This window comes from Bradyrhizobium lupini (assembly GCF_040939785.1).
GTDB classification, from domain to species: Bacteria; Pseudomonadota; Alphaproteobacteria; order Rhizobiales; family Xanthobacteraceae; genus Bradyrhizobium; species Bradyrhizobium canariense_D.
Genome location: NZ_CP162553.1, coordinates 5,565,675 through 5,621,722, shown reverse-complemented (window position 1 = coordinate 5,621,722; position 56,048 = coordinate 5,565,675). Strand labels below are relative to the sequence as shown.

The 56,048-nt window shown below is 65.0% G+C and carries 54 protein-coding genes and 3 pseudogenes (2 of these 57 cut by a window edge); 30 read left to right on the top strand and 27 right to left on the bottom strand.

Annotation, left to right across the window (positions count from 1 at the left end; genetic code table 11):
* On the top strand, positions 1-4 hold the 3' portion of the coding sequence (locus tag AB3L03_RS26695; RefSeq protein ID WP_018454321.1) for a GNAT family N-acetyltransferase. Its footprint begins 494 nt before the window's first position; only the last 4 of its 498 coding nucleotides appear in the window; the start codon falls outside the window, past its left edge; the stop codon is at positions 2-4.
* A gap of 15 nt (positions 5-19) precedes the next feature.
* Here AB3L03_RS26695 and AB3L03_RS26690 read toward each other — a convergent pair whose 3' ends face one another.
* From AB3L03_RS26690 to AB3L03_RS26670, 5 genes and pseudogenes are all read right to left on the bottom strand, one after another.
* The gene (locus AB3L03_RS26690) at positions 20-505 is read right to left on the bottom strand and encodes a YkgB family protein (RefSeq protein ID WP_085360657.1); all 486 of its coding nucleotides are present in this window, start codon (positions 503-505) and stop codon (positions 20-22) included.
* A gap of 270 nt (positions 506-775) precedes the next feature.
* Positions 776-1,018 (bottom strand): hypothetical protein, encoded by a 243-nt coding sequence (locus AB3L03_RS26685; protein ID WP_018454319.1) that lies wholly within the window; start codon positions 1,016-1,018, stop codon positions 776-778.
* Between the two features lie 58 nt (positions 1,019-1,076).
* Positions 1,077-2,195, bottom strand: coding sequence for a DUF2336 domain-containing protein (locus AB3L03_RS26680; protein ID WP_018454318.1), 1,119 nt, complete (start codon positions 2,193-2,195; stop codon positions 1,077-1,079).
* A 326-nt stretch (positions 2,196-2,521) separates the two neighbouring features.
* The gene (locus AB3L03_RS26675) at positions 2,522-6,145 is read right to left on the bottom strand and encodes an AsmA-like C-terminal region-containing protein (RefSeq protein WP_368507267.1); all 3,624 of its coding nucleotides are present in this window, start codon (positions 6,143-6,145) and stop codon (positions 2,522-2,524) included.
* 140 nt (positions 6,146-6,285) lie between these two features.
* Positions 6,286-7,516, bottom strand: a pseudogene (locus tag AB3L03_RS26670) (cytochrome P450).
* 127 nt (positions 7,517-7,643) lie between these two features.
* On the opposite strand from AB3L03_RS26670, the pseudogene AB3L03_RS26665 reads away from it, so the two are divergent.
* The 4 genes and pseudogenes from AB3L03_RS26665 (at position 7,644) to AB3L03_RS26650 (ending at position 9,836) form a co-directional block, all read left to right on the top strand.
* A pseudogene (locus AB3L03_RS26665) lies at positions 7,644-8,254 on the top strand (TetR/AcrR family transcriptional regulator).
* A 187-nt stretch (positions 8,255-8,441) separates the two neighbouring features.
* The gene (locus AB3L03_RS26660; protein ID WP_018454314.1) at positions 8,442-8,978 is read left to right on the top strand and encodes a hypothetical protein; all 537 of its coding nucleotides are present in this window, start codon (positions 8,442-8,444) and stop codon (positions 8,976-8,978) included.
* A 59-nt stretch (positions 8,979-9,037) separates the two neighbouring features.
* Positions 9,038-9,391 (top strand): hypothetical protein, encoded by a 354-nt coding sequence (locus AB3L03_RS26655; RefSeq protein WP_026232714.1) that lies wholly within the window; start codon positions 9,038-9,040, stop codon positions 9,389-9,391.
* Positions 9,392-9,413: 22 nt separating this feature from the next.
* On the top strand, positions 9,414-9,836 hold the full coding sequence (locus AB3L03_RS26650) for a hypothetical protein (protein WP_018454312.1): 423 nt from the start codon (positions 9,414-9,416) through the stop codon (positions 9,834-9,836).
* 76 nt (positions 9,837-9,912) lie between these two features.
* On the opposite strand, the gene AB3L03_RS26645 is transcribed toward AB3L03_RS26650, so the two are convergent.
* Positions 9,913-10,368, bottom strand: coding sequence for a hypothetical protein (locus AB3L03_RS26645; RefSeq protein WP_026232713.1), 456 nt, complete (start codon positions 10,366-10,368; stop codon positions 9,913-9,915).
* Positions 10,369-10,482: 114 nt separating this feature from the next.
* Positions 10,483-10,971 carry a MarR family winged helix-turn-helix transcriptional regulator gene (locus AB3L03_RS26640; RefSeq protein WP_368507266.1) on the bottom strand — a complete coding sequence of 163 codons (489 nt, stop codon included), beginning with the start codon at positions 10,969-10,971 and terminating at the stop codon, positions 10,483-10,485.
* 120 nt (positions 10,972-11,091) lie between these two features.
* Here AB3L03_RS26640 and AB3L03_RS26635 point away from each other — a divergent pair, with 120 nt between their 5' ends.
* Entirely contained in the window at positions 11,092-12,000 is a 909-nt protein-coding gene (locus tag AB3L03_RS26635) for an alpha/beta fold hydrolase (RefSeq protein WP_026232712.1), read from the top strand.
* Positions 12,001-12,056: 56 nt separating this feature from the next.
* Positions 12,057-12,859 (top strand): annotated as a pseudogene (locus AB3L03_RS26630) (isocitrate lyase/phosphoenolpyruvate mutase family protein).
* 95 nt (positions 12,860-12,954) lie between these two features.
* On the opposite strand, the gene AB3L03_RS26625 reads toward AB3L03_RS26630, so the two are convergent.
* The 4 genes from AB3L03_RS26625 to AB3L03_RS26610 are packed head-to-tail and all read right to left on the bottom strand — an operon-like array spanning position 12,955 to position 17,749.
* Complete coding sequence (locus AB3L03_RS26625; protein WP_368507265.1) at positions 12,955-14,259, bottom strand: glycoside hydrolase family 130 protein; 1,305 nt, start codon at positions 14,257-14,259, stop codon at positions 12,955-12,957.
* Between the two features lie 44 nt (positions 14,260-14,303).
* A complete protein-coding gene (locus AB3L03_RS26620) occupies positions 14,304-16,580 on the bottom strand; it encodes a glycosyltransferase family 4 protein (RefSeq protein WP_368509081.1) in 2,277 nt (758 codons plus the stop codon).
* Positions 16,568-17,533: a class I mannose-6-phosphate isomerase gene (locus AB3L03_RS26615; protein WP_368507264.1), complete on the bottom strand. Its 966-nt coding sequence runs from the start codon at positions 17,531-17,533 to the stop codon at positions 16,568-16,570. The genes AB3L03_RS26620 and AB3L03_RS26615 overlap by 13 nt, the downstream gene beginning before the upstream one ends.
* 24 nt (positions 17,534-17,557) lie before the next feature.
* A complete protein-coding gene (locus tag AB3L03_RS26610) occupies positions 17,558-17,749 on the bottom strand; it encodes a hypothetical protein (protein ID WP_035974339.1) in 192 nt (63 codons plus the stop codon).
* 416 nt (positions 17,750-18,165) lie between these two features.
* On the opposite strand from AB3L03_RS26610, the gene AB3L03_RS26605 reads away from it, so the two are divergent.
* On the top strand, positions 18,166-18,450 hold the full coding sequence (locus AB3L03_RS26605) for a hypothetical protein (RefSeq protein WP_204512045.1): 285 nt from the start codon (positions 18,166-18,168) through the stop codon (positions 18,448-18,450).
* A 65-nt stretch (positions 18,451-18,515) separates the two neighbouring features.
* Here AB3L03_RS26605 and AB3L03_RS26600 read toward each other — a convergent pair whose 3' ends face one another.
* The 3 genes from AB3L03_RS26600 to AB3L03_RS26590 all read right to left on the bottom strand — a co-directional run bounded on the left by AB3L03_RS26600 (position 18,516) and on the right by AB3L03_RS26590 (position 25,036).
* On the bottom strand, positions 18,516-21,101 hold the full coding sequence (locus AB3L03_RS26600) for an EAL domain-containing protein (protein ID WP_368507263.1): 2,586 nt from the start codon (positions 21,099-21,101) through the stop codon (positions 18,516-18,518).
* Positions 21,102-21,252: 151 nt separating this feature from the next.
* Positions 21,253-22,545 (bottom strand): MFS transporter, encoded by a 1,293-nt coding sequence (locus AB3L03_RS26595; protein ID WP_368509080.1) that lies wholly within the window; start codon positions 22,543-22,545, stop codon positions 21,253-21,255.
* 100 nt (positions 22,546-22,645) lie between these two features.
* A complete protein-coding gene (locus AB3L03_RS26590) occupies positions 22,646-25,036 on the bottom strand; it encodes an EAL domain-containing protein (protein WP_368507262.1) in 2,391 nt (796 codons plus the stop codon).
* Positions 25,037-25,385: 349 nt separating this feature from the next.
* Between AB3L03_RS26590 and AB3L03_RS26585 the strand changes: the two genes are divergently transcribed.
* Positions 25,386-26,519 carry an ABC transporter substrate-binding protein gene (locus tag AB3L03_RS26585; protein WP_368507261.1) on the top strand — a complete coding sequence of 378 codons (1,134 nt, stop codon included), beginning with the start codon at positions 25,386-25,388 and terminating at the stop codon, positions 26,517-26,519.
* Positions 26,520-26,525: 6 nt separating this feature from the next.
* On the opposite strand, the gene AB3L03_RS26580 is transcribed toward AB3L03_RS26585, so the two are convergent.
* Genes AB3L03_RS26580 through AB3L03_RS26570 form a run of 3 tightly spaced genes read right to left on the bottom strand, consistent with a single transcriptional unit; the run spans position 26,526 to position 30,432 of the window.
* On the bottom strand, positions 26,526-27,503 hold the full coding sequence (locus AB3L03_RS26580; protein WP_085350283.1) for a hydroxyacid dehydrogenase: 978 nt from the start codon (positions 27,501-27,503) through the stop codon (positions 26,526-26,528).
* Positions 27,504-27,515: 12 nt separating this feature from the next.
* Complete coding sequence (locus AB3L03_RS26575) at positions 27,516-29,393, bottom strand: TRAP transporter large permease subunit (RefSeq protein WP_368507260.1); 1,878 nt, start codon at positions 29,391-29,393, stop codon at positions 27,516-27,518.
* Positions 29,394-29,400: 7 nt separating this feature from the next.
* A complete protein-coding gene (locus AB3L03_RS26570) occupies positions 29,401-30,432 on the bottom strand; it encodes a TRAP transporter substrate-binding protein (RefSeq protein ID WP_085350285.1) in 1,032 nt (343 codons plus the stop codon).
* Positions 30,433-30,500: 68 nt separating this feature from the next.
* Here AB3L03_RS26570 and AB3L03_RS26565 point away from each other — a divergent pair, with 68 nt between their 5' ends.
* Both AB3L03_RS26565 and AB3L03_RS26560 read left to right on the top strand, forming a co-directional pair.
* Positions 30,501-30,923, top strand: a complete 423-nt coding sequence (locus tag AB3L03_RS26565) for a hypothetical protein (protein ID WP_368507259.1) — start codon at positions 30,501-30,503, stop codon at positions 30,921-30,923.
* A complete protein-coding gene (locus tag AB3L03_RS26560) occupies positions 30,860-32,356 on the top strand; it encodes a caspase domain-containing protein (protein WP_368507258.1) in 1,497 nt (498 codons plus the stop codon). Before AB3L03_RS26565 ends, AB3L03_RS26560 begins: the two co-directional genes overlap by 64 nt.
* On the opposite strand, the gene AB3L03_RS26555 is transcribed toward AB3L03_RS26560, so the two are convergent.
* On the bottom strand, positions 32,350-33,696 hold the full coding sequence (locus tag AB3L03_RS26555) for a cell wall metabolism sensor histidine kinase WalK (RefSeq protein WP_085350287.1): 1,347 nt from the start codon (positions 33,694-33,696) through the stop codon (positions 32,350-32,352). The two genes, AB3L03_RS26560 and AB3L03_RS26555, sit on opposite strands and share 7 nt — an antisense overlap.
* An 18-nt stretch (positions 33,697-33,714) precedes the next feature.
* A complete protein-coding gene (locus AB3L03_RS26550; RefSeq protein WP_368507257.1) occupies positions 33,715-34,425 on the bottom strand; it encodes a response regulator in 711 nt (236 codons plus the stop codon).
* Positions 34,426-34,596: 171 nt separating this feature from the next.
* On the opposite strand from AB3L03_RS26550, the gene AB3L03_RS26545 reads away from it, so the two are divergent.
* The 4 genes from AB3L03_RS26545 to AB3L03_RS26530 all read left to right on the top strand — a co-directional run bounded on the left by AB3L03_RS26545 (position 34,597) and on the right by AB3L03_RS26530 (position 37,388).
* On the top strand, positions 34,597-34,926 hold the full coding sequence (locus AB3L03_RS26545) for a hypothetical protein (RefSeq protein ID WP_085385102.1): 330 nt from the start codon (positions 34,597-34,599) through the stop codon (positions 34,924-34,926).
* Between the two features lie 91 nt (positions 34,927-35,017).
* Positions 35,018-35,299 (top strand): hypothetical protein, encoded by a 282-nt coding sequence (locus AB3L03_RS26540; protein ID WP_143273231.1) that lies wholly within the window; start codon positions 35,018-35,020, stop codon positions 35,297-35,299.
* Complete coding sequence (locus tag AB3L03_RS26535) at positions 35,293-35,532, top strand: hypothetical protein (protein ID WP_317245877.1); 240 nt, start codon at positions 35,293-35,295, stop codon at positions 35,530-35,532. The genes AB3L03_RS26540 and AB3L03_RS26535 overlap by 7 nt, the downstream gene beginning before the upstream one ends.
* Positions 35,533-35,720: 188 nt before the next feature.
* Complete coding sequence (locus tag AB3L03_RS26530) at positions 35,721-37,388, top strand: SulP family inorganic anion transporter (RefSeq protein WP_368507256.1); 1,668 nt, start codon at positions 35,721-35,723, stop codon at positions 37,386-37,388.
* Between the two features lie 6 nt (positions 37,389-37,394).
* Here AB3L03_RS26530 and AB3L03_RS26525 read toward each other — a convergent pair whose 3' ends face one another.
* Both AB3L03_RS26525 and AB3L03_RS26520 read right to left on the bottom strand, forming a co-directional pair.
* Positions 37,395-37,757 carry a hypothetical protein gene (locus tag AB3L03_RS26525; protein WP_085350312.1) on the bottom strand — a complete coding sequence of 121 codons (363 nt, stop codon included), beginning with the start codon at positions 37,755-37,757 and terminating at the stop codon, positions 37,395-37,397.
* Between the two features lie 50 nt (positions 37,758-37,807).
* A complete protein-coding gene (locus tag AB3L03_RS26520; protein ID WP_085350292.1) occupies positions 37,808-39,232 on the bottom strand; it encodes an FAD-binding oxidoreductase in 1,425 nt (474 codons plus the stop codon).
* A gap of 87 nt (positions 39,233-39,319) precedes the next feature.
* Between AB3L03_RS26520 and AB3L03_RS26515 the strand changes: the two genes are divergently transcribed.
* Positions 39,320-39,826 carry a thioesterase family protein gene (locus tag AB3L03_RS26515; protein ID WP_018454287.1) on the top strand — a complete coding sequence of 169 codons (507 nt, stop codon included), beginning with the start codon at positions 39,320-39,322 and terminating at the stop codon, positions 39,824-39,826.
* A 5-nt stretch (positions 39,827-39,831) separates the two neighbouring features.
* Here the strand turns inward: AB3L03_RS26515 and AB3L03_RS26510 are convergent, their stop codons facing one another.
* Entirely contained in the window at positions 39,832-40,005 is a 174-nt protein-coding gene (locus tag AB3L03_RS26510) for a DUF1328 domain-containing protein (RefSeq protein ID WP_007600914.1), read from the bottom strand.
* A gap of 241 nt (positions 40,006-40,246) precedes the next feature.
* On the opposite strand from AB3L03_RS26510, the gene AB3L03_RS26505 reads away from it, so the two are divergent.
* The 9 genes from AB3L03_RS26505 to AB3L03_RS26465 all read left to right on the top strand — a co-directional run bounded on the left by AB3L03_RS26505 (position 40,247) and on the right by AB3L03_RS26465 (position 48,569).
* A complete protein-coding gene (locus tag AB3L03_RS26505) occupies positions 40,247-42,886 on the top strand; it encodes an ATP-dependent helicase (protein ID WP_368507255.1) in 2,640 nt (879 codons plus the stop codon).
* Positions 42,887-42,893: 7 nt separating this feature from the next.
* Entirely contained in the window at positions 42,894-43,184 is a 291-nt protein-coding gene (locus tag AB3L03_RS26500; RefSeq protein ID WP_018454285.1) for a type II toxin-antitoxin system HicB family antitoxin, read from the top strand.
* Positions 43,185-43,272: 88 nt separating this feature from the next.
* Positions 43,273-43,689, top strand: coding sequence for a hypothetical protein (locus AB3L03_RS26495; protein WP_018454284.1), 417 nt, complete (start codon positions 43,273-43,275; stop codon positions 43,687-43,689).
* Complete coding sequence (locus AB3L03_RS26490; protein WP_018454283.1) at positions 43,689-44,360, top strand: OmpA family protein; 672 nt, start codon at positions 43,689-43,691, stop codon at positions 44,358-44,360. The genes AB3L03_RS26495 and AB3L03_RS26490 overlap by 1 nt, the downstream gene beginning before the upstream one ends.
* A gap of 154 nt (positions 44,361-44,514) precedes the next feature.
* Positions 44,515-45,051 carry a DUF962 domain-containing protein gene (locus AB3L03_RS26485; RefSeq protein ID WP_018454282.1) on the top strand — a complete coding sequence of 179 codons (537 nt, stop codon included), beginning with the start codon at positions 44,515-44,517 and terminating at the stop codon, positions 45,049-45,051.
* 29 nt (positions 45,052-45,080) lie between these two features.
* The gene (locus AB3L03_RS26480; protein ID WP_368507254.1) at positions 45,081-46,112 is read left to right on the top strand and encodes an NAD-dependent epimerase/dehydratase family protein; all 1,032 of its coding nucleotides are present in this window, start codon (positions 45,081-45,083) and stop codon (positions 46,110-46,112) included.
* Positions 46,113-46,142: 30 nt separating this feature from the next.
* On the top strand, positions 46,143-46,769 hold the full coding sequence (locus tag AB3L03_RS26475) for an isoprenylcysteine carboxylmethyltransferase family protein (protein ID WP_007600907.1): 627 nt from the start codon (positions 46,143-46,145) through the stop codon (positions 46,767-46,769).
* 143 nt (positions 46,770-46,912) lie between these two features.
* Positions 46,913-47,122: a hypothetical protein gene (locus AB3L03_RS26470; protein WP_368507253.1), complete on the top strand. Its 210-nt coding sequence runs from the start codon at positions 46,913-46,915 to the stop codon at positions 47,120-47,122.
* Between the two features lie 142 nt (positions 47,123-47,264).
* Positions 47,265-48,569, top strand: a complete 1,305-nt coding sequence (locus AB3L03_RS26465; RefSeq protein WP_018454279.1) for a sorbosone dehydrogenase family protein — start codon at positions 47,265-47,267, stop codon at positions 48,567-48,569.
* Positions 48,570-48,572: 3 nt separating this feature from the next.
* Here AB3L03_RS26465 and AB3L03_RS26460 read toward each other — a convergent pair whose 3' ends face one another.
* Positions 48,573-49,397, bottom strand: coding sequence for an aspartate dehydrogenase (locus tag AB3L03_RS26460; protein ID WP_018454278.1), 825 nt, complete (start codon positions 49,395-49,397; stop codon positions 48,573-48,575).
* 37 nt (positions 49,398-49,434) lie between these two features.
* Positions 49,435-50,352, bottom strand: a complete 918-nt coding sequence (locus AB3L03_RS26455; RefSeq protein WP_018454277.1) for a LysR family transcriptional regulator — start codon at positions 50,350-50,352, stop codon at positions 49,435-49,437.
* A gap of 134 nt (positions 50,353-50,486) precedes the next feature.
* On the opposite strand from AB3L03_RS26455, the gene AB3L03_RS26450 reads away from it, so the two are divergent.
* The 4 genes from AB3L03_RS26450 to AB3L03_RS26435 all read left to right on the top strand — a co-directional run bounded on the left by AB3L03_RS26450 (position 50,487) and on the right by AB3L03_RS26435 (position 52,916).
* On the top strand, positions 50,487-51,560 hold the full coding sequence (locus tag AB3L03_RS26450; RefSeq protein ID WP_018454276.1) for a tartrate dehydrogenase: 1,074 nt from the start codon (positions 50,487-50,489) through the stop codon (positions 51,558-51,560).
* A 199-nt stretch (positions 51,561-51,759) separates the two neighbouring features.
* Positions 51,760-52,215 (top strand): Hsp20 family protein, encoded by a 456-nt coding sequence (locus AB3L03_RS26445; protein WP_018454275.1) that lies wholly within the window; start codon positions 51,760-51,762, stop codon positions 52,213-52,215.
* A gap of 117 nt (positions 52,216-52,332) precedes the next feature.
* Positions 52,333-52,650 carry a hypothetical protein gene (locus AB3L03_RS26440; RefSeq protein ID WP_018454274.1) on the top strand — a complete coding sequence of 106 codons (318 nt, stop codon included), beginning with the start codon at positions 52,333-52,335 and terminating at the stop codon, positions 52,648-52,650.
* A 26-nt stretch (positions 52,651-52,676) separates the two neighbouring features.
* Positions 52,677-52,916, top strand: coding sequence for a hypothetical protein (locus tag AB3L03_RS26435; RefSeq protein WP_018454273.1), 240 nt, complete (start codon positions 52,677-52,679; stop codon positions 52,914-52,916).
* 336 nt (positions 52,917-53,252) lie between these two features.
* On the opposite strand, the gene AB3L03_RS26430 is transcribed toward AB3L03_RS26435, so the two are convergent.
* Together AB3L03_RS26430 and AB3L03_RS26425 are read right to left on the bottom strand one after the other, a co-directional pair.
* Positions 53,253-54,185 carry a LysM peptidoglycan-binding domain-containing protein gene (locus AB3L03_RS26430; RefSeq protein WP_368507252.1) on the bottom strand — a complete coding sequence of 311 codons (933 nt, stop codon included), beginning with the start codon at positions 54,183-54,185 and terminating at the stop codon, positions 53,253-53,255.
* 128 nt (positions 54,186-54,313) lie between these two features.
* A complete protein-coding gene (locus tag AB3L03_RS26425) occupies positions 54,314-54,931 on the bottom strand; it encodes an ABATE domain-containing protein (RefSeq protein WP_368509079.1) in 618 nt (205 codons plus the stop codon).
* 124 nt (positions 54,932-55,055) lie between these two features.
* Between AB3L03_RS26425 and AB3L03_RS26420 the strand changes: the two genes are divergently transcribed.
* The gene (locus tag AB3L03_RS26420; RefSeq protein WP_368507251.1) at positions 55,056-55,907 is read left to right on the top strand and encodes an alpha/beta fold hydrolase; all 852 of its coding nucleotides are present in this window, start codon (positions 55,056-55,058) and stop codon (positions 55,905-55,907) included.
* Positions 55,908-55,929: 22 nt separating this feature from the next.
* On the opposite strand, the gene AB3L03_RS26415 is transcribed toward AB3L03_RS26420, so the two are convergent.
* Positions 55,930-56,048, bottom strand: partial view of a putative zinc-binding metallopeptidase gene (locus AB3L03_RS26415; protein ID WP_204512061.1) — the final stretch only. Its footprint extends 871 nt past the window's final position; the window shows 119 of its 990 coding nt (coding positions 872-990); the start codon falls outside the window, past its right edge — the gene reads right to left on this strand; its stop codon occupies positions 55,930-55,932.

Sequence of the window (56,048 nt, the reverse complement as noted above, 5' to 3'; positions counted from 1 at the left end):
GTGAGAGACGGCCTGACGATCACCCGGTGCGCAGCCGGACAACCGATTGCGGCAGGGAGGCCAGAAACAACACCGCGCAAACGCACAGCAGGACGATGTCCTTGAACAGAAATTCGCCGGTCAGATTCCACGCCATCGGATCGGATGAAAGGCTCCATTTGACCACACCGGGCGTCGTGAAGAAGAACGACCAGGTGATCGCAAAGGTCACCATGCCCATGAATGAACCGAGGGCGGACGAAACCGGGCTGAAGCTGCCTGCCGCGAGCAGCGCCGCAATCACGAATTCAGCGACACCGAGGACATAGGCCTCTCCCCTCAGGCCGAACACCGACAGCCAGGAGATGAACGGGCTGTTGCTGATGAACTGCGCGATGCCCTGCGCAGATTGCGGCGTGAATTTCTGCATGCCAAACGATACGAAGATGATCACCATGACCCAGCGCAGAATGGCAAGAGGACGATAGGAACCGCCCCCGACCTCAGCGACGTTGAACTCTTTCATCCGACCATGTCTCCCCGGTTTCACATCCATCAGCTCTGCGAGACTACGCTCGCTGAAGGCTGTACGAAGGGGAGCTTCGGTCGTTACCCGCGTCGGCCGGTTCCGGAGATCACAGCTGCGTGCGATGCGCGTGTTCGCGGGATGGCCGCCCGGTCTGGGGCTGTCGGCGCGTTAATGTGCCGTTGAAGGAGCGACGGCGGTGCCCTGCGCTCGCAATGACGGTGTGGAAACAGCCGCTATCGCGCGGATGGAGCGGACGCCCGCGGAGTCTTACCTGAAATACCCGAGCACGAGATCGACATCCGCGCTGCCGGCCGCCGTGCCGTTCAGCTCGGCGTCGATGACGCGGCGGCAAGCCTCGATCGCGGCATGGTCGCCGAGGTCGTTGGCGGCTTCCAGCACGAGCCATGCCGCATCGACCGAGGCCTGGTCCGCCGCTCCGCCGCCGATCTCGCCGGCTGCGGCGTTGTTGAGGTTCTTCTTGCGAACTGCGGTGCCGAATTGAGGCAACATTGAAAATACTCCCTGCCAATTCCCGGATGATGCTCGGTGTACCTGTTCGGTGTACCGCTCAGTGCACCTGCAGCTCGGGCTGACGACCCGTGACGGGATCGGTGCCGGTCTTGCGCGATTGGTAGAACTTCAAGACGCTGCGCGAGGTCTCGATCTTGAGCTTGCCGAAATCGCGCTCGTTGTCGTGGAGCTCGCGCGCCGTGATCAGATGATCCTTGGCGCCGAGGAACAGCAGCGACATGGTGGTGTCCCAGGAGAAGTCGAGCGCCTTGCACAGCACCAGGATCATCTCGCGATTGCGGTCCATCATCGCACGCTCGATCACGTCGACCGGCAGCGACGACAACAGCGACAGGCCGATCTGCACCTCGTCGGACCGGTGCTGGCGAGCATAGTTCGAGATCGAGTCCTGGTTGAGGTTGCCCTGCCGGTACTGCGTCGTCACCACGCGCTTGGCAACGAAATAGCTGCGCGAGGACGGGCCGAACTTGGACTGCAGATCGCCGGTGACGTCGCTTACCGAGCTCTGGATCTGCGCCATCATTTCCGGGCGCTCGTGCTCGAGCCGGCGACGGACGTCCTCCGACGCCTTCGAGATCAGTTGCTGGAAGATGTGACGCGGCACGTCCTTGCGCAGGCCAAGCTGCTCGGCGAGAATCGAGTCACCCTCGGCGCGGCGGACCATGTGGAGCAGACCCGAACCTGAAAAGCGCGCGCCCTCGTTTTTGGCGACCGACGTCACGACCTCCTGGTCGCCGCGCTTGACCAGCACGTCGGTGACGGCCTCGCCGATCGACTTGCGCTGGGCGATCGCGAGCAGATGCGACTGGCTCTTGGTCATGGCGCTCTCGACCAGCAGCTTCTCGTCGATACGATTGGAATCGCGCAGCACGGGACCGGCGACCTCGATTTCGTCGGCGATCGCGAGTTGCGCAATGACATTGAGCGGAGCGTGATCGCAGGCTGCCATCACCTCGGAGAGCTGCACCCGTGCGGCGACCTCGATCTCGTCGGCGAGCCGGCCGATGACTTCGCCGAACGTGCTGATCTCGTCGTCGCTGTAGCGACCGGTGATCAGAATGTCGGTCGCATGCCACAACGCCTTGGTCCGGCTTTCGTCGGTGCCGCGTGCGATTGCGTCGTCCAGATCCTGCAGAAGTGTTGTCGCGCCGTTCATCCCGATGACCCCAGTTCTTGGCTGGCCATCCTGCTTGTGCCGGCAGGACGCCGAGTTCCTCTGGGAACAGAGGCTAGGGAACAAACGCGAGAATCCGGTAAAGTCGGCAGATCAGTTTTGCCGCGGAAAATTCGATAAAAAGCGAGAGAATGAGTTTACCGGTACGTCACGAGGAAGCTGCGCCCCCTCTCCCGCTTGCGGGAGAGGGTTGGGGTGAGGGTGTCTCTCCGGCGTCATGGCCGGGCTTGTCCCGGCCATCCACGTCTCACCGCCTGGGACGGAGAACGTGGATGCCCGGGACAAGCCCGGGCATGACGGACTATCGCCTACGGATTTGACGGCGTCAGCACCAGCGGCGGCTTTGGCTTGGGCTTTGCGGGCGGCGGGCCCGGGGCCGGCCTGACGTCGATCGGCGGAGGCAGCGGCGCGATCTGCGTGCTTGCAAGCGGCGGGCTTGGTGCCGCGGGAGCGGCCTGCGGCGCCTTTGGCGTCGGCGCAACCCTGATATCGGACTTGGGCTTCGGCGGCGGCGCACGGCGCGGATCGCGGCCGGGCATCGGCACATCCGTGAGCGACGGCTCCGGCGCCGGTTCGGGCGACACCAGCGTCGGCAACGCGGCGGTGGCCGGCGGCGGCTCGCCGCGCTCGATGGCGTCCAGCCGGCGCGTCTCGCGATCGATCGTGCGTACCGCGAGCCACGACGACAGCGGCCCAAGATCGACGGTGCGATTGAGCCTGTCGGGGGGACCGGCCGCGAACAGCTGGATTTCGGGCGGCGCGCCGGAGAGCCCGGTCATGATCGGCGTCAGGCTGGCACGGATGTCGGCCTGGTCGGCGGGGATGTCGTAACCGCCGGAGACGATGGCACGCGCGTTCTTCGCCTCTAGCGACGTTGCGCCGACGCGCAGGCGCCCGTCCCGGATCGTGAACGGGATCTGCGCCGAGGCCACTGCAATCGGACCCGCCGACAGCGCGGGCTCGACCAGCTGCCGCAGCCGATTGTCGTCGGCAATTTGGCCGCCGTCGCTGGCGCGGATGGCGATTTCGAAGGCGCGTGGATTGAGGCCGGAGATTTCAGCGGATTCGAGCGTCACCGTACCGTTGCCGGCGAGCGCACCGGTGAGCGCCGCGACGCTACGGCCCTGGCTGGTCAGCGCCATCTGCGCCGAGGCTCGTCCCTTCGGCAGCGCGAGGTCGCGGTAGCGCAGCGCCGCCGCGTCGACATTGCCGAGCTCGATGCGCGCGTTGAGCGTCAGACCATTGGCGCCATTGCGCGCATCAAGGCTCGCCGACATCTCGCCGCCGCCGACGCCGCCCTTCATTGCGTCGAGCGCGAGCGACTGACCGTCGCTCCGGACCGTACCGCCGAAGGGGCGCAGCTCGATGCCGCCGGGCAACGTGCCGTGCAACGCCTGGAAGGCGACGCGGCCGCGCCAGCCGCCGAGAAGCCCGGCACTCAGCGGCGCATTGGCATCGTGTCCGGCCGCGCCGATGGCCATCGCGAGCGCGGGCACGAGCTCGAGCGTATCGAGGCCGACTTCGCCGTCGACGGTCTTCTCCTGATCGAGCGTCACCGCCAGATGACCGCGCAAATGCGAGCCGGCCAGGGTGCTCTCGAGATCGTTGAAGGTCAGGCGGTTGCCGGAGAGGCCGACGCGCGAGGACAGATTGACGCTCTGCACCGATTTATCGGCCGGGCTGGTCCCGAACAGCGGCCCCAGATTGGCGTTGCGCACGCGCAAATTTACGCTGCCTTTCGGCTCCGACAATTCGACGTTGCCTTGTGCGTCCGCATCCAACCCGCCGCCGCTAAGCTTGGCATTCAATTGCAGCTGATGGCGCCACGCGCCGCTCAAGCGGCCTTCGAACTGCGAAGCGCCCTCGCCTGCGGCCACCACGCGATCGAGCCCGAGCAACGCCAGCAGTGCACTGGCTTGCGGTGTCGCGACTTTCGAGTCCAGCGTGAAGTCGCTGTTGCGCAAGCGGTCGACGTCGATGCCGTTGACGGCGGCCACCGGCGTCTGCGCAGCCAGCGTCGCGGTGGCCTTGAGCTGCGGCGCGTCGAGTTCGAGGACAGCGCGCGCGTCGTTGCGATCGGCGTGCTCGGCGTTCTTGTCGAGGCTGAGGTCGAGCTTCAGGCGGGTCGCACCCGGCAGCGACGGGATGGCGTCGAAGCGCGCGCGCACCGATGGCGCAAATGGCTCGAGCAGTGCAGTGAGATCGCGCAGCGAATTGGCGGAGGATTTCAGCGCGAGCTTGCCCGTGGCCTTGGCGCGGTCGAAGCTGCCACTTGCTTCCGTGGTCACGCCACTGGCCTGGCCGAACCGCAACTGCTCCAGCGAGAGCGATGCGGGGCCGTAGCCGAGTTTCGCGGTGAACGGCCGCAGCTCCTGCCCGGCCGAGATCGCGCGGCCGATATCGAGCGACAGCTTCGCTTCCTCCGGCCATTCGCCCTGCGGTCCCGAAAGCGCGCGCACAAAACTTGCGGCCGCATCGAGGTCAAGGCGGTCGGCCTTGAGCTCCGCGTCGATCCGCGAGCCCTTGCTCGCGCCGGTCTGGACGAAAGCGATGCGGCCTTCGACCGCGCCGCCGTCGATCTCGGCCTTCAGCCTGTCGATGGCGAAATGGTTGGCGGCGATGGTCACGTCACCGGCAAGGCGCAGCGGCCGCGTGCTGCGGCGGTTGACCTCGCTGCGGCCCTGGAGCCAGGCCACTAGCGTATCGGGATCGGAGGAATCGACGCTGAGACGGCCGCTGAAGCTGTCGGCGCCGGGCGTCGCGCCGTTGAGCGAGAGCTGCGTCTGTCCCGGCGCGCGCAGCTCGAGCCGCTGGAAGGTCCAGGATCGTCCGTCGGTCGCAAGCTCGGCCGTGATGTTCTGGAGCGGCCGTGCGCCGAGCATGATCTGGTCGGAGTTGAACTCGATCTGTGCCGGGATCGGCGCCTGCGGGATTGCGGCGAGGCCTGCGCGGAGCGCCGGAAGGATGCGCTGCGGCTCGTCCTTGCCGGTCAGCTTGTCGGCATCGACCTGGCGCGCCGACAGCACCGCACGCAGCAGCGGCGAAGCCCCGAACCTGATATCGCCGACGCCGCCGAGCTTCAGCGCGGAGTCTTCGGACCCGAAGCTGGCGTCGACCTGCTCGAACTTGGCGCCGGCCGGATCAGCCTTGAGTTTCGTCGTGAGCTTCCAGGGCATCGGCCCCGCCTCGCCCGGCTTCTTCGGCGCCGGCACGGCGAACGTCAGCGCGCCCTCGAATTTCGGCAGGCGGTTGTCGAAGGCGAGCACGCCTTCGAGATCGGCGAGGATCGCGCGCTCGCCGGGATCGATGTTGAGGTGGAGGCGGGTGGCGTTGCCGTCGGCGCTCGGGCCGGAGGAGACGCGGAACGGATAGCGCACGCCGCTGAGGGCAAAACTGCCGTCGCCCCGGACCGAGCCGGCCAGCGAGCGCACATCGCCGGAGAAAGCGATGTCGTTGAGCTCCAGTGTCGAATGGCTGGCGGCATCATGCAGGGCGATGCGGCCGGTGAGGTTCAGCCGCTCGATCGCCAGCGATGCCAGATTGAAGCTGCCGCTCGCGGTGGACGGCAAATCGACCCGCCCGCGCGCGTCGAGACCGAGATCGACCGCCATGCCGTTGACCGAAAGCTCGGTGGCGCGCCATTCGCCGCGCATCAGCGAGCTCAGGCTGAACTCGACGTCGAGCTTGTCGGCGCGCAGGCGGCCGAGATCGTTGTTGCCGCCGAAGGTGACCGCGCGCAGCCGCAGCGTCGGCGCCGGCAACAGCCGCGCGTCGAGCTCGCCCGCCACCCGCACCGGCACGCCGATGATCCTGCCGGCCTCTGCTTCGAACTGGGGCCTGAACTGGTTCCAGTCGACGAAGTACGGTCCGATCAGAGCGGCCAGCAGCGCTAAGATAAAGGCAATCGCCAATCCGAGCAGCGTCGTCTGCACGGGTCTCCCCTCGGCCAAACCGGATGCGGGCCTTGCCTGAGCCGCAGGGCCTCAGACGTACCGGAACAGCCCCTTATATAGGGGGAAGTGTGGCGAAGTCACAGCGACTGTTGCGCGCGGAGGTTAACGCCGGCGAGCCATCACCAGCTCGCAGGCAGCCGCTTCAGGCCGCGCAGCACGAAGGTCGGCCGCCATTCGGGGTTTTCGACGTCGTCGATGCGCAGGTCGGGCAGCCGACGCAACAGCGTGGCGATGGCGATCTCGGCCTCGAGCCGGGCCAATTGGGCCCCCAGGCAGAAATGGATGCCACCGCCGAACGACAGCGGCCTCACATTCTGGCGGGTGACGTCGAGCCGGTCGGGGCGGTCAGGATAGACCGCCGGGTCGCGGTTGGCCGAGCCCAGCAGGCAGAGCACGGTCTCGCCCTTGGGGATCTTGGCGCCGCCGAGATCGTCGATATCCTCCAGCGCGACCCGCCCGGTCATCTGCACCGAGGAATCGTAGCGCAGAAACTCCTCGATCGCGCCCACCATCAGGTCCGGCCGCGCCTTCAAAAGCGCGAGCTGGTCCGGATTGCGATGCAGCGCCAGCAGGCCGTTGCCGATCAGATTGACCGTGGTCTCGTGGCCGGCGCCGAACAAAAGGATGATGTTGGCGGTCAGTTCCTCGTTGGTGAGCTTGTTGCCGTCTTCCTCGGCCTGCACCAGCTGGGTGATGAGATCGTGGCCGGGATTTTTGCGACGAAGCTCGAACAGCTGCTGGAAATACATCTGCGCCATCATGTTGCCGGCGTTGCCCTTGGCGATCTCCTCCGGCGAGAGCGGCACGGGATCGAGCAGCCGTCCGCCATCGCGCGAGCTGTTATAGAAAGTCTCGCGATGGTCCTCGGGGATGCCGAGCATGTCGCAGATGATGGTCACAGGCAGGCGGAAGGCGAAGTCTTCGATCAGGTCCATGTGGCCGCGGTCGATCACGGCATCGATGGTCTGGTCGACGATCTCCTGGATGCGTGGCCGCATGTCCTCGACGCGGCGGGCGGTGAAGGCCTTCACGACGAGGCCGCGCAGGCGGGTGTGGTCGGGCGGATCGGCCTGCAGCATCCAGTGGCTCATGCTGCGGAAGACCGGCTCCTCCATGATCTTTTTCGCTATAGCGGCGCCTGGAGCGCTCGACGAAATCCTTGCCAAAACGCTTGTCGCGCATCACGAGGCTGACATCGGCATGGCGGCTGGCGACGAACTGGCCGAACGGCGTCACGTGAATCGGGTAGATCGCGCGGAGCCGGTCATAATGCGGATAGGGATCGCGGATGAAGTCCGGCGACAGCGGGTTGAACAGCGGACCGCCGGTGCCCTGCACGTGCTCGTTCATGGTGACCTCATATCGGTTGCCGCATGAATCGCATACGCCGCAGCCCCTCTTGCGCAGCGTAACCATCCCGGAATTATCAACTCGATACATTGTTGTATCGTGTTGCATTTTGCCCTAAACTGCCCCGATGTCAAGGGTGAGAACTAGGCCGACCAGGGACGACACGCGCGACAGGCTGTTCGAGGCGGCGGCGCGCGTGTTCGAGCAGGACGGCATCGGCGGCGCCAGCATCGAGGCGATCGCGGCGGCGGCCGGATTTAGCCGCGGCGCGTTCTATTCCAACTTCAAGAGCAAGGACGAGCTGATTATCGCCATGCTCGAGGACCATGTCGCGCAGTCGATCCGGCGCAACATGGACATCCTCGCGCAGCACGACAATCTCGACGACTTCATCGCGGCGCTGAAGGCGATGGATCGCACAAGGCAGGATCCGCTCGGCCGCTCGCCGCTGCTCCACATGGAGATGATCCTGTTTGTCGCCCGCGCCGAGAAGCGCCTACCGGAGCTTGCAAAGCGCCTGCGCGCGCGGCGCAAGCTGGTCGCCGACATCATCGAGGCAACGCTGAAGAGCAACGCGAAGGGCGACACGCTCAATCCCCCTGGATGGCCTCCGTCGTGCTGGCATTGGAAGACGGCTTTCGCCTGCACCGCCTGATCGATCCGGAGACGACGCCGGCCGACAGTTTTCTGCGCGCGATCACGGATCTGCGGCGCAGGACGGGATTGTCGTTGAAGTAGCGTTTGTTTTCTTCAGATCGTCGCGCTTCGCTGTTCCCGCTCGGCATCGGCGCGCCGCGCCGCTGGAACCTCGTCGCAATTCTCGCGCGCATTTTCCACATCCTCATACCGATCCAAGGAACGTTTCTGCAGCTTGCCACTTTATCCCGTGCCTGTTTTGGCAATTTGATCATTCGAGGAGACAGCGATGAGGATTCTGAAATTGTCTGCGGCCGCAGCTGCGCTGCTGGCCGGTACCGCGCTCGCCGTGGCCCAGTCGAGTTCGACGGTCGGCACTGGCGGGTCGTCAGCCGGCGGTGGCACCAGCAACTCGACCGTAGGCACGGGCGGTTCATCGGCGGGTTCGGGCAGCGGATCGGGCTCGGCCTCGACGCTTGGCACCGGCGGCTCGTCGGCGGGCGGCGGCACCAGCAGTTCGTCGATCGGCACTGGCGGCTCCGCCGCAGGCTCCGGCAGCGGCTCAGGCTCGGCCTCGACGCTCGGCACCGGTGGTTCGTCGGCGGGTGGCGGCAAGAGTTCGTCCAGCGTCGGCACCGGCGGCTCTGCGGCAGGCTCCGGCTCCAACTCGGCATCGACAGTCGGCACGGGCGGCTCGTCGGCCGGCGGCGGCAAGAGCGGCTCGACCGTGGGAGCGGCCGGCTCCTCCGCGGGACATGCCAGCGACATGGGCATGGAAAAGGGCAAAGGCCACCACAAGGACGAGATGAAGAAGGACAAGGACTGACATCCGGCCGGCGGAGCGGCAGCAATGCCGCTCCTTCGTCCTTCCTGAGGAGGACTGGCATGAACAGACCAATCGTTGCGATCGCAGTTTTGACTTTGATGAGCAGCGCAGCTGCGGGGGAAACCATGCAGAAAACCGGCAAGACCGCGTCCGGCGAGACCTGCCGGGTCACGGTGGAAAAACATCCCGACGGCAGCATTACCGCGCTGGGGTCATCGGGTTCGGGCACCACCGGCTCGACCTCATCGAGCGGCTCGCTGTCGAGCTCTAGCTCGGCCGGCGGATCGTCGGTGCACGTCCAGGCCGGTGGCGGCAACGTGTCGAGTTCGTCCTCGACGGCCGGCGGCCCGGGTTCGACCAGCGCGAGCACCGTCACGGTCAACGGCTGCACCATCTCGACATCGTCGCCATAGCAAAAGGATTTCACAGATGAGAATGTTGATCGCGACCTCGTCGGTCGCACTCCTGCTTGCCGCCGCCTCGCCGTTGTCGGCGCAAACCAGCATGACCGGCGGCACTGGGGGCTCGGCCGCGGCCGGCGGCACCTCGGCCAGCACGCTCGGCACCGGCGGCACGTCGACGTCGGGCTCCGGACAGACCGGCTCGTCGATTGCAGCGGGCGGCAGCGCCGCGTCTGCCAACGGCAAGGCGCAGTCCGGCACCAGCATGAACAAGGGCAACGGTCCGGTGCTCAATTCCAATGCGCGCGCGCAGGCGCATGAGGGTGGTACGTTCAGCCGCTCCCACACCCGCACGAAAGTCAAGGCGGGCGAGGAGGTCGGGTCGACCACCAAGACCATGTCGCACGTGCCGGGCTCCAAGCCGACCATGTCGACGACATCGACCAACGTGCGCTGAACCATCCTCACGAGACTGCTGCCCGCAACCTGCGGGCAGTTTTTCTTTGTGAGCAGGTTTTTCGTTGGTGAACGGATCAACCGCCGCTCAGCGTGCGGCTGACGCGGGTCACGAGTGCATCCCACTGCCGCTTCTCGGCGGCCGGATAGTTGATCAGCACGCAATGCACGTAGCGGCGGCCAAAGTTGCAGCGGTCGTACCAGATCTTGCCGCCCCGGGTGCTGGAGACCACGAAGAAGCGCGGCGTGATGCGCTTGTAGGTGATGCCGGGCGGCGGATTCTTCCGCGCCAGGAAAGCGGCCGGTGAGCTGCCGTCATTGGGAACGGCCTGCACCGTCAAATCCGCACGGCCGTCGCTGGTCCGGTACTGCATGCCATAGCCGTCGGGCCGGCCGGCTTGCTCGGTGAAGATGGACGAAGGGATATCGACGCTGGTCCCGGTCTCGGGAATGCGATAGCCGCTCCAGCTGTCCGCGCGGGCGGCAGCCGGAAAGGCACAGAGCATGACAAGGATGGTGGCGATCTTCTTCATCGTATGGCCCGGCTTGTGCTGGTGGGCCGACAACGTGGGGAAACGCCGGACGTTCCTTTCCGCGATGTGAACGCGCGTTGCGCCCAAGCCGGATGATAGTCTCGAGCGCGCCCGCTAGCGAGCGCGTTTGCCCTTGTCCGTGGGCAAGGGGCAATTCGTACAAACGCTGTCGTCGCACATGCGGCAGATCGTGAAGCGATCCATCTCGGAGGTATCCTGCCGAGCCAACAACTCATGGAGCAGCGTTTCAAGGCGCTTCGTTTCGGCCGGCGAAAGTACATCCAGAAGCGACGCGACGGCCGAAATCCGCGAAGTCATCAAATCGTTGCGGGTTGCGGCGCCCTTCGCCGTCAGGTGCAGAGCAACCTCGCGGCCGTCCTGTCCGGGCCGACGTTCGACCAGCCGATCCGACACCAGACGGTCCACCAGCCGGACCGTTCCTGAATGCGACAGGCCAAGGATCCGCCGCAGCTTGTCGTTGGTCATGCCCTGGCCATAGCCGATGACGACCAGTGCCGCAGGGGTCTCGCCACCGCGGCCGATGACCTCGCGCGCGCCCTGCTCGATCCGATCCATGACGGCGAGCGAAAGCGCCCCCAGCAAATTTGCGATTCCAATTTCCATACACCGACAATATGTGCGGAGCGCACAAAAAACAACTTGACGATATGTGCGCTCCGCACATAATTTGGATCGCGGGGCTCGATCACATGGAGAATGACGATGAATACTCGGAGCGCGGCACGACAAGCGAATGCCCAAGCGGATACCAGGGGCACCGAACCCGCCTTGAAATACGTGCAGGCCAACGGCGTGCGCTTCGCCTATCTCGAACAGGGCGATGGCCCCCTGGTCATGTTCCTGCACGGCTTTCCCGACAATGCCTGGTCGTATCGAAAGCAGCTGCAGGTCTTCGCGGATGCCGGGTATCGTGCCGTCGCGCCGTTCCTGCGTGGCTATGCGCCGACCGAGATTCCGGCGGACGGCATTTTCGATCCGATCGCACTGGGCAAGGATCTCGAAGCCCTCATCGCGGCGCTGAGCGACGACGGACAGGCACGCGTCGTCGGCATGGATTGGGGCGGCACCTCGACCTTTCAGGCGCTGGCCACGGCGCCATCGGCAATCAAGGCCGCCGTGGTCATGAACACCGCGCACCCGATTACAATTTCGAGCATCAGACGGGATCCGGAGCTCGTTCGAGCCGTCTTCCACGTCTATTTTTTCCAGCTGCCCGGCGCCGAATCCGCGGTCAATACCGAGGGCCTCCCCTTCGTCGACTATCTCTGGAAGCTGTGGTCACCGACATTCAACAATGCCGAGCACATCCGTTCGATCAAGGAGACACTCAGCTCGCCCGGCACGATGGCCGCGGCGCTGAAATATTACGGAGGCCTGACCGATGCGGGGCTCACGGGCCGGCTGCCGATCAATGACATGCACACGCCGACGCTGACGATCTATGGCAGCAACGATCCGACAGCGAGGTACTCGGTCAAGGAGGAGCCGCTGTTCAAGGGGCCGCACAAGCGGATTGTCCTGCCCGATGTCGGGCACTTCCCGCACCTCGAGCGTGAGGAAGAAGTCACCGGCCTGATCATGGACTGGTTCAAGACGCACGCGCCTGACTGAACGCAGAGGGCGGTGGCCCACAACATCCTTCGATTTTCTAATCTGGAGTGCGCGCAATGGACGCCAAGACACAACATCAATATGCCGAGACCTTTCATGCCCTTCACAGGAAGGGCGATCCGCTCGTCCTGTTCAACGCCTGGGACGCCGCCACCGCCAAAGCCATCGCGAAGACCGCTCCGGCCATCGCGACCAGCAGCGGCGCGGTCGCCTCCGCACTTGGATACGCCGACGGAGAAAATGTCCCGTTCGACATGGTGACTGGCCTCGTATCGCGGATGACTGCGGCCGTGTCGGTTCCAGTCTCAATCGATCTGGAGGCAGGATATGGCGACACCCCGGAGGCCGCCGCCAGATCGGCGACCGAGATTTTGAAAGCCGGCGCCGTCGGCATCAATATCGAGGACGGGCTATCGGGGGAAAGCGGCAACTGGTCAATCCCGAACTCCATGCCGCCAAGATCAAGGCCGCGCGCGACGCCGCGAAAGATCTGGGAGTTCAGCTATTCATCAATGCGAGAACAGATCCGTTCCTACTGAAATTCGGATCGCCGGACGAGTGCATGAATGAAGCGGCAAGGCGGGCGAAGGTCTATGCCGAGGCCGGCGCCGACGGAATTTTCGTCCCCGGCCTCACCGACCTCGCTCTCATTGAAAAGTTCGTTCAGCTCACGCCTCTGCCGGTCAACATCATGGTGACACAAGGCGTTCCCGCACTTCCGGATCTGGCTCGCGTCGGCGTTCGGCGGGTCAGCCTTGGGCCGTGGCCGATGATGGCCGCGATGCGGATGATCGGACAGGCCGCGGCCGCGGTCGCCGCGACCAAGCAGTACGGCACGTTCCTGCAACCGGATGCCTGAGCCCGGAAATCACCCGCTCGACGCAGTGTTCTGCGCCGACCGCTTCACGCTTTTCCAATCCACCGGATGGATGTCGAGAACGGTCAGCGCAGTTCCTATGCGCTCCTGTCCATGGCCGCGATCAAGGATGCGATCTCGATGGTCGCAAAATTGCAGTAGCTGTCGGAGACCGCGTAGGGGAAGATGATCTTGTCTTGGTGGCGCATCGCGCCGCAAGTGTAGACGACGTTTGGAACATATCCTTCGCGTTCGGAAGGGTCCGGGCGCAATAGTGGCTCGCGCAGGCGGCCGAGCACCTTCGAAGGGTCGTTCTTGTCCAGCAGCGCGGCCCCGATCGAATATTTTCGCAAAGGTCCGACGCCGTGCGTCAGAAGCAGCCACCCGACGTCGAGTTCGATGGGTGATCCGCAATTGCCGATCTGCACAAATTCCCAGGGGTATCGCGGCTTCAGAATCGGCTGGCCGCCATCCCACGTCTGGAGGTCTTCGGAAAAGATCAGATAGAGGTTCTCGTTGTCCTGGCGCGCGATCATCGCATATCTGCCCCCGATCTTGCGCGGGAATAACGCCATGCCCTTGTTGCGCGCGGCACTGCCTTTCAGGGTCGATAGCCGGAACGATACAAAGTCGGACGTCTCGATCAGCTCCGACCGGATCGCCCGTCCGCTATAAGCGGTGTAGGTCGCGTAGTAGATCGTCTCGCCGGCGTTGCTGAAATGCACAAAGCGGGCGTCCTCGATCCCGTTCGACTGCGCTTCAGTGACCGGGAAAATCACCCGCTCGCTCAGATCCTGGCCGGCCGCAAATGTAACATCAATCTCGTCGCCGCCGGCGCCCGATGTCAGCTTGACGAGATCGGGGCTGGATGCAAGGCGCGCCGTCGGGTCGATGGTCACGGTCCCGTCTGCCGCAATAAGCCCCGAGCGAAATGTCAGGGACGACACGTGACCCTCGCCGACGGCACGAAGACTTAGGATGAAGCGAAGGCTGCCTTCCGGCGTTCCGGATTGATCGGGATGCGGCACGATACTCGGATTGAACAATGCCGAGGCCTCGAACGAATATTCGTTGAGAAAATAGGCGCCCGCGAGTTGGCGCTGCACCTGCGTGAATACAGCATGGTCGGCCAGCGCCTCTTCCATTTCCGCGGCGCGTGTCTCGAATATCTGCAACAGGTTGCGGTGACGGCCGAGGAAATTCTCCAGAACGTCGGCCAATTGCCGGTCAGCCGTCTCGGCATCGAGCGCGAGGACCCGTTCGACGATATGGTTGGCGCGGGTCTTGTCCGTCGGATTGAGGTCGCGCGGCTCTGTTGCCGGCTTGAAAGGCCGAACGATGACACGGGTCGGATCAGGCCGCAGCTGAAGGGCTTGACGTTTGAGGAAGGGAGATTGCGACAAGACGGCCTCGATGGGTTGAAGGAGGAAATCGTAATCCTGCTCCGTCAAGCGACGAGAGGAGCAGGCTTGGCCCGGCTTTCGCTCAGGCGGGCAATTTGCCGAATCTCGGAAAGCCCAAGCAAATAAGACACCACGGATTCCCCTCCGCGGTTCTCATTGGGACGATCGGGGTGCAGGCCATCCCGGCAGCTTCCGGTCTCCAGATCGACCAGCGAGGCCGACAGGTCGTTGCTGCCCAGAAACCACGCGAAGACCCGCGCGGCTTCGGCTTTCCACTCGACATCGTGATCGGCCCGCCATGCGGCGAGGCATGCCGCGATGGTCGCCGCGGCCTCCAGCGGCTGCTGGTCGAAGGCTTGCGACGGCTGGCGTCGATCGCCAAACCCCGCCGTGCCGATCGGGCGGAATTGGCCTTTCGCTGAGGTTTGCCGCTTCACAAGCCAGCGCAACGACTCCAGCCCGATATTGACATAGCGCGATGTCTTGATGGCAAGACCGGTTATGATCAGCGCCTGGGGCAAGCGCGCGTTATCATAGGCCAACCCGTCCTCGAACCAGACCCAATCGCCGGTTGCCACGGTGTCGAAGATCAAGATCAACCGATCGGCAAGCACGGCACGCAGGCGGGTCGCCTGGACATCGCCCGGGACAGCCGAGCAGTAAGCATCGAGGCCCAGCAATACGAACGCCCACGCACGGGGCGAACGAAAATCTTCCACTGTCGCCATTGCTTCGGAAAACAAGGCCGCGGCCCATGAGCGCCGCGACGAGCTGGCGTCGGTCAACGCGCACACGCCCAAGGCCCAGAGCGTACGTCCGTGACTGTCCTCCGACCCCTTGTCCTCCAACCAGCAGCGGTTGAAGCCCATGAAATTGCGAAATCGTCGTGTATCCGGATTCCAGGCGTGCTGGACGAAAGCGGCAAATCGCGCCGTCAGCGCTTCCGGCAGCCGCTCTTCACCCGGATTGTTGAGCGCACAGGCCACGAGCAGCGCCCGGGCGTTGTCGTCGACGCAATAGCCGTGGGCACGATCCGGCACGCTATGAACGGCATGCTGAAACAGTCCCGTGTCGTCGCACATCGACAGGAAATGGCCGAGCTGCATTTCCGGCGGGGCGCGGCTGTCGCGCAGCAGCGTGCCAGTATCCATACGCGCGATGGTCTTGAGCCGATGCCGGCGGCCGGCGTTCTCGAAGACCGACATATAGCGCTCGGCGGTTCTTTCCCATGTCATCGCGCGGCTGCTCGAAAAGGCGCGCTTGCGCATCGCCTGCCGAAGCACGTCGTTGGTGAGCAACTTGGCGATTTCAATGCCGAGCGCTGCCGCGTCGCCAAACGGAACCAGGATGCCGCGGCCCTCGGCCAATAGTTCACGGGCATGCCAATACGGGGTGGACACCACGGCTTTACCGAGGCCAAAACTGTAGGCCAGCGTGCCCGAGGTCATCTGGGCCTCACTGAGGTACGGCGTCACGTAGACGTCGGACATCGAGATGAAATCGAGCAGCGTTTTCTTGTCGACGAACTGATCGAGGAACACGACGTGATCCTCGACGCCAGCCTGGCGCGCGTGCGCCATCAGGGACTCACGATAAGCTTCGCCACGGTCGCGCACGAGGTTGGGATGCGTCGCACCGAGGACGACGTAAACGGCGTCGGGTCGGGTCTTCAGAATCGAAGGCATCGCATCGATCATGACTTCGATGCCCTTGTTCGGCGACAGCAATCCGAAGGTCAGGATGACCGACTTGTTGCTGAATCCGAGCGCAGCCTTGGCCGCGTCGGGTTCGACGAACGCAAATTCCGGGATGCCTTGCGGGATGATCTCGATCTTCTCGTCAGCCACGTGATAGACGGAGCGCAACAACTCCCGGCCTTTTTCAGCCATCACGACGATCTTGGACGAGCACTCGACGATGCGCGTGATGACGTCGCGCTGAGCCTCGGTCGGCTCGGACAAGACCGTATGCAGGGTTGTCACGATCGGTATGGTCAGGCGCGACAGAAGCGCCATGATCTGGCATCCGGCTTCGCCGCCGAAAATGCCGAATTCGTGTTGCAGCGAAACGGCCTCGAAGCCGCCGCTATTCAGATAGGCAGCCGCACGGACATAATCATCTTGCCTGTCGTCGTTGATCTCCAGGCCCACGGTGGCAGGATAATCGTAGACCTGGCCGTGATCGGTCATCGCGACGATGACCGTCTCCAGATCACTCCGGGACGCCGCAACGGCGCTCTGCAAGTCGGTGGTGAAGGTCGCGATGCCGCAGCGGCGGGGAAGCGAATTGCCGATGAATGCAATACGATTTACGGCAGCCAATTTGGCGTCTCCGATTGTTTGAGCGTGGCGGTCTCGACGGGAGACGGGACCAAGGTGCCGGGAAAGGCGTGCGGTGCGCGACTGGCGCTCGCGGCGCTGCGCTCTGTTAGCGCAGCAGGGTTTATCTTCGGGCCGGGATAGGCCAGCAGCGCTTTCAAGCCGCTCGCACCGACCTCGATTTCCGCGTGGTCGGCTTCCAGGAAGAACGCCTCCCCCGGCGCCAGCCTCGTCGAGCCGAGTTGGGCGTGGCCTTCGATCGCCAGCAGCCAGGTCTCTTTCGGTGCGTCGAGCATCCAAACGGAGCCAGGAGCAAGGTCCGTCTGCTCCAGCGCAAAATAGGAATTGACCGTGAGGACCGTTCGCGCGCCGCTCAGGCGTTCGGACGGCGATTGAATCTGGCGTGGGCCTGCCGTCGCCACCGCGACGGCATGGTCGATGTGCAGTTCGCGCGCTCGTCCATAGTCGAACAGCCGGAACGTGGCGTCGCTGTGCTGCTGGATTTCCACGAGCACGATGCCGGCGCCGATCGCGTGGATCGTTCCAGCAGGAATGAGAATGACGTCGCCTGGATGAACCGGCTGCCAATCCACGATATCGGCGATCGAGCCATCAGTGATCGCGGTTCGCAACTCCGCGGCGGAGCGCGGATGGTTCAGCCCCACCGCGACCCCGGCACCAGGGATCGCAGAGACGATGTACCAGGCTTCGGTCTTGCCGTTGGCAAGGCCGATCGAGCGCGCGAACGCATCATCCGGGTGAACTTGAATCGACAGGGGCTCGGTGGTGAAGAGCATTTTGAGCAGCAACGTCGTCTTCGGCGCAGCAAGACCCGGGCGCTCGAACCACAATTCCCCGATCGGCCCGTCGCTCGTCGACGTCTCACTCCAGGGCCGCAGATCGAGGCTGCCCCAGGGCTTCGGCTTGGTTCGCACGATGGCATGTTCGACCGTCAAGCGGGACTCCCCAAGGCTGTGCGATCAGTCGTTGACTGTTCGTGCCGGGCGCGGACCGGTCCAGGGCGGAAGCGCATCCCATTCGGCCCTTCGCATGCGGCGCTCTTCATCGCCGACCTTGACGAAGACAAACGGAGCGTCGTCCTGCCCGGTCTTCGATCCCGTGAATGTGGCCGGAAGTCCGTTCGAATTTCGGATCGTTGCTGTGTTTGCCACGTAAACCTCCTGACGATCTGCGTGCGAGATCGCTGCCGCAGATCAATTGAAAATGGATTCCGCCGCATGCAGGCCGACGAAGCGACCCGCACCGGCACCCGAGATACCAATCAGTCCAGGAGATTTGTATTTTGGGATATCGGACATCCGACCGCCTGCGTGGTTGAGGCGGGAGCGCAATGCTCTCAGTCACCGATAACTGCCAAGGGCGGGCGGTGATCTCGAGCATATAGGAACGCCGTCACCCAATAGCGAGACGAGCGCATCGATCCGATCGGCTTTATTAGCTGTATCTTTGTGTTGGCATTGCTCTATGGTCACACGGCCTGACGTCTGAGTTGACGGGGCTCATCGCTCGATTTCAATACTGGCCGGCTGATCCCCCTCTCAGAAGGGTTTTCGGCTATCGGAGTCGCATGGTTTCAACGGATGGTTTCCGGCAAGAGATTCGATCCCGGCTCGAATTGGCGAATGCGCAAGGCCGGCAGAACCTGACCATCGAATGTGGCGAGCTTTACCGCTCCATGAGCCAGCTGCCCACGTTCAATCGATGGATGATCTTCTGCTGCAACGCGATGCGCGCGGAAATGGCCTTGACCGATCATTTGATTTTCGATGACAGGAACGAAAGCCTGCTGACCGTTCACTATGCATTGCCGCGTCAATGCCGAGCAAAATCAAACCAGACACGATCGAAGTAACGCGTTTGGTTGATTTCGATGACTAGCCGGTCGTTGCTGCCGTGGCGGCTCCGAGAGTAGACGCCCTACGCCGACCGCTTCACCGCGGTCGCGCCGGCCGGTGCAATGTCGAGACGAGCCAGCATCGCCTGCGCCTGCTCGGCGCAGTGCTCGATCAGCCAGCGCTCGAACGCGACGGGCGCCAGCGCGGGCGCGTAGAGGAAGCCTTGCACGACGTCGCAGCCGAGCTCGGCCAGCACCTTGCGCTGCGCCTCGGTCTCAACCCCTTCGCCGACGACAGTCATGCCGAGGCCCTGCCCGACGCGCACCACAGCGGTGGCGATCGCGAGCGCGCCGGCGTCACGCTCGATGTCGCGCATGAAGCTGCGGTCGATCTTGAGCTCGCGGATCGGCAGATGGGCGAGCCGGCTGAGGCTGGAATAGCCGGTGCCGAAATCGTCCACGGAAAGCCCGACGCCGAGCTCCCGGATCGCGTTCATCGTCTCGAGCGCGGCGACGCTGTCCTGCATGAACGCGCCCTCGGTGATCTCGAGCATCAGCGCATCCGCCGGCAGATCGTATTCGGCGAGGATATCCTTGAGCCGCGCGGCCAGCGTGACGTTGCGGAAATTGATCGGCGACAGATTCACCGACACGGATGGAATGTTCAGCCCAGCGCGGCGCCAGCTCGCCATCTGCCGGCAGGCCTCGCGCACCGACCACAGGCCGATCTGCTCGATCAGGCCGCACTCTTCGGCGAGTGGGATGAATTTTGCCGGCGAGACGTCGCCGAGCTCGGCATCGTGCCAGCGCGCCAGCGCCTCGACGCCATGGATCGCGCCGTCGCAGCTGCGGATCTGCGGCTGATAGCGGAGGGTCAGCGCGCCCTCGGCGATGGCGCGGCGCAGCGCCGCAATCAAGGCCAGCCGCTGCTCGGTGAGCCCGTTCATCTCGGCGCTGAACAGGCGATGGGTCGAGCGGCCGGCCTGCTTGGCCATGTACATGGCCGCGTCCGCCTGCTGCATCAGCGTGTCGATGTCGGTGGCGTGATCGGGATAGAGGCTGACGCCGATGCTCGCCGACATCTGCAGCTGCCTCGAGCCGAGCCGCAGCGGCGCGGCCAGCGCTTCGGTGATTCCGGCCGCGACGCGCTCGGCACCCTCGGCGTTGCGCTGCGGCAGCAGGATCACGAACTCGTCGCCGCCGAGTCGCCCCAGCATGTCCTCGGGCCCGATCTGCTCGCGCAGGCGCTGCGCGAGCTGGATCAGGAGCTCGTCGCCGGCGGCATGACCGAGTGTGTCGTTGACGTCCTTGAAATGATCGACGTCGAGGAAGGCCAGCGCGACGTGGCTGCCGGTCGGGCAGGCATCGATGGCGGTGGTGATCAGGCGCCGCAATTGCGCGCGGTTCGGCAGGCCGGTGAGGATATCGTGATAGGCGAGCCGCGCGATCTCGGCGCGCGCTTCCTTGCGCTCGATCGCGAAAGCGCCGAGATTGACGCAGGCCTCGACGATGCGCCGATGCCAATTGCTCGGCGCGCGCGGCTCCCGGTAGTAGAAGGCGAACGTGGCGATGACCCGTCCGTCCTTGGCCTTGACCGGCGTCGACCAGCATGCGCGCAGGCCAATCGCGAGCGGCATCGCCTTGTACGGCCGCCAGCGCGGATCGGTCTCCAGATCCGTCGCCAGCACCGGCTCGCCGTAGAAGGCCGCGGTTCCGCACGAGCCGACATTGGGGCCGATGGCAACGCCGTCCAGTGCGCGGGAATAGTCCTCGGGCAGGCTTGGGCCGCCGAGCGGATGGATCAGGCCCGCGGCATCGATATGAAGCAGCGAACAGACGACGTCGGGCGCGATCTGCTCGACACGGCGGCACAGCCGGTCGGCGATCTCGCCGATCGGAACCTCGTCAGCCAGCGCGCCCATGATGAGCTGCTGCAGCGAGCGCAGCTGCTTGGTCTCGGTGATATCCTCGAGCAGCGCGAAGATGTGCTTGACCTGGCCCTTCCTGTCGCGGAAGGCATCGATGCGAGCGCAGACCCAGATCTCCTCGCCGTCCTTGTCATAGGCGAGCATCTCGACCTCGCCGCGGTGGCCACCCTCCATCAGGCGCTTGACGAGCTTCGCAACGGCCTTGCGATCGGTGTGGCGGCCGGCGAGCAGGCCCCTGGCACGGCGGCCCTCGGCTTCCTCGCTGGTGTAGCCGAACAGCGTCGTGAAGGCGGCATTGACGTAGACGATGTTCTGGTCGGTGTCGGTGATGAGCACCGCGCGGTTGGTCTGGTCGGAGACGGCGTGGAGAAGCCCGATCCTGGCGCGGCGTTCGGCATCCGCGGTGACGTCGCGCACGAACACGATGCGATAGGTGATGCCTCCACTTGCAATGGATGAAAGCGAGATGGCCGCCCGGATGCGGCTGCCGTCGTTTCGCACGAGGCTGATCTCGTCACGGAATTCTGCAACCGGATCGGCCTGAAGGCATTTGAGGGTGAGAATTTCGGCGTCGTGACCGAGCACATCAGCGCGTGCGAGTTTCCAGATCCGCTCCGCACCGGCATTGAAATGCGTGATGCGATGCGCGCTGTCGACGATGACGATGCCCTCGTCGGCGCGTTCGAGCGCGGCCAATAGCACTTCCGGAGTTTCTGTCATGGCACAATCGGAGGCGAACATCGCTAGACCCGGAGGCATCGGGAAAATTTGCAACTGACGCTAGCGCCACCATGGTGTCCAAGTCGTTTTTGCAGTCCCCTCGCACCGCGCCAAGACGCGACATGATTAACATTCCGCGAAAGAAACGAAGGTAATTGGGCGCGCACGGAACCTATTCGGCGCCGGTTCCCGCCTGAAGCTTGCCGGCGACGGCGCGCACCTTGCGCGGCGCGGCTTGCCAGATCGAGAGCGCCGACAGCCCACTCACGATAATGGCAACTCCAAAGGCCAGCGTGTAGTCGCCGGCCCGATCGTAGAGCAAGCCGGTGACCCAGGGACCGGCAGCGCCGCCGGCCAATGCTGCCAGCATGATCGTGCCGAAAATGCTGCCCTGGTGCTTGCCCTGAAAAATCTCGAACACCACCGCGCCCATGATCGAGGTCAGGCCGTAGCCGAGCGCGCCTTGCGTGAACACCATGAGATAGACCAGCCACAATGACGGCTGGAATTTCAGGGCCATCAGCGCCGCGAAAGAGATCGCAAAACCCGCGCAGCTGATCGCCCAAACCCATTCCCGCCCGATCCGGTCGGAGACATGGCCGAGCAGGATCTGGCCGGGAATGCCGAGCAGGCTGACGATGCCGAGCGCCCACACCGCGACACCCGTGCTGAAGCCGATGTCGAGCAGGAATTTGGTCTGGTGCACCTGCACCGCGTACCAGATGTAGAGGCCGCAGAAATAGCCGAGCGCGATCCACCAGAACCGCGTCGTGGCGACCGCTTTCCGGAGTGTCCATTCGGTCCCGGCCCAGACGGGATCGATGATGTTGGAGACGGATTTTGCGGCGCCTGCGGCCGGGGCCGCATCGCCGTCAGGCCGCAGGCCGATATCCTCGGGACGTCGATGCAGGAACAGATTGATCGGCGCCAGCACGATCAGGATCATCAGGCCCATCGCCGTGCAGGCGGTGCGCCAGCCGGTCCCTTCGATCATGTGTTGCACCCATGGCAGCAGCGTGACCGAGCCGATGCCGACCCCGGCGAAGGCGATGCCGATGGCGAGGCCGCGCGTGCGGATAAACCAGTTCGGCAGGAACAACGACTGCCCGGAATAGCCGAGACACACCGAACCGGCGCCGACCATGACGCCGATGGTGACATAGAGATGCCATGGCTGGCTCGTGAGCGGCGCGAGCAGCAATCCGCCGCCCATCAGAACGACGCCGAGCTCCATCACCGCGCGCGGGCCGGCGCGGTCCATCAGCCGGCCGATCAGCGGGCTGACCATGCCCGACACCACGAAGCCGAAGGAGAAGGCGCCCGCGGTGACGCCGCGCTCCCAGCCGAATTCGGAGATGATGGGAGGGAAGAACAGCGAGAAGGCGGTGCGCGCGTTGACGCCGATGGCCATGGTGACGAAGGTCACCGCGACCACGACCCAGCCGTAGAAGAACGGAAGCCGCATTGTGTGTTTCATCCCTGGACGGTCCTTCCGACCATCCAGGACTGCCCGGGTCAAGCGCTTTTCGCGCATGCCTCATTGAGCGATCCTTGGGCGGCCGCCCTCAGGCCGCGTCGCGTTGCGACGATTTGGCGGGCGCGTCGAACAGGATCCGTTCGATCGGCTGCGGGCGGCCGAACAGATAGCCTTGCGCGAAATTGACGCCGAGCGCCTTCAGCCGCTCGTACTCCTCGCGGGTCTCGACGCCCTCGGCGGTGACCGACATGTCCAGCCCGCGCGCCAACGTCACGATCGAGGAGATGATGGCGGAGCTGCGCGGCTGATGCGTGAGGTTCCGGATGAACGATTTGTCGATCTTGATCTTGTCGAACGGGAAAGCGGTCAGATAGCTGAGCGACGAATAGCCGGTGCCGAAATCGTCGAGTGCGAGCGCGATGCCGATGCTCTTCAGCCGCTCCATGAAGGCGTGGTTCTCGACGCCACGCTCCAGCAGCACGGATTCCGTGATCTCGATCTCCAGCCGCTGCGGCAGCAATCCGGAATCGGCGAGCGCCGCGCTGATCATCTCGAACAGCTCGGCCTCCTTGAACTGGATCGGCGACAGGTTGACGGCGACCGCAAGATCTGACGGCCAGCCGGCCGCGTCCGCGCAGGCGCGCCGCAACACGAATTCGCCGAGCGGCACGATCAGCCCGGTCTCCTCCGCAAGCGGGATGAACTGGTCCGGCGCGATCAAGCCGCGCGTCGGATGCCGCCAGCGCACCAACGCCTCGAAGCCGCGCCGCGTGCCGCTGAGGGCGTCGACGAACGGCTGGTAGTGCACCTCGAGCTGGCACCGCGCGATGGCGTCGCGCAGATCGCCTTCCAGCGTGCTGCGCGCCTCGAGCTCGGCCGACATCGCCTTGTCGTAGATGGTGAAGCAGTTGCGGCCCGACGATTTAGAGCGGTAGAGCGCCAGGTCCGCCTTCTTCAGCAGCTGCTCCTGATCGCTGCCATGATCGGGCGCGATCGCAATGCCGATGCTGGTGCCGATCTCGACGCGGTGTCCGGGAAGAAGGAACGGCTCGGCCACGAGCTTGGCGATCCGCCCCGCCAGTTCGGTCGAGCAGACGCGCTGATCCTCGCAAGCTTCCTGGATGATGGCGAATTCGTCGCCGCCGAGCCGGGCCAGCACGTCCCTGGTGCGCAAAGCGGATTTCAGCCGCTGTGCGACCTGACGCAGCAGCGCATCGCCGGCACCGTGACCGAGCGAGTCGTTGACGTTCTTGAAGCGGTCGAGGTCGAGCATTAGGATCGAGAAGGTCGGACCGGCGTCCTTCAAACGGCCCTTGAGCTCGTCGAGCCGGGCCAGGAAGAAAGCGCGGTTCGGCAATCCGGTCAGGATGTCGGTCTGGGCGAGTTCGAGCACCCGCCGGTTCGCCAGTGACAGCCGCTGCGAATTGCGGCTTGCGAGCATGAGATAGGTCGAAAGCGACAGCGTCAGCAGCATGCCGACGATCAGCACCGCACCCGCGCGATCGTAAGTCGTCTCCAGCGGACCGCCGGCAGCCGGAACCGCCCGCACCTGCCAATCGGTGTCGCCGATCTTGAGATTGCCCGACCAGTGCAGGGTCCGCGCGACGTCCCGCATCGTCTGCGGCGCCGTCGCGGCCGACGAGTAATCCGGCAGCATTTGCTCCAGGCCGACGATCTGACCCGCGAACGGCGGATAGACGTTGACGCTGACCGCGGGGCTTGCCCCGGTGGTCACGCGAATGGACTGGATCAGCAGCGGCAGGTCGAAGACGCCGACGACGAAGCCGGCGAGATTGCGGCGCCGGTCCACGACCGCGTCGCGCGACGTTCCCTTGGCGTAGACGGGAATGGCGACGAGGACGTCGGGCAACCGGCCGCCCTCCTTCGGCTCGTAGAGGCGGGTGCGAATGGCCCCTATCCGGTCGGTGTCGCGCGCGCGCTCGAGGACCGCGCGGCGCTCCGGAACGGTCGCGTAGTCCATTCCGTAAACTGGAGACGTCTTCGGCTGGGTCGAGTAGAACACCGGAAAATATTCGTCGCTCTGCGGCGCGGTCGCGAACGCATCGCCCTGGAGCGACTTGATGCGATAGCCGGACACGCCGTCCGTGATCGCCGCGGCCTCGTATTCGGCGCGCTCCTTGCGGTTCACCCGCGGCACCCAGGAGATGCGCAGCATGCCGGGATGGCGCTCGAACAGGCGGGCGCTGAAGGTCTCGAATTCGCTGCGGGTGATCTCCTGATTGGTCGATTCGAACAGCGTGCGCAGCGCGACGAGCCTGGAGATGTACTCGCTCATGCCGTTCTGCATGACGATCACTTCGGTCTCGGCCGCGTTCTCGAACTCGATCTTGTTGACGCGGCCTTCCCATCGCGCCACGGCGGCTGCAGCCACGACCGAAAACAGAAGACCGACGCCGACTGCGACGAGCGCAGGGCGATAGAGCCCGAGCAGCGGCGCGGCACGCCACCATCCGGTCATACGCCCCCGATCCTGATCGTTCTGATCCCGACCGCCCATTCCAAAAACCGCCGTCCCCTCTCCCGCTCAACCGAACCTCTGGTTGAGCCGCCGGAGCCACTATCGGAACAGGACCGCGGTTAAGAACTGCACAATTTCGGAACCCGGCTTTTCCGCATTACCCGGTTTAGTTAATGAAGTGCAGGATGATGCGGGCTCTGTCGAAGCAAGTTGCCGGTTTTCCCCGGAGTAGTACGGAGCCGTCGATACATCGCCGATTCATCCCGTGGCGATAGCTTTCACGAAGCTACTCACCGCACCCGGCAAGACTTGTCTGATGTATCGATCTCGATCTGCGACATGCATCGTCATGACCGTCGCCGTCCTGGCAGCAAGCATGCTGCCGGCGAAAGCCGACGAGATCGGCGTCAGCGAGGATGCGATCCTGTTCGGCCAAGCCGCAGCGCTCGAGGGTCCCTCCTCCACACTCGGACAGCGCATGCGGCAGGGCATCGTCGCAGCCTTCACCGAGATCAACGCCAAAGGCGGCGTCCACGGCCGCAAGCTCCAGCTCATCAGCCGTGACGACGGCTACGACCCCGACCGCTCGCTGGCGCAGACGCTGCGGCTGATCGAGGACGACAAGGTGTTCGCGCTGATCGGCGCGGTGGGCACGCCGACCGCGGTGGCGACGATACCGATCACCAGCGCCAGGAACGTGCCCTTCATCGGTCCCTTCAGCGGCGCTGAATTCTTGCGCGACCTCGAGCTTGCGAACGTGGTCAACATCCGTGCAAGCTATGGCGCCGAGGCCGAGGCGTGGGTCAAGCATCTCACCGAGGATCGCCATTTCACCCGCATCGCCATTTTCTACCAGGACGACTCGTTCGGGCGCGACGGTCTTTCCGGCGTGAAGCGCGCGCTTGCCAGGCGCGGCCTCGAGCTCGCCGCCGAAGGCACCTTCGAGCGCAACACCCGCGCCGTCGCGTCGGCCTGGCGCACGATCAAGCGCGTCGAACCCGAGGCGATCGTCATGGTCGGGACCTACGGTCCCTGCGCCGAGTTCATCAAGCTCGCGCACCGCAGCGGCGCCAATCCGACCTTCGTCAACATCTCCTTTGTCGGCGCCGTTGCGCTCGCCAAGGAGCTCGGCCCCGAGGGCGAAGGCGTCGTCGTCACGCAGGTCGTGCCGTTTCCCTGGGACCGCTCGCTTAAGCTGGTCGCCGACTACCAGGCGGCGCAGACGGCGTTCGACCCGGCGCTGACACCGAATTTCGTGGCGCTCGAAGGCTATATCGCCGGCCGTCTCGCGGCCGCGGCGCTGGAACAAGCCGGACCGCAACCGACGCGCGCGAGCCTGCTGCGCACCATCAACGATGTCGGCCGCTTCGACATCAGCGGCAGCACCATCACCGTCGGCATGCGCATGCTCGACGCGCCGCCGAAGGTGTTTTTGACGGTGATCCAGAAGGACGGGACGTTCAAAGCGGTGGACCGGCTATAGAGCGGATCACGGCCGCCGCGTCCAGCCGTCGGCGTTGACGGCGCCTTGCGGGATCTCGCCTTTGACGATCGCTTCGACCTGGCGCACGGTTTCCAGCGACTGATATTCGATCGCCTGCGGCGTCAGGCCGCCGACATGGGGCGTGGCGATGACGTTGGGAAGCTTCGCAAGCTCCGGGCTTGGCATCTGGTCGGGCGCGCGGCCCACATCCATCGCGGCACCCGCGATTCGATTTTCAAGCAACGCCTTCGCCATCGCCGCTTCATCGACGAGGTTGCCGCGCGAGAGATTGACGAAGACGGCATGCTTCTGCATCCGCGCCAGCGCCGCCTCGCCGATCAGATTTTCGGTCTGCTCGTTGGCGATGGCAAGGCAGACGACATAGTCGGACGCGGCGAGGAGCTCGTCGAGGCTGACCTGCCGGATGGCACCGTCGGTCACGGTCGCAAAGGGATCTGCGACCAGCACCTCCATGCGCATCACCTTGGCGATTTCCCCGAGATAGCGCCCGATGCTGCCATAGCCAATGATGCCGATCTTGCTGCCGGCGAGCTGCCGTCCCATCCGCGCTTCCGGCTTGCGGCCGGCGTGATAATCGGCCGTCGCTCGCGATACGCCGCGGGAGAGATCGACCATGAAGCCAACCGCGAGCTCGGCAACCGCTTGCACGAAGCCAGGCCCGGCGCGGGTCACGAGCACGCCGGCGTTCGAGGCCGCCTCGACATCGACGTTGCGGATGTCGACGGCGCAGCGGACGAAGGCGCGCAGGCGCGGCAGTTGTGCAAAGATCTCGCCGCGTCCCTCGGTCATGCGATCGGCCACGATGATGTCGACATCTTGCGCAGCGCGCACGAGGCTGGCTGAGACCAGCGTCTCATCGCTCTCGTGCAGGATCACCTCGGCGGTCGCGCGCAAGCCGTTCAGGCTGCGATCGCCGTAGTAATTGCGGCGCATCTCCGGCGTGTGGGCCAGCAGGACTTTCACGGCGATACTCCCTCAATAGCCGAACGCGCGCGGCAATGCCGTGCTGAGCCATGGCACAAACGCGATCACGAGCAGGCAAAGGAACAACAGGCCGAGATAGCCCATGATCGGCTTCACCGTCTGCTCGATCGGCACATTACCGATCAGGCAGGCGCCGTAAAGCCCGAGCCCGAGCGGCGGCGCGAACAGGCCGATGCCCATCGCGATCACAAGCACGACGCCGAAATGCAGGGGATCGATGCCGAGCTGCACGGCCACCGGCAACAGCAACGGCCCGAAAATAATCAGCGCCGCCGCGCCTTCGAGCACCGAGCCCATCACGATCAGCACGGCGATTGCGAGCAGGATGAACAGCCAGGTGCCGCTGGTCTTGGACAATCCCAGCATGAAATCGCCGACCGCGTGCGGCACCTGCTGCAGGGTCAGCGTGAACGCCAGCGATTGCGCTGCGGCAACGATGAACAGCACGAGCCCCGCGCGCGTCGCGCCCTGGACGAAGCTGTGCGCAGCCGATGTGAAGCTGAGTTCGCGGAACACCACGCTGCCGACGACGAGTGCATAAGCCACGGCGAAGGCCGAGATTTCCGTGGCGGTGGCAAAGCCGCTCTTGAAGCCGAAGAAGATCATGAAGATCAGGCCGAACGAGGCGATCGCGCCGCTCCACAGGCCCGACACCGGCATCTGCGGCGCGATGTCCTCGGCATCAGCTGGAGACTCAGTTGGAGTCTCAATTGGAGTCTTGCCGAAGATGATGGAGACGGCGATCAAGGCCAGCGCCATCAGCGCCGCGGGCAACAGCCCTGCGACGAACAGACCACCGATCGACAGGTTCGCGACGAAACCCAGGATGATCAGGTTGATGCAGGGCGGAATAGTCTCCGCCATCACCGCGGAGGCTGCGAGCAGCGCCACGGCGCCGCCCGGATTCTGCTTGGAGCGGCGCGCGGCCGGAATCAGCACGGAGCCGACCGCGGCGACGTCGGCCATCTTCGAGCCGGAAATGCCGGAGAACAGCACCATCGAGGCCACCATCACGACGTTCAAACCGCCGCGCATCCGCCCGACGCCCCGCTGCAACAGCTCGATCAGCCGCACCGACATGCCGTTGGCTTCCATGAGGTAGCCCACGAGGATGAAAAACGGAATCGCGAGCAGCACGAAATTGTCGATGCCGCGCGCCATCTGCTGGGCGAAGATCACGCCGGGCAGCGCGCCCTCGACCCAGATGAAGATCAGCGCGGCCAGCGCCAGCGCAAAGCCGATCGGCAAGCCACCGACCAACGTCGCAAAGAAACCGATCAGCATCAGCGTGCCCGCCGACGGCACCGTGGCGGGCGACAGATAATCCCAGGCGAGATAAAGGCCGGTCACGACGGCAATCGCGACGAGGCCTCTGACGATGTCAGGGAGCGGCCTGGCGCAGAGCTGGTCGATCGCAAACACCGTCATGAACAGCGCGCCGGCGCCCATCGGGTAGAAGGTCAGCTCCAGCGGCAGGCCGGATCCGGTGGTCTGGCCCGCCGTCAGCGAGCCGAGCTTGATGGCGTTGTAGGCGACGTAGCCCGAAATCAGCACCACCAGCAGCGCGCTCGCGGCGTCGACCAGCGCGCGCAGCCGTACCGGAGCCAGATCGCGGAAGAAAGAGACGCCGACATTCTCGCCGCGCGCGAGCGCGCTCGCCGCGCCGAAGAAGGCCGATCCGACCATCAGTCCGCGCGCGACGTCGTCGGACCACTCCACCGGCGCGTTGAAGCAGAAGCGCAGCAGCACGGAACCGCAGACGACGACGAGATCCGTGGCCAGCAGGATGGCCGCGATCGCGTCGCTGAAGCGAAGCAGCAGGGCGATGCTCCCGTGGCGGCCGCCCGAGAGAGGTACGGCAGCTGTCATTGCCACGTCAGGCCTGCGTGGCGCGGATGATGTCGATCACGGCCTTGGATTCCGGCCGCGCCTTCATGAAGTTCTCGATCTGCGGCGCGACGCGCTTTTTGAACGCCTCGCGGTCGCATTCGGCCACCGTCACGCCCTTTTCGGTCAAGGCCGACAGCGCTTCCTTCTCGACGGCGAGCCCGTGGGTCCGCGTGTCGGCCGCAGCCTTCTTCGCGGCATCGAGAAATCCCTCGCGCAGCTTCGGATCCATGCGATTGTAGGTCGTGTCGCTGAAATAGATCGCGAGCGGCGAGAAATTGTGCTGCGTCAATGCATAGAATTTCGCCGTTTCGAAGAACTTGCTGGCCAGGATGGTCGGCGGGTCGTGCTCTAGCCCGTCCAGCACGCCGGCCTGCAATGCCGTGTAGATTTCGCCGAACGCCAGCGGCGTCGCGGCGGCTCCCATCAGGCGCAGGCATTCCGTGATGACGGGATTTGGCAGCGTGCGGATCTTGAGACCGGCGAGATCTTCCGGCGTCTTCACCGGCTTCCTCGCAAGTACGCTGCGTGAACCGAAATTATAGGCCCAGGCGATGATGCGGATGTTGCTGCCCTTGAGCAGCGCGTCCTCGATCGGCTTGGCCGCGCCAGCGTCGAACGCCTTGGTCTGCTGCGGAAAGCTCGAGAACAGAAAGCCGAGGTCGTAGGTGCCGACCAGCGGCACCAGATTCGCCGAGATCGAGGAGCCCGACACCATGAGGTCGATGACGCCGAGCTTCACTGAGTTGATGACGTCGATTTCCTGACCCAATTGGTTGTCAGGAAAGAACGCGACCTCGACCTGCTCACCGAGGCCGTTCGCCTTCAGGTTCTTCACCAGATTGTCGTAGTAGACCCGGCCGTTGGCGAATTTGGGATCGTTCGGCAGCGACGAGGAGCATTTCAGCTTCAGCGTCGCGGCTTCGGCGCGGCCGATGAGTGCGGGGGAAAGCACGAGGCCGGCGGCAAGTCCCGTCGACGACTTGATGAACGCGCGACGGTTCACGGGCACGATGGACATAATGCGGTTTCTCCCCAATTATTGTTTTTCGAGCAACGGTCGTTGCCGCAGCCCGTTGCGCGGACTGTATGGCCAAAGCGACGGCGCAGGCAAGGCTTGCGGCCGGCCGTTGCAAAGCGGCGTGTCGCGAGGATCAACGGCATCAGCGCGCGGCAAAACAGCCGTGTTTTTGCGGGATTCTCGATCAGATCGGCATGGGGCCGATGCGCGAGAAGATGCTTTCGCGCAGCGTTGGGCATCGATCCAATTGGCGCATGGATCAATGCGCAATTCACATGGATGGCGCCAGAACGATGCCGCACCAGCTCTGGCAGACCTTCTGCCCCATTTTGCCGCAGCTCAACGTGATCCAGTGCACAGACAGACGCATTGGCGGCCACCTAGAAAAGGTGACATCATCGCGCGCATTGCCGATGGAGGTGACACCATGCGCCGTCCAGTCTTTCGCAATTTGTTTCTTGCATCCGCTCTTCTCGCGCTCACGCAATTGACGATGCCGACGGGGGCCGCGGCCGAAGCGCGGCTCGCACTGGTGATCGGCCAATCGGCCTATCGCACCGTGCCGGAACTCCCCAACGCAGCCAACGACGCCAAGGGCATGACGGAGCTGCTCGGCAATGCCGGCTTCACCGTCACCACGGCATCCAATCTGGCGCAAAACGATATGCGTCAGGCGATCTCGGATTTCGCCGGCAAGGTCAGGGCCAGCGGCGCCGACACCGTCGCGCTGGTGTTCTATGCCGGCCACGGCCTCCAGATCGACGGCGAGAACTATCTCGTTCCCGTCGATCTCGACCCCAAGCGCGAAGCCGACATTCCGCTGCAGGGTGTGCGACTGAACGATTTGCTCAACACGCTCGGCGCACTGCCGACGCGGGCGCGCATCTTCATGCTCGATGCCTGCCGCAACAATCCCTTCCCTGCGCTCAGCGGCGCCGGACACGGGCTTGCGATCGTCGACACCAAGGCCGGCGCGCCGGGCTCCTTCATTTCCTATTCGACCTCGCCGGGCTCCGAAGCCGAGGATGGCTCCGGCATCGACAGCCCCTACACCACCGCGGCGCTGACCGTCGCCAAGCAGCCCAATCTGCCGATCGAGGAAGTGTTCAAGCGCATTCGCGTCGCCGTGGCGCAATCGACCGACGGACGCCAGATCCCCTGGGAAAGCTCGTCGCTGACGACTGACTTCAAGTTCTTCGGCGGCGACAGCAGCGGCAGTCAGACTGCGCTTCCTGGCGCATCCTCCATGGCACTTGCGAGCGGCACGCGCAGCCTCGAGGACTGGCGCAAGGATTTGCAGGGCAAGCCGGCCATGGTCGCCTATGAGATGGTGATCACCGACGACACCGTGCCGGCGTATCAAGCCTATATCGAGTTGTACGCTCAGGATACCCGTACGCCGCGGCTGCGCACGATTGTGGAGCGCCGGCGCCAGATGCTGGCGTGGGAGCGCGCCACCGCGATCAACACCCGCGCCTCGTTCGAGGCGTATCTGGCGAACTGGGACAACAGCGATCTGGCCGCGACCGCACGCCGGCTGCTGCTCCGCGTGCAGAACCGCAACTACGTCTTGCCTGCCGCGGTCGCGGCCGCTCCTGCCCCGGTCGCCGTCGCGATGGCCCCGACCTGCCCGTGCTCGACGCCCACACCACCGGCTTCGCCGATCAACCCGACGATCGCGCCTGTGATCAAGAAGCGCGTCGACGACACACCGCCGAAGCGCAAGGTGGTCGACACGCCGCCCAGGCCGCGCCGGCCGCCGCCTGATGAGGTGATCTACGAGCGCGCGCCGCCACCGGATCGCGGCCCGCCGCCAGAAGCCTTAGGTGTCGGAATAGGCATCGGAATTGGCATGGGCATGGGCGGTCGAGGCGGCAACTACGGCGGCCCGGGACACGGCGATGGCTACCGCAGCCGTTACTGAGACCGCTCGCGCGGCAGCCGGACGCGGACACGGGTGCCGCCACCGGGACGATCCTCAATGGCGACCGTGCCGCCGTTGCTTTCGACAACTTGCCTCACGATTGTGAGTCCCAATCCTGCGCCGCCGCTCTCGCGGCTGCGCGAGGTCTCCAGCCGGTAGAATGGATCGAATACGCGGGTGCGTTCGTCAACCGGGATTCCCGGCCCGCGGTCCTCGACCAGGAGTTCGATCACATCGGTCTCGGCGTACAACGAGATGTCCGCGGCGCCACCATAGAGGATCGCGTTGTTGACGAGATTGGCAACGACCCGAGCCATGCCCGCAGCCGAGCCGCGGATGAGGAGAGCCGGATCTTCGCAGGTGAGCGTCAGCGCTGCGCAGGCACCCTTGCGCGCTTCGTACTCGGTCCGCGCGACGCGGGCAAGATCGACGGTTTCCGCCGACGGGCCTGCGAACGAGGCGCGGACAAAGGCGAGCGCATCATCCATCAGCGATTGCATGTCGTCGAGATCGACGGTTGCCTTGTCCCGCTGCACGCTTTCGGGCAGCAGCTCGAGACGTAGCCGCAGCCGCGTGACATAAGTGCGCAGATCATGGCTGATCGCGCCGAGCACGAGGGTGCGGCTGCGCAGCAGTTCGGCGATGTTCGCCTGCATGGCGTTGACGGCGCGGATCAGCGCCCGGACGTCGGGAGCACCCCGCTCGCTGACCGGCATGGTCTCCATGGCAGCGCCGAAGCGCTCGATGGCGACGGTCAACTCGGACAGCGGCCTGGTCTCGTGGCGGACCGCGAGCAAGGCCGCCAAAGCGACGACGAAGCCGAGAATTCCGGCCAGCAGGCCGACAGGAATGCCGAGCAGGCGAAGGCTGAGCTCACCTGCGGTCTCGATCACCAGATAGCCGCCGCCAGCAAGTTCAATGACAGCTTGCAGGCGCGAGGTGACGAGATCACGCAAGCGGGCCACCTGTTGGCCGTCCCTGACGTTGACGAAGGACAGTGCGACCAGCCGCTCCGCTGGCACACCGCTCTGCGCGCGCAGCCGTTGCTCCGCGCTGCTCAGGAAACGGCCATGCAACGGGTTGGGCGGCACGTCCTGACGCACGACCGGCTTGAATCGCGCCGTCGTGGCCGCGCGCAGCACCAGGTCGCGATCGTCGCGCGGTACCCTGTCGATAGCCTCCGCCAAGGCGGCGACCTGCGCGAACAAAGCGGCAAATCCGGACGGCTCGCCGCGGCCGCGCTGCTCCACGAAATAGATGGCGACCGACAGCAACTGCACGAGAATGATGGCGCCGACGACGATAAGGCCGAGGCGGGCGGCGATGTGAAGCCTGCTCATCCCGCACAGGCTCCGTGCTCAGAGCGGGCGAACGTCAGCACTGAAGAGATAGCCGCCATTGCGCACGGTCCTGATCGAGAACGCAGCCTTGGGATCCGCGGCGACGAGCTTGCGGCGCAGCCGGCTGACCGACACGTCAATGACGCGGTCGAACGGATCCGCGGTCCGGCCGCGCGTCCAGTCGAGCAACTGGTCGCGGGACAGCACCCGCTTGGGCCGTTCGAGGAAACATGCCAGCAGATCAAACTCCGCTGCCGTCAACTCGACGATATGGTCCTGGTCGTTGGTCAGGCTGCGCCCGTCGAGATCGGCCACCAGCCTGCCGAAAGCAATTCGCCGCGGCGGCGGCATCTGCAGCGGGCCGTCCACACGCCGCAAGACGGCCTTGATGCGCGCCAGCAATCCCCGAGGATTGAAAGGCTTCGGCAGATAATCGTCGGCGCCGAGCTCCAGGCCGATGATGCGGTCGACATCGTCGGCCTTGGCCGTCAGCATCAGGATCGGCGTGCGGCTCTTGCTGCGCAGGCGCTGGCAGATCGACAGTCCGTCCTCGCCCGGCAGCATGATGTCAAGCACGACGAGATCCGGGCATGCCTGCATCAGCGCCCGGTCCATCGCCGCGCCGTTCTCGACGCAAACCGGCGCATAGCCCTCCCGCGTCAGCAGGTCCGCCAAGAGCGCGCGGATCTCGCGGTCGTCCTCCACGATCATGATCGTCCGAGTGTCCATCGCGGCCTCTATCGAGCAGCCCGCTGGCAGGAATGTGGCGACCCCGTCGCTCGTTACAAAACGTTACACTTCCGGCCTCGCCGGCAACATCACGGCAAAAGATCGAGGCGAGATTGGCCCCATGCGGCGACCGGTCTCGTTCCGGCGCGTCCTCACAAACAGGAGTATCCGATGAAACCCATTCTCGCTTCGCTATCACTCGCAACGGTGCTGGCCCTCACGGGAGCCTCCGGTGCAAACGCCTGGGTTCGCAGCGGCAGCGTCACGACTTGGCGAGGTACCTACTACGGCAGCGCCAGCGGCGGATGCGCCGGCGGAACCTGCTCGCGTTCGGCTTCGGTGACGGGACCTTATGGCGGCACGATCGCACGCAGCGGCAGCATCACGCGCGTCGCTCCGCATGCATTCGACTACACGCGCACCGCGACGGGTCCGAACGGCCATAGCGTGACGCGCAGCGGCACGGTCGGGACTCATCCTTATTACGAATACCGGTACTGACCGTCGCGCCGGACGACCGCGAAATTCCGGCCGGGGTCAGAACACTGGCCGCGGACTGCCTTCCTCCAACTTGCAAGCATGGATATCTCGAATGCGACGATTGACGATCTTGGCGTCGGCCGCGGCAGCCGCACTGGCCGCAGGTTCGACCGCGCTAGCCTTCACCCCCAGCCCTCACCCCGGTATGTCCGACGGCCTCACCGAAGTCAGCGGCGGCTGCGGACCCGGCTGGCACCTGACGGCCAACGGCCTGTGCCGGCGGACCATCGTGCCCTACGCCCATCCACCCTATGCCTATGCGGCGCCTCCCTATCCTGGGGCCTGTTGGTGGACCAGCACGCCATTCGGCGTGCGGAGGGTCTGCGCATGGTGAGACCTGTACAGCTACGGGAGCTGCGACGCGCGATCGCGGTCATCATCGCCGCGTTGGTCGCGATATCGTCCGCGGGCGCCGCGTCCGCCCAGCAACCGCGACAGGAGATACGCCAAGCGTGCACCGCGGACATGCGCGCGCTGTGCTCCGGCATCATGCCGGGAGGCGGCCGCGTCAAGCAGTGCATGATCGAGCATTTCAACAGCTGTCGGATGGCTGCAAGAGCGCGCTGAAGCAGGCGCAGGCGTCGAAGCCATAGGGCGTGCCTCGCGGGAGTGCGCGTGGGGCTCGCAGACGCGATAAGTGCCGCGAGCCCTGCGGTGTCGCACGATATACAGGCGAGGCCGGCAACCCCATGTTTGCCGACGACCGGCAGCTGTGGTCTGGTCGGCCAACGGAACGCTTCGGGGATTCGCTGCTGATGGCGCAGGACGCTCACACCGCAACATCATGGCCGCTGTTTCGCTCACTCGCGTCCTATTCGCTGCCGGGCGATTTGATGGCCGGCCTGACGCTCGCGGCAATCGCGATCCCAGAGCAGATGGCCACGGCGCGGCTCGGCGGCTTCGCGCCGCAGATCGGCTTCTTCGCCTTCATGGCGGGATCGCTCGGCTTTGCGATGCTCGGCGGAAACCGCTTCCTGTCCTGCGGCGCCGATTCCACGATCACGCCGATCTTCGCCGGCGGGCTGGCGGCGCTGGCCGCCGCCGGCTCGCCTGAGTATCAGGGCCTCGCGATCGCGCTGGCACTGATGGTCGGCGCAATGATGCTGGCCGGCGGCGCCTTCCGCCTCGGCGGCATCGCCAATCTCTTGTCCGTGCCCGTCATGGTCGGTTTCCTCGCCGGCATCTCCGTCCACATCATCGTGTCGCAATTACCGGGCGTGCTGGGCCTGGACTCGCCGAACGGGCCGACGCTCGATCGCATCGGTGTGCTCGCAAGCGAGCTCGGCCGCACCAATCCCTTCACGCTGTGCATCGGCTTCGGTGTGCTGGCCGTGGTCTTCGTCGCCGAGAAGGTCAGCGCAAAAATTCCGGGCGCGCTGATCGGGCTCGTCGCCGCGACCCTGGCCACGATCGCGCTCGGCCTCGAGAGCAAGGGCGTCAATGTCGTAGGCCTCGTGCCGGGGACGCTGCCGCGGCCGACCTTCCCCGAGCTTGCAGCGGAGCAATGGGTCCGCCTCGTGCCGCTCGCCTTTGTCATCACGGTCGTGGTGATGGTGCAGACCGCGGCGACGACGCGCTCATTCCCGTCCGATCCCGACAAGCCGGCCGATGTCGATCGCGATTTTCTCGGCGCCGGCGCCGGCAGCGTGCTGTCGGGCCTGTTCGGCGCGTTTCCGGTCAACGCCAGCCCGCCGCGGACGGGCATTGTCGCCGAGACCGGCGGACAATCGCAGCTCGCGGGTCTCGCCGCCGCTGCGATCGTGCTGGCGCTGCTCGCGTTTGGAACGGGATTGCTGCAGCACGTTCCAGACGCAGCCCTCGGCGGCATCCTGCTGTTCGTCGCGCTGCGCATCATCCGCGTGAAGCAGATCGTCACGATCTATCGCCAATCCCCCAGCGAATTCCTGCTGATCGCCGCCACCGCCGCGCTGATCATCGTGCTGCCGATCCAGCAAGGCGCGTTCCTCGGCATCGTGCTGTCGCTGCTGCACGGCATCTGGAGCACGACGCGCGCGCGGCTGGTCGAGTTCGAGCGCGTGCCGGGCACCACGATCTGGTGGCCGGCACATCCGCACATCGCCGGCGAGCGCATCGCCGGCGTCGCTGTGCTCGGGCTGCAGGCGCCGCTGTCCTTCCTCAACGCGCCCGGCTTTCGCAGCGACGTGATCAAGGTGCTCGGCACGACGCCGCCACAGCTGCTGGTGCTGGAGGCGAGCGGCATGGTCGAGATCGACTTCACCGCCGCGCAGATCCTGCTGGACGTGTTCAGGGCGTGCAGCGAACAGGGCGTCACCGTCGCGCTGGCCCGGCTGGAATCGGTGCGCGCGCAGGACGCGTTCGAGCGGTTCAGGCTGTTCGAGGCGCTGCCCCGGGAGCACATCTTCCACAGCGTCGACGAGGCCGTGCGGAAGTTGGCGCGATAACTGGGCTCACTGCGCCAATGGCGGGTGATCGCGCTGGATCGTTTCGCGGATCCAGCTGGCATGGATCGCGCGAAACAGGATTTGCGCCGTCTTGAGGTCGTTCGCCTTCATGCAGAGATCGACGATGCGACGGACTGCGTCGTCGCGCATCAGTCCATCCGAGATCTTCATCGCGATTTCCATCGCGACTTTCGCCGCGCGCTCGTAGCGCTCGCTGTCGCGCTTGTCGCTGCGCGCGCTACCTGCCGCGCTCGCCGCAGCGGCGTCACAGATCGCACGGATGCGCTCGGCGGCCTCGATGTCGCCGAGCGGCCGTTCGATCGCTTCGTCCCAGATGTCCTGACGCGTCTTGCGCGCGAACCACTGCATTGCCTGCTCCGTGGTGAGGGAGCGAGCATAAACGGCGGCCACGCCGCGCGCTACGCCTCCGGTACGATCTTCCCGGGATTGAAGATGTTCTGCGGATCGAGCGCCTTTTTCAGCGCCCGCATCGCGTCGATCGCCTCGGGCCCGAGCTCCGCCTTGAGGTATTTCTGCTTGCCCTGACCGATGCCGTGCTCGCCAGTGCAGGTGCCGTCCATCGCCTGCGCGCGCTCGACCAGCCGATGCATGAACTCCTCGCCGCGCGCCATCTCGTCGGCATCGTTGGTGTCGCAGACCAGCGAGCAGTGGAAATTGCCGTCGCCGACATGGCCGACGATCGGCGACAACAGGTTGAGGCGCTTGAGATCTTCCTCGGTCTCGCCGACGCATTCGGCAAGCCGCGAGATCGGCACGCAGACGTCGGTCGCGACCACCCCGATGCTGTCGCCGGGCCGCAGCGCTTTCACCGACCAATAGGCGTCGTGCCGCGCCTGCCACAGTTTTGTGCGATCCTCCGGCTTGGTGGTCCAGGAGAAGTCGCCGCCGCCGCAATCCCTGGCGATCTCGCCGAAGGCCTTGGACTGTTCGGCGACCTCGATCTCGCTGCCGTGGAATTCCATCAGCAGCAGCGGCGTTTCGGGCAGGGTCAACTTCGAATAGGCGTTGCAGGCCCGCACCTGCGCGGCGTTGAGCAGCTCGATGCGCGCCACCGGAATGCCGGTCTGGATCGCCAGGATCACGGCCTGACACGCCCCGTGCACGGTCTCGAACGACACCGCTCCGGCCGCGATCGTATCGGGGATGCCGCGCAGGCGGATGGTCAGCTCCGAGATGATGCCGAGCGTGCCCTCGGCGCCGACGAACAGATGCGTCAGGTCGTAGCCGGCGGATGATTTCTTCGCACGCGTGCCGGTCGTGATGATCTCGCCGTCGCCGCGGACCACTTTCAGCGCCAGCACACTGTCGCGCATGGTGCCGTAGCGCACCGCATTGGTGCCGGAAGCGCGGGTCGAGGCCATGCCACCGAGGGAAGCGTCCGCGCCGGGGTCGATCGGGAAGAACAGGCCCTGGTCGCGCAGATGCTCGTTGAGCGCCTTGCGGGTCACCCCGGGCTGGATCACGCAATCGAGGTCCTCGGCATGCACCGCGAGCACCTTGTTCATGTCGCGCAGGTCGATGCAGATTCCGCCGGCGGGTGCGTTGACCTGGCCCTCGAGCGAGGTGCCGGTGCCGAAAGCGATGACGGGCACGCCGTTTTTCGCGCAGATCCGCACCACGTCCTGGATGTCGGCAGTCTCCTGCGCCATCACCACGCCGTCCGGCGGCTGGTTCACGATCCATGTGGTGGTATGGCCGTGCTGCTCGCGGACGGCTTGCGAGGTGATGAGGCGGTTGCCGAACCGCGCGGCAAGTTGCTCCAGCGCGCTCGCGAGGGCTTTCGGCGCCGGCCGCGGCGGATTATTGGTGATGGTCGTACCCACGGACGTTCCTCCCGACGAGACGAACCGTGGCAAAGGACATCTCACCGGTCAAGTCAAGCGACCGGACGCATAGCTGGGGAAGGACACATGCCGGAGACTGCTGCCACAACGATCGAGGGCGTGCCGTTCCGCTCGTCAATCATGCAGATCGAGCCGCAATGGATCGACTACAACGGCCACCTCAACATGGCCTATTACAACGTGATGTTCGACCGCGCGATCGACCAGATGTGGCTGACGCTCGGGATCGGACCGGGCTACATGAAGGAGCGCGGCGGCTCGACCTTCACCGCCGAATGCCACGTGCGGTATTTGCGCGAAATCCACCTCGACGATCCCGTGCAGGTCTCGGTCTGGCTGCTGGAAGCCGACGACAAGCGGCTGCACACCTTCCAGGAGCTGCGGCACGCGACCGAAGGATGGCTGTCCGCCACATCGGAAAACATGTCGCTTCACATCGACATGGGCTCACGAAAGGTGGCGGCTTTTCCCCCAGACATCCGTGAGCGCATCGCAGCGGTGGTCAAGGCCCACAGCGCCGTCCCGCGGCCCGAGGGCATCGGCCGGAACGTGGCGATGCCCTCGAAGCGGTAAGCGCGCTAAACCCTGTTACGACCCCGTGCCAGTCCGACAACGGCCGAGACCAGGAACAACACGACTGCGATGAAGAAGATGATCTTGGCGATTTCGATCGACGCGCCGGCGAGGCCGCCAAAGCCCAGGATACCGGCGATCAGGGCGATAACCAGAAACGTAACTACCCAGCTAAGCATGATCCGAACCTCTGTTTCGATGTCTGTCTGCGATCGGCGCGGCTGACGCGCCTCACTTGCAGAACCAATCGCCAACTCGGAACAATGGTTCCGGGCCGCTAAAGCCGGAAATTCGCCTGACCGACAGGAACAAATTGGCTTTCGGCGCACGTGGAAAACCCCTGTCCGCGGCCCCATATAGGGACCAATCCCTGTTAAGAAGGCTCCCCTTTCACCACCCCGCGGTGCCAACGTGGGGCAAATGATTCGCATGACCGAGCCGAGCAAGATCACGTCCCAGAGCGTCCCCGACCACCAGCCCGCAGCCGGCGGCATCGCCGCGCGTGCGCGCGCCTCGGTAGGCCCGCAATACCTGTCCGGGCTCAATCCGGAGCAGCGCGAGGCTGTGGAGACGCTGGACGGGCCGGTTCTGGTGCTGGCCGGCGCCGGCACCGGCAAGACCCGCGTGCTGACCACGCGCATCGCCCACATCCTGAGCCAGGGCCGCGCCCGCCCATCCGAAATCCTGTCGGTGACCTTCACCAACAAGGCCGCGCGCGAAATGAAACATCGGCTCGGTCAGATGCTCGGCCATGCCGTCGAAGGGATGCCGTGGCTCGGCACCTTCCACTCCATCGGCGGGCGCATCCTGCGCACCCACGCCGAGCTGGCGCAGCTCAAGTCGAACTTCACCGTGCTCGACGTCGACGATCAGGTCCGACTGCTCAAGCAGCTTCTGCAAGCCGACAATATCGACGACAAGCGCTGGCCGGCGCGCATGCTGGCCGGGCTGATCGACGGCTGGAAGAACCGCGGCCTGACGCCGTCGCAGGTGCCGTCGGGCGAAGCCGCCGTGTTCGCCAACGGCAAGGGCGGCAAGCTCTATGCGAGCTACCAGGAGCGGCTGAAGATCCTGAACGCCGCCGATTTCGGCGATCTGCTGCTCGAGGACATCCGCATCTTCCGCGAGCACCCGGATATCCTGCGGCAGTACCAGCAGCGCTTCAAATTCATCCTGGTCGATGAGTATCAAGACACCAACGTCGCTCAATATCTGTGGCTGCGGCTGCTGTCCCAAGCGCCGACTTCTTTTGCCTCTCCCCGCGTGCGGGGAGAGGTCGGATCGCCCGGCAGCGCAATTGCGCGCCCGAGCGATCCGGGTGAGGGGGACTCTCAGCAAGCTGAGCTCGTGGAGGCAGCCCCTCATCCTGACCTTCTCAGCGCGAGCGAAGCTCGTCGCGACCCCGCAAGCGGGGAGAACGAGCAGACGCGCCACGTCAAAAACATCTGCTGCGTCGGCGACGACGACCAGTCGATCTATGGCTGGCGCGGCGCGGAGGTCGACAACATCCTGCGCTTCGACCATGATTTCCCCGGCGCCAAGGTCATCCGCCTCGAGCGCAACTACCGCTCGACGGGCCACATCCTCGCCGCCGCCTCGCACCTGATCGCCCACAACGAGGGCCGGCTCGGCAAGACGCTGCGCACCGAGGACCAGGACGGCGAGAAGGTCACGGTAACAGGCTCTTGGGATCTGGAAGAGGAAGCCCGCGGCATCGGCGAGGAGATCGAGCAGATCCAGCGCCAGGGCGACAAGCTCAACGAGATCGCGATTCTGGTGCGCGCCTCCTACCAGATGCGCGAGTTCGAGGACCGCTTCGTCACGCTCGGCCTGCCCTATCGCGTCATCGGCGGCCCGCGCTTCTACGAGCGCGCCGAGATCCGCGATGCGCTGGCTTATCTCCGCGTCATCAATTCACCGGCCGACGATCTCGCCTTCGAGCGCATCGTCAACACGCCCAAGCGCGGCCTGGGCGATGCCACCGTGCAGATGCTGCACGATCACGCCCGCAAGCGCCGCATCCCGCTGTTCGAGGCGGCGCGCGCGGTGGTCGAGACCGATGAGCTGAAGCCGAAGGCGCGCGGCTCCTTGCGCGACGTCGTCGCCCAGTTCGACCGCTGGCGCGCCCAGCGCGAGGTCACCTCGCACACCGAGCTCGCCGAGATCGTGCTCGACGAGAGCGGCTACACCGAGATGTGGCAGAAGGACCGTTCGGCGGACGCCGCGGGTCGGCTCGAAAACCTCAAGGAGCTGGTGCGCTCGATGGAGGAGTTCGAGAACCTGCAAGGGTTTTTGGAGCACATCTCACTGGTGATGGACCGCGACAGCGGCGCCGACGAGGACGCGGTGTCGCTGATGACGCTGCATTCGGCCAAGGGGCTGGAATTCGACAACGTGTTCCTGCCCGGCTGGGAGGAAGGCCTGTTTCCGAGCCAGCGCACGTTGGACGAACAGGGCCGCGCCGGCCTCGAGGAAGAGCGCCGGCTCGGTCATGTCGGCCTGACCCGGGCCCGCCGCCGCGCCAAAATCTATTTTGCCACCAACCGCCGGATCCACGGCACCTGGTCGACCACGATCCCCTCGCGCTTTCTCGACGAACTGCCCGCGGCCAATGTCGAGATCACGGAATCCAAGGGCGGCTCGGCCTGGGGCGGCACCGGCGGCTACGGCGCCTCCCGCTTCGACGACATGGAAGCGTTCGGCTCCACCTATTCGACCCCGGGCTGGCAGCGCGCCCAGGCCAATCGCAATCGCGGCGGCGGTGGCGGCGGCAATGGCGGCCGCGGCAGTTTCGAGGAACAGGCCTCGTCGTTTTCGTCCCAGTCGTCCTCGCCCGATTTCGGCAGCTTCTCCTCGCGCCGCCGCGGGCCGCTGACGATCGAGGGCGAGCTGGTGGCCAAATCCACCGGCACGACCTCGGAATTCTCCCTCTCCGACCGCGTCTTCCACCAGAAATTCGGCTATGGCCGCGTCACCAAGATCGACGGCAACAAGCTCACCATCGCCTTCGACAAGGCGGGGGAGAAGAAGGTCGTGGACAGTTTTGTGCAGCGGGCGTGAGGCCTGCATGCCGCACTACATCGCCATCATCGAGGACGCCGGCCCGGACGAAGCCGTCGGCGTGTGGTTTCCCGACCTGCCCGGCTGCATTTCCGGCGGCGACGACGTCGATGAGGCCCTGGAGAATGCGCCCGAGGCACTCGCGTTCTATGCACAGGAACTGACCGCGGACGGCCGCCAGCTTCCCCCGCCGCGGACATTGGACGAGCTCAAGGCCGACCCTGATGTCGCCGACGAGCTCGGGAAGCACACGGTCGCCCTGATCGAATGGCCACCCCTCACTGAGGCCACGGAGTGAGGACTGTTCGCCGCACTGGTCGGACTCTCGACAGTTCAGGTCCGAACAGCCCTTGACCACCGTGAACTTCCCCGTATCAGATGCGACCATGGTCCGGGGCTCCATCACACTGATCTTGCTGGCATTGGGTATGCCGTCGCTTGCGGCGGCGGAGACCATGAGCTTTGGCGATGCGATCGGGCTGCTGGCGAAAAGTTGCGGCGCGGAAATCGTCGCCAATTGCCGCGGCGTCAACCCGGATTCGACCCGCCTGAAGGAGTGCCTCTCGCGCAACCGCGACGTGCTCTCGCAGCAGTGCCAGAGCGATTATCTCGGTGCCTTCGACGCCATCCAGAAGCGCGTCGCAGCCCGTGTCACCGTGGCGAACGTCTGCCAGCGCGAGATCGTCAAGGTCTGCGGCGGCTCGACCAAGGAGACCAGCAAGGCGGTCCCCTGCCTGGTCTCGACGCCCAAGGGCATCAGCAACAATTGCCTGAAGGCCGTTGACGACGCGGGGTATCGGTGATGCCAGCGACGAGGCTTTCCACCGCCGGAATATGCATCGCGCTCGGCCTCGCTTTGCTCGCGGGCACAGCGGAAGCGCAGACGGCGCCGCCAACCCGCGACGACATCGTCGGCAAGCTCAACCATTTCGAACAAGCCGCCGAGATCGATCTCCCCGCGCTGAAGCTGCAGGTGATGGAGCGGGCCAAGGCCAGGATCAAGAACGATCCCGGTCCGGTGAACCGGCCGCTGATCGCGCCTGATCTGGTCAATCTGCCGACCTTCACTGCGCAGATCCAGTTCGACGCCGACACGCCGATCATCCAGCCGGCGTCCTACCAGACCGTCGGCCGCCTCGCCGATGCGCTGGTCCATGCCTCGCTGCTGCCCTACACGTTCCTGATCGTCGGCCATGTCGAATCCAACGCGAAGACGCGCGAGGCCAACGCGATCCTGAGCCAGCGCCGGGCGGACGCGATACGCGACGTGCTGGTGAACACGTTCAAGATCTCGACCAAGCGGCTGCATCCGATCGGCCTCGGCGAGGAGCAGTTTCTCGACCGGGCCAGGCCGACCTCAGCCGCCAACGCCCAGTTGCAAATCCTGACCTACGCCAAGGTACCGGAGGAAGCGCCTGCGCATCCGGCTGCGACACCTGCGCCTGCGGCGAAAAAGCCCGCCAAGAAGCGCTGAGCGGACGCGCCACGGCGTCTGACGCAACCCTTTGAAGTCACGTTTCTTTTGTGACCTGTCTCACAGCGCAACAGCGCGGTTTCGCGCGACAATTACGCCGGTTTGTGCACCGCCCTATCAGGTGCTATAGGCTTTTTTCGCCCTGCCCGACCCCATGCTGCACGAGACCGAGATGGCCAGTTATTTTCAACGTCAGCTGGCCGACTACGTCGAATATCATCGCGATCCCTGGAACTGCGCGATGCACGTGGTCGGCATCCTCCTGCTCTTCACCGGCGCCGTGCTGCCGCTGACGCTGGTCCATTTCCCGGTGTTCGGGATCGAGGTCAGCCTGGCCATGGTTCTTGCCCTGCCGGTGCTGGCCTACTGGCTGATGCTGGACGCCGGGATCGGGCTCGGCATCCTCGCCTCGATGATCGTGCTGCTTTCGGTCGCAACCGCGATTGGCAATCAGGTCTCGATCGTCATGATGTGGTCGATTTTTGTGGTGCTGATCGGGCTCGGCGTCGCGTCGCAAATCGTCGGTCACAAGGTTTTCGAGGAGCGGCAGCCGTCGATGGTCGACCACCCCACGCATTTTCTGCTTGGACCGATGTTTGTCATGGCAAAATTATTCATTGCATTGGGCTTCCGTCGCGACCTTGCCGCGATTCTGGCGCCTGCTCCGACCAATTCCCTTTCAACCCGATAGTTCTAGACGCGAAACAGCAAACCTACTGCATGGCTCTCGTACTGGTTACCGGTGGCAGCGGCTTCATCGGACATCATCTTGTAGAAGCGCTCCGCGCCCGTGGGCAGCGGGTGCGTGTTCTCGACGTCCGTGCGCCTGCCGCGCCGTATGCCGACGTTGAATATGCCCAAGGCTCGGTGCTCGACGGTGCCGCGGTCGATGCCGCGATTGCTGGGGTCGATCAGGTCTATCACCTCGCGGGCCTGCCCGGCATGTGGGTCGCCGACAAGCAGGCCTTTCACGACGTCAATTGCCGCGGCACCGAGATCGTGCTCGCGGCCGCGATGAAGCGCGGGGTCTCGCGCTTTCTGCACTGCTCGACGGAATCGATCCTATTCCCCTATTCCGACCTCAACGGTGTTCCCGCCGAAGAGGCGCTGCAGCCGGCCGATGCGATGCCGGGCGCCTACACGCGGTCGAAATCGCTGGCCGAGCATTGCGCCGCGAAGGCCGCAGCTGAAGGTTTTCCGCTGGTGATCGGCACCCCGACCATGCCGATCGGTGCTGCCGACCACAATCTGACGCCGCCGACTGCGATGCTGTGGTACTTCCTGCAGAAGAAAGTGCAGCCGCATCTCGACTTCCCGGTCAATCTCGTCGACGTTCGCGACGTTGCCATAGGCCTCGTGCTGACCATGGAACGCGGGCGTAACGGCCAGCGCTACATCCTCGGCGGCGACTGCGTCAGGCTCGGCCAGATTCTGCGGATGATGTCCGCGATGAGCGGCCGCCGGCAATTCCCGGTCGTCGTTCCCGGCAAGATGGCCGAGCTGTCCGGCATCATGCTCGAATATCTCTCTGACCGCATCACGCGCAGGCCGCCCAACGGCACCGCCGAGGGCGTGCGCATTGCGCTCGCCGCGAGCGACCTCTCGATCAGCAAGGCGCGCACCGAACTCGGCTACGCGCCGCGCCCGATCGAGCCGGTCCTGCGCGAAACCATCACCCATCTTCTCGCCCGCGGCGGGGCGCTTGCCTCCGGCGCCATCGAGCATCACGCGCTCTCCTCGCGCGCCAGCTGAGCTGCCGCCCAACCCAAAGAACCTTTCCGCATGTCCTTCGATTTCAGCAAGCTTCTCTCTGTCGCCTGGGGTGGTTGGACCACGACTTGGCCGACGCAACTGCTCGCCCTGATCTGGCTCGCCTGGCTCGCAAGCTGGGTCGGCGCCTCGTTCTGGCAGGGCCGCACCCAGAAGCAGGTAATGACGCTGGAGTCCGGCCGCTATCGCATCCCGATCCTGGTCGGCGGCATCCTGTTCACGCCATGGACCGCGGAAGTGCTCGGCGAGAAGCCGCTCTGGGTGTTCAGCAATACAGCTGTCTACGTGGTGGCGCTGATCGTGCTGGCCGGCATCTCCTTCACCTGGTGGGGACGGCTGCATCTCGGACAATTCTGGTCCAACACCATCACCCACAAGCAAGACCACCGCGTCATCGACACCGGCCCGTACGGCATCGTACGCCATCCGATCTACACCGGCCTGATCCTCGGCATGCTGGTGACCGGCATCGCGGTCGGCACGGTAACCGCGATGCTCGGCGCGATCCTGATCTCGCTCGGCATGTGGCAGAAGGGCCGGATGGAAGAAGTGTTCCTGTCCAAGGAGCTCGGCGAAGACGCCTACGGCGCCTATTGCCGCCGCGTGCCGATGATCATCCCGTTCCTGTCGCCGCGCTGAGAGCGGCGGACGCGCCCACATTCGCTGTCGTCCCGGCCCCCGTGCGCAATTGCGCACTAGGCCGGGACGACAGCGAGAGGAACTGCCTTCCCTCCAGCCTGTTAGCCTCTCGATACCTGCCACTGACCGCAGAGCATCGAGCCATGTCCGACGCCTACGATTATTTTCGCGAGCACGCGATCGCCGCCGTCCGCAAGGCGCGGGCGCTGCCGCCGGGGCGGCCGAAGCAGAAGCAGCGCACCGTGGCGCGTGTCTATCATCTCCTGTCCAGGGAGGCCGCGCTCGCGCCGAACATCCGTCATCTGGATGATTTTCGCGCGGCGCGCCGGGCAGAGCGGCAGATCGGCCACTGATCTCCGGGCCCCGCTTGCCGGCATTCGTCCCATGCAAATTCGAACGGCTGCCATTCCACGGGAATAGAGCCCCGCGGCCCATCGCACAGGTTGACGTCTGCCCCGCCAGCCCGTTGGATGCGCCCGCAAACAGGGGCTTCTCATGACGTTTTCCAGCATCTTTGCGCAGTTCGTTGCGCTTCTCGGCGGCATCGCGCTGCAATGGCGGAAGCTGTCAGGCACCGTGCCTGCGCCGGCCTGGGGCCAGTCGCCCGCGATTCCCGAAGCAAAACCGCAAGGCGCCATTCCGACACTGAAGATGCCGACGGCGCGGGGCTGGAGCGAAGGACAGAAGCCGACGGTCGCACCCGGGCTCAAGGTCAATGCGTTCGCGACCGGCCTCGACCATCCGCGCTGGATCGAGGTGCTGCCCAATGGCGACGTGCTGATCGCGGAGGCGACGCAGATCGCGGGGGCGCCGCGGTCCGTGTTTCACTACGCAATGCAAGCGACGATGCGGCGCGCCGCCGCGCTCGGCGTCAGCGCCAACCGCATCACGCTGCTGCGCGACAAGGATGGCGACGGCGTCGCGGAGTATCGCGGCGCGTTCATGGAAAACCTCAGCCAGCCGTTCGGCATGGCGCTGGTCGGCGACACCTTCTATGTCGGCAACACCGACGGCGTGATGGCCTTCCCGTACGTGGCGAATGCCGATCGCATCACCGCGCCGGGCAAGCGCCTCACCACTTTCAAGCCGAGCGGCCACTGGACCCGCAGCCTGCTCGCAAGCCCCGACGGCAAGAAACTCTATGCCGGCGTCGGCTCGCTCAGCAACATCGGCGAGATGGGCATGGAGGTCGAGGAAGGCCGCGCCGCGGTCTACGAGCTCGACCTCGTCGCCGGTACGCACCGCATCTTCGCCGCCGGCCTGCGGAACCCGGTTGGTCTCGCCTGGGAGCCGACGACCGGTGTGCTCTGGACCGTCGTCAACGAGCGCGACGGCCTCGGCGACGAAACGCCGCCGGACTACCTGACCTCGGTACGCGACGGCGGGTTCTACGGCTGGCCCTATTGCTACTGGGGCAAGACGGTGGATGACCGCGTGCCGCAGGATCCGGCGATGGTCGCCAAGGCACTCACGCCTGACTACGCGCTCGGCGGCCACACCGCCTCGCTCGGCCTGTGCTGGATGCCCGCGGGCACGCTGCCGGGCTTCCCCGACGGCATGGCGATCGGCCAGCACGGCTCGTGGAATCGCAGCACGCTGTCCGGCTACAAGCTTGTGTTCATCCCGTTCGAGAACGGAAAGCCTTCGGGTCCAGCACGCGACATCCTGTCCGGCTTCCTCGCGCCGGACGAGAAAGAATCCTACGGCCGTCCGGTCGGCGTCGTGATCGGTCCCGACAAGAAATCGCTGCTGATGGCCGACGACGTCGGCAACGTGATCTGGCGCGTGACGGGCGCTTGAAAGTTACGTCCCCACACACAACGTGGCGCGCTGCTTGCGGAGCAGCGCGATCACCGACAGCGCCGTGATCAACCCGGTCTTGGGATTCTCGGAGGGGATGTTCTCGATTGACATCGAGAAGCGCGCCGAATCCGCCTCGACCTCGATGCGGTGAACATTGCGCGTCACAGTCGGGTCGGCCCAGATTTGCACCTGGGTGCGATCCGGCCCGACGCCCGCGAGCGACAGCGCGACCGCGACGTTGAGATTGGCCGGAAAGCCTTTCGCTGCCTCTCGCGCGGTCCCCTCGAACAGCTTGAGCGGCTCGCGCAGATTGTCGATATCGATGTTGTTCTGGACGATGAACGGCGCGCCCTTCAAGCCGTCGATCGGCTTGCGCGTCACCATCTTCACCGAGTGAATTGTGCCGATCGCGGCGGCGTTGACGGCGTCGAGCCCGATCAGCGCGCCGGTCGGCACGAGGATGCGGCCGCCATTGGCCCGGGCGAGATCGACGAGATCAAAATTGTCGAGCAGCCCACCGACGCTGACAACGACCGCGGCCCTGCCGCGTTTCACCGCGGGCTCGACGATCGCGCGGAGTTGGCTGCTCGGCGCGCACTCCACCACGATATCGGCGGCGTCGCCGAGCTGGTCGAGCGGCAGTAGGGATGGCGGACGACGCAGGCTGCCGAGCAATTTCTGATGCTTTGCAGGATCGCGCACCGCCACGGCGGAGAGCGTCAATCCCTCGATGCCCTGATCGAGCGCGGTCGCGATCTTGGTGCCGATCGAGCCGAGCCCCGCGACGGCAACCCGCAATTCGTTCGAAGCTGTCCGTTCAGCCATCGCATCACCCCTCTCGCCAAGTCGATGTCATAGCGCCTCAGGCGTCGCGCGCATAGCTGCGCAGGCGCGTCTCGAGCACGGAGAGCATTGCGTCGCGGGCGGGGTCGCGCGAGCCGCGCAGCCATGCGGCAGCGAGCGGCAGCCGGCCGACGGGCCCGATCTGCTTTGGCCGCAGCGGCACGAAGCGCACGCCTGACACCGCCATCCGCATGGTCCAGCGCGGCACGATCGCGACCCCGAGCCTGGTTGCGACGAGATTGATGATGGTCTGCTTCTCGTCGGCGACCTGCACGACGCGCGGCGTGAGGCCTGCCTGCTCGAATAGTCTTATCGTGAGGTCGTGGCTGTGCGGCCGCGAGCGACGATCCGGCACCAGCATCGCCTCCTCGGCGATCTCCGCCGGCGTGATCGACTTGCGTTTGGCCAGCGCGTGGCGCTGCGGGAAGGCCACGATGGCTGTTTCCTGCAGCAGATCGCGGAATTCGAGCCGCTTGTCCCGCTGAGCCGGTGGACGCACGAAGGCAAGATCGAGCGCGCCGGTCAGGATCTTCGGCAGCAGCCGGACGGTCTTCTCTTCCAGGAGCTGCACTGCGATATCGGGATGCTTTGCGCGAAAATCGCGCAGCAGCGCCGGTAACAGCCCCGCCGCGGCACTGTCGATGGCGCCGACCCGGAGTTTTCGAGCAGCCCCCGCGCGCGCGCGATTGCGCAGGTTGGTCTCGACCGCCTCGACGCGGGCGAGGATGGCACGGGCATCACGCAGCAGCGTCACGCCATCTTCCGTCAGCGACACCGCACGCGTCGTCCGCGCGAACAGCCGCGTGCCCAGATCCTGCTCCAGCAGCCTGATCTGGCGGCCGAGCGCGGAGGGCAGCATCTGGAGATGCTGCGCCGCGCGGCCGAAATGCAACTGCTCGGCCGCCGCCACGAAGCATCGCAACTGATGCAATTCCATCCACCGGTCCTCTGATCCTGTGACGGGATTATATCATTTTTTTGTATAAACCAGCGCCGATTGAGTCCCGGCCCCTTCCCCGCCTAGGTTCGCTAGCGTTACGCAACCCCACCGACATCTGGACGGAGCCCTTCATGCGTACCCATTCGATTGCAGCGATACCGGCGGACGGCATCGGCCCCGAGGTCATCTCCGCCGGCGTCCGCGTGCTGGAGGCGCTGGCCAACCGCAGCGGTGACCTCGCCTTCAACATCAAGACCTTCGACTGGGGTTCGGACTATTACAAGAAGCACGGCGTGATGATGCCGGCCGACGGTCTCGCGGAGCTCAAGAAATTCGACGCGATCTATTTCGGCGCGGTCGGTGTGCCCGACGTGCCCGATCACATCACGCTGTGGGGCCTGCGGCTGCCGATCTGCCAGGGCTTTGACCAATACGCCAATGTGCGGCCGACCAAGATCTTGCCGGGCGTCGCCTCGCCGCTGCGCAATGTCGGCGTCGGCGACCTCGACTGGGTGATCGTGCGCGAGAATTCCGAGGGCGAATATGCCGGCATGGGCGGCCGCGCCCACAGGGGTCTCCCCGAAGAGGTCGGCACCGAGGTCGCGGTGTTCACCCGCGTCGGCGTGACGCGGATCATGCGCTACGCGTTCGAGCTGGCGCGGTCGCGCCCGCGCAAGTTCCTGACCGTGGTGACCAAGTCGAACGCGCAGCGCCATGGCATGGTGATGTGGGACGAGATCGCCGCCGAAGTCGCGGCCGAATTCCCCGATGTGACCTGGGACAAGATGCTGGTCGACGCCATGACGGTGCGCATGACGCTGCATCCGAAGAGCCTCGACACCATTGTCGCGACCAATTTGCACGCCGACATCCTCTCCGACCTCGCCGGGGCGCTGGCGGGCAGCCTCGGCGTCGCGCCAACCGCCAATATCGACCCGCAGCGCCGCTTCCCCTCGATGTTCGAGCCGATCCACGGCTCGGCCTTCGACATCACCGGCAAGGGCATCGCCAACCCGGTCGCGACGTTCTGGACCGGCGCACAGATGCTGGAGCATCTGGGCGAGAAGGACGCGGCGGTGCGGTTGATGGCGGCGGTGGAGCGCGTCTGCGCGGCCGGCGTGCTGACGCCCGATGTCGGCGGCAAGGCGACGACGAAGGACGTGACCGATGCCGTGATCGAAGCGATCCACGGATCGAACGTGTAATCCGAGCTACGTCAGCGGGAGGCGCCAGGGTTTCCGAAAAATTTTGAGCCCCCCTCTTGAAACCAAAACGGGCTTTTTTTATTTTTCCGCTGCCGCCGAGAGGTGGTGTTCCCGACGCCTGTAGGGTCGGGAAGCTGAGACGGGCACCGGTCGTGTCCGGTGTCGTTCGTATCCATTTTGCTCCTTGGAGGATCTGGCTATGCGCACTTACGACTTCTCTCCCTTGTGGCGTTCGACCGTTGGCTTCGACCGCCTTTTCGACCTCGTTGAAACGGCACAGCGTGCCGGCGAGGACAACTATCCTCCCTACAACATCGAACGTCTCGGCGAGGATCGCTACCAGATTTCGCTTGCGATTGCGGGTTTCTCACCCAACGAGGTCGCGGTGACGGCCGAGCAGAATGCGGTGACCGTCGAGGGAAACAAGCCGGACAGAACCGAACGCGAGTATCTCTACCGGGGCATTTCCGCGCGACCGTTCAAGCGGCAGTTTAACCTGGCCGAGTATGTTCAGGTGCACAGCGCCTCGTTCGAGAACGGCTTGCTCAAGATCGAACTGGTCCGAGAAATCCCTGAAGCCATGAAGCCGCGGCGGATTGCCATCAATGCCGCGCCGTCCGGCAACGTGCATCAACTCGAGGGCAAAGCCGCCTGAATTCGGTCTGTCGGAGACCCGGTGATCCCGCCCGATCGTCGGGCGGGATCGGCCATGGCCTTCGATCGCGTACCCGAATGCAAGTCAGAGGTTTTAGAGAAAGGAGGAGGACCTCTCATGCTCGATCATGCCGACAACATCATCGATCTGAACGCGATATTGCACCCTGGCTCCGTCTATGATCATCCCCGCGACGTCATAGCCGATCCAACTTTGTCGATCGGCGAGAAGCGCGCGATCCTCGCGTCCTGGGCTTCGGACGCAGCCAGTGTCGCCTCGAGCCCGACATTGCGGGAGCTGCCCGGCTCGGACAAAGCCGTCACCATCGACGAAATTCTGGAAGCGCTCGCGAGCCTCGACCACCATCCGAAGGGCCCTCCGGGCGGCAAGCCGGTCCGCACGCGATCCGTCGAACGAACCGGCCTCGCAGCCTAGGCAACGACAGCTCAACGGGGATTGCGATGATGCTTGATGAAGAGCTGGCCTTGTTGCGCGGCCACCGCAGCAACATCAGCCGCTATCAGCGGTTGCTCAAGACCGAGCTGACCGAGTTCGAACGGCGGTTCATCGAGAGACGTGTGTCCGAGGAGCGCTCGGCGATCGAGAAGCTCGCCGTCTCCGCCTTTCCGCTCACCTTTCAGGCTCCGAGCCGGGCGATGGGGAACGCCACCACGCGCCTGACGGCGAGCCGGCACGGGTGATCGACATGCCCGAACACCTCCCGACATTCGAAGTGTTCCTGAAGAAGTGCGGTCGAAGGACATGGCGATGGCGTGTCTGCACGACGGAAGGACGCCTGGTCATGCACGGCTTCGAAAATGGCCGACCCGCTGCCAAATATGCGGCTGACAGGGCCTTGTTTATGATGCTTCTCGCCGCGCCCTATCGCCCGGCGGGCCGGGCTTCCGCCACGGCTCGCTCCTCCTTGGCGACACCCGCATCAAGATGGCTGCCGCGGCACAAGATGCGTGAATGACAGGTGCCGCGAGGGATGGTGCCTGCATCAGCCCATCCCGACCATCTCCGTTGCTGACTGCTTACCGCCGTCCCGGCGGCGGGTTCGCCATAGCGGCTGTCGGCTCCGGCGGCGTCAGGTGGCGTGGAACGATGATGGACTGGCCGGGGGTGAGCGTCGCGTTCTCCGGCAGCGAGTTGCTCTGCGCCAGCGACCACAGCGGCACGCGATTGGCTGCCGCGATGCTCTCCATGGTGTCGCCGCGGCGCACCGGTAGCCGCACGCCACTGTCCCACAATTCGACCAGCGTATTCGCCGGCACGAGATAACGCAGCGGCACGGCATCCACCTGCGTCTGGGGCGGAATGCGCGGCAACTGCGTGACCATGTCGACGATCTGACGGTGGATGTCGTCGGACTTCTCGATGTTGATGTGGCTGACCCGCGCGTTCTCCTTCAGGTCATAGCTCGCATAGTGACCGCGATAGCCCGGCACCGCGACCACGTTGCCGCCGCCAAGCACGCTGTCGGAGAGATAGATGTTGATGAAGCGCTCGACATTGAGCGGCACGTCGCCGGTCGCATGCGCGGGATCGATGGTGATGACGAGGCTGATCGGGATGTTCTCCTTGGCCGCCATCTCGGAGATGACGATCGAGCAAAGCCCGCCCATCGAATGCCCCATCAGCACGATCGGCGCCGGCGCTTCCTTGTAGCTGGAGATCGCACGATCGCCGATCCATCGGCAGATGGTGAATTCATAGACGTTGGCCGAAAAGCCGGCCTGCGTCAGCTTCTCTTCGAGCCGGTCCATGCCGGTGGAGAAGAACGGCCCCATGGCGCCACGGAACAGGTAGATCTTCGGCGGCGGCAATGGCTCGAACGGTGGGGGCGGCGGCGCGGCGGGTGCGGCCGCGACGGGCTTCGTCTTGGCAGGTGAGGCAGCGGTCGTCCCGGTGCTCAAGGCGAGCAGCGCAACGGCTGCCAGCGCGAGAAGTCGCCTCAAATCGATCATCAGTCCAGCAGTCCCACTCCGGGAGGCTGCAGCCTCCCCCAAAGGCGCTTAGTGACGGTCGATTGGGTGGAATTTGGGGCACGGAACCGGGGCTCGATCCGCGCTCATTCCAGCATCTCGCCCCCCAATCACTGCATGCTCTTGAGCCTGCTGCGGTGTGCGGCCTGTTTCGCGCGGTTGCCGCAGACCGCCATGATGCACCATCGTCGCGCGCGTCTGCGCGTGTGGTCAGCGAACAGCATGGTGCAGTTGTGCCCCTCGCACGCCTTGACGTTCGAAAAATCCTCGTCGCAAACGAACTTCGCCATGGCCTCGCCAACCGGCAGCAATAGCGCCTCCGGCGATCGCCAGCGCCGCCTCATTGGCAATGCCAGAGCGCCGCCATCGGCATGGCCCGGCTCGATCCGGCTGAACGCTTCGTCGCGCTCCAGCAGGCTGTTCAACGGATCGAGCTCGCGCAATGCATCCGTCGTGAGCGGTCGGCCTGCATGCTTGCGCACGAAGCCCCTGAACCATTCGCGCAAGGCGCGCGCCTGATCCGCAACCTTGTCCAGCTCGTCCGGCGTGGCGCGCGCCGTCAGCGCGTGCAGATCATCCGCGGGCACCAGCTTCGCCTGCGCCAGCCAGTCGATCAGGCCATGACCATCATCGATCCAGTCGACCGGCGTATCGAACGGCGTCGCCACCGAGTTGAGGAAGTCGAGGCCGAGAGAGTCGGCGATGAACATGGCGGGCGGGCGGTCCATGAGCGGTCCTTGGCCGGTCGGGAGCATGGACTCAGATAACCTGATAGAAAGACGTTGACAAGTTACGGTAAGGGAACGTAACCTATTATTAGGCAATTTAGTGGTTACTAAGATGGAGAATGTCATGGCCGCAATCGCGTACCGCACCGCGGATGTCGAGGGCTTCAAGGGGTTCTATCGCGAGGCCGGTCGTGTCGGAGCGCCAAAACTCCTGCTGCTGCACGGCTTCCCCAGCGCAGGCCACATGTTTCGTGACCTCATCCCGCTGCTGGCGGACAGGTTTCATATCGTGGCGCCCGACCTTCCCGGCTTCGGCCAATCCGACATGCCTTCGCGCGAAAGCTTCCGTTACACGTTCGACAATTTCGCGCGCGTGATCGAACGCTTCACCGAAATGATCGGCTTCGACCGTTTCGCGGTCTACGTTTTCGATTACGGCGCGCCGACTGGTTTCCGGCTTGCGCTCAGTCACCCCGAGCGGATCACGGCAATCATCTCACAGAACGGCAACGCCTACGAGGAAGGGCTCAGCGACGACTGGACTCCGCTCAAGACCTATTGGCAGGATCCGTCGCCGGCCAATCGCGACGCGCTACGCGCGCTCCTCACGCCGGAAGCGACGCGCTGGCAGTACACGCATGGCGTCCCCGATCCGATGACCGTGTCACCGGACGGCCAGAACCTCGACAATTTCTACCTTGCGCGCCCGGGCTCGGACGACGTGCAGCTCGACCTGTTCGGCGACTACAAGAGCAACGTCGCGCTCTATCCGGCCTTCCAGGACTATTTCCGCAAGCACACGCCGCCGTTCCTCGCGGTCTGGGGCAAGAACGACCCATTCTTTATTCCGCCCGGCGCCGAAGCGTTCAAGCGCGATAATCCGAACGCCGTGGTGCAGTTCTTTGACACCGGTCATTTCGCGCTGGAGACGCACGCGAAGGAAATCGCGGACAGCATTCGTACCTTCCTGACGTAACGGGGGCTGTCCTCCGCGAGAGTTACGCCGCCAGGCTCTGCTGAGCGCGGAATGCGCTGATCGCCATATGGACGAGATGCAGCTTGCCTTTGACCGCCGGCGATATGTCGAAGGGATACGCATCGCTCATCCCGAGCGAGC

Bases quoted from the DNA above. Each gene is read 5' to 3' on its own strand.
- AB3L03_RS26690 (WP_085360657.1), bottom strand. From the start codon at position 505: ATGAAAGAGTTCAACGTCGCTGAGGTCGGGGGCGGTTCCTATCGTCCT.
- AB3L03_RS26685 (WP_018454319.1), bottom strand. From the start codon at position 1,018: ATGTTGCCTCAATTCGGCACCGCAGTTCGCAAGAAGAACCTCAACAAC.
- AB3L03_RS26680 (WP_018454318.1), bottom strand. From the start codon at position 2,195: ATGAACGGCGCGACAACACTTCTGCAGGATCTGGACGACGCAATCGCA.
- AB3L03_RS26660 (WP_018454314.1), top strand. From the start codon at position 8,442: ATGAGGATTCTGAAATTGTCTGCGGCCGCAGCTGCGCTGCTGGCCGGT.
- AB3L03_RS26655 (WP_026232714.1), top strand. From the start codon at position 9,038: ATGAACAGACCAATCGTTGCGATCGCAGTTTTGACTTTGATGAGCAGC.
- AB3L03_RS26650 (WP_018454312.1), top strand. From the start codon at position 9,414: ATGTTGATCGCGACCTCGTCGGTCGCACTCCTGCTTGCCGCCGCCTCG.
- AB3L03_RS26645 (WP_026232713.1), bottom strand. From the start codon at position 10,368: ATGAAGAAGATCGCCACCATCCTTGTCATGCTCTGTGCCTTTCCGGCT.
- AB3L03_RS26635 (WP_026232712.1), top strand. From the start codon at position 11,092: ATGAATACTCGGAGCGCGGCACGACAAGCGAATGCCCAAGCGGATACC.
- AB3L03_RS26605 (WP_204512045.1), top strand. From the start codon at position 18,166: ATGGTTTCAACGGATGGTTTCCGGCAAGAGATTCGATCCCGGCTCGAA.
- AB3L03_RS26600 (WP_368507263.1), bottom strand. From the start codon at position 21,101: ATGTTCGCCTCCGATTGTGCCATGACAGAAACTCCGGAAGTGCTATTG.
- AB3L03_RS26595 (WP_368509080.1), bottom strand. From the start codon at position 22,545: ATGCGGCTTCCGTTCTTCTACGGCTGGGTCGTGGTCGCGGTGACCTTC.
- AB3L03_RS26590 (WP_368507262.1), bottom strand. From the start codon at position 25,036: ATGACCGGATGGTGGCGTGCCGCGCCGCTGCTCGGGCTCTATCGCCCT.
- AB3L03_RS26585 (WP_368507261.1), top strand. From the start codon at position 25,386: ATGACCGTCGCCGTCCTGGCAGCAAGCATGCTGCCGGCGAAAGCCGAC.
- AB3L03_RS26575 (WP_368507260.1), bottom strand. From the start codon at position 29,393: ATGACAGCTGCCGTACCTCTCTCGGGCGGCCGCCACGGGAGCATCGCC.
- AB3L03_RS26570 (WP_085350285.1), bottom strand. From the start codon at position 30,432: ATGTCCATCGTGCCCGTGAACCGTCGCGCGTTCATCAAGTCGTCGACG.
- AB3L03_RS26565 (WP_368507259.1), top strand. From the start codon at position 30,501: ATGGCCAAAGCGACGGCGCAGGCAAGGCTTGCGGCCGGCCGTTGCAAA.
- AB3L03_RS26560 (WP_368507258.1), top strand. From the start codon at position 30,860: ATGCGCCGTCCAGTCTTTCGCAATTTGTTTCTTGCATCCGCTCTTCTC.
- AB3L03_RS26555 (WP_085350287.1), bottom strand. From the start codon at position 33,696: ATGAGCAGGCTTCACATCGCCGCCCGCCTCGGCCTTATCGTCGTCGGC.
- AB3L03_RS26550 (WP_368507257.1), bottom strand. From the start codon at position 34,425: ATGGACACTCGGACGATCATGATCGTGGAGGACGACCGCGAGATCCGC.
- AB3L03_RS26545 (WP_085385102.1), top strand. From the start codon at position 34,597: ATGAAACCCATTCTCGCTTCGCTATCACTCGCAACGGTGCTGGCCCTC.
- AB3L03_RS26540 (WP_143273231.1), top strand. From the start codon at position 35,018: ATGCGACGATTGACGATCTTGGCGTCGGCCGCGGCAGCCGCACTGGCC.
- AB3L03_RS26535 (WP_317245877.1), top strand. From the start codon at position 35,293: ATGGTGAGACCTGTACAGCTACGGGAGCTGCGACGCGCGATCGCGGTC.
- AB3L03_RS26530 (WP_368507256.1), top strand. From the start codon at position 35,721: ATGGCGCAGGACGCTCACACCGCAACATCATGGCCGCTGTTTCGCTCA.
- AB3L03_RS26525 (WP_085350312.1), bottom strand. From the start codon at position 37,757: ATGCAGTGGTTCGCGCGCAAGACGCGTCAGGACATCTGGGACGAAGCG.
- AB3L03_RS26515 (WP_018454287.1), top strand. From the start codon at position 39,320: ATGCCGGAGACTGCTGCCACAACGATCGAGGGCGTGCCGTTCCGCTCG.
- AB3L03_RS26510 (WP_007600914.1), bottom strand. From the start codon at position 40,005: ATGCTTAGCTGGGTAGTTACGTTTCTGGTTATCGCCCTGATCGCCGGT.
- AB3L03_RS26505 (WP_368507255.1), top strand. From the start codon at position 40,247: ATGATTCGCATGACCGAGCCGAGCAAGATCACGTCCCAGAGCGTCCCC.
- AB3L03_RS26500 (WP_018454285.1), top strand. From the start codon at position 42,894: ATGCCGCACTACATCGCCATCATCGAGGACGCCGGCCCGGACGAAGCC.
- AB3L03_RS26495 (WP_018454284.1), top strand. From the start codon at position 43,273: ATGGTCCGGGGCTCCATCACACTGATCTTGCTGGCATTGGGTATGCCG.
- AB3L03_RS26490 (WP_018454283.1), top strand. From the start codon at position 43,689: ATGCCAGCGACGAGGCTTTCCACCGCCGGAATATGCATCGCGCTCGGC.
- AB3L03_RS26485 (WP_018454282.1), top strand. From the start codon at position 44,515: ATGCTGCACGAGACCGAGATGGCCAGTTATTTTCAACGTCAGCTGGCC.
- AB3L03_RS26480 (WP_368507254.1), top strand. From the start codon at position 45,081: ATGGCTCTCGTACTGGTTACCGGTGGCAGCGGCTTCATCGGACATCAT.
- AB3L03_RS26475 (WP_007600907.1), top strand. From the start codon at position 46,143: ATGTCCTTCGATTTCAGCAAGCTTCTCTCTGTCGCCTGGGGTGGTTGG.
- AB3L03_RS26470 (WP_368507253.1), top strand. From the start codon at position 46,913: ATGTCCGACGCCTACGATTATTTTCGCGAGCACGCGATCGCCGCCGTC.
- AB3L03_RS26465 (WP_018454279.1), top strand. From the start codon at position 47,265: ATGACGTTTTCCAGCATCTTTGCGCAGTTCGTTGCGCTTCTCGGCGGC.
- AB3L03_RS26460 (WP_018454278.1), bottom strand. From the start codon at position 49,397: ATGGCTGAACGGACAGCTTCGAACGAATTGCGGGTTGCCGTCGCGGGG.
- AB3L03_RS26455 (WP_018454277.1), bottom strand. From the start codon at position 50,352: ATGGAATTGCATCAGTTGCGATGCTTCGTGGCGGCGGCCGAGCAGTTG.
- AB3L03_RS26450 (WP_018454276.1), top strand. From the start codon at position 50,487: ATGCGTACCCATTCGATTGCAGCGATACCGGCGGACGGCATCGGCCCC.
- AB3L03_RS26445 (WP_018454275.1), top strand. From the start codon at position 51,760: ATGCGCACTTACGACTTCTCTCCCTTGTGGCGTTCGACCGTTGGCTTC.
- AB3L03_RS26440 (WP_018454274.1), top strand. From the start codon at position 52,333: ATGCTCGATCATGCCGACAACATCATCGATCTGAACGCGATATTGCAC.
- AB3L03_RS26435 (WP_018454273.1), top strand. From the start codon at position 52,677: ATGATGCTTGATGAAGAGCTGGCCTTGTTGCGCGGCCACCGCAGCAAC.
- AB3L03_RS26430 (WP_368507252.1), bottom strand. From the start codon at position 54,185: ATGATCGATTTGAGGCGACTTCTCGCGCTGGCAGCCGTTGCGCTGCTC.
- AB3L03_RS26425 (WP_368509079.1), bottom strand. From the start codon at position 54,931: ATGGACCGCCCGCCCGCCATGTTCATCGCCGACTCTCTCGGCCTCGAC.
- AB3L03_RS26420 (WP_368507251.1), top strand. From the start codon at position 55,056: ATGGCCGCAATCGCGTACCGCACCGCGGATGTCGAGGGCTTCAAGGGG.